The 55,866-nt window shown below is 61.0% G+C and carries 58 protein-coding genes (2 of these 58 only partly in view); 25 read left to right on the forward strand and 33 right to left on the reverse strand.

Annotation, left to right across the window (positions count from 1 at the left end; all coding sequences use genetic code 11):
- The 8 genes from tsaE to DZG07_RS02710 form a co-directional block, all read right to left on the reverse strand.
- Positions 1–1,300 carry the 5' portion of a tRNA (adenosine(37)-N6)-threonylcarbamoyltransferase complex ATPase subunit type 1 TsaE gene (tsaE, locus tag DZG07_RS02675; protein WP_119814062.1) on the reverse strand. It extends 200 nt beyond the left edge of the window, so only the first 1,300 of its 1,500 coding nucleotides appear in the window; its start codon is at positions 1,298–1,300; its stop codon lies off the left edge, out of view.
- A gap of 14 nt (positions 1,301–1,314) precedes the next feature.
- Positions 1,315–3,882, reverse strand: coding sequence for a PAS domain-containing sensor histidine kinase (locus tag DZG07_RS02680; RefSeq protein ID WP_119814064.1), 2,568 nt, complete (start codon positions 3,880–3,882; stop codon positions 1,315–1,317).
- A gap of 201 nt (positions 3,883–4,083) precedes the next feature.
- Entirely contained in the window at positions 4,084–5,484 is a 1,401-nt protein-coding gene (gene ahcY / locus DZG07_RS02685) for an adenosylhomocysteinase (RefSeq protein WP_091915659.1), read from the reverse strand.
- 152 nt (positions 5,485–5,636) lie between these two features.
- Positions 5,637–5,939, reverse strand: coding sequence for an HPr family phosphocarrier protein (locus tag DZG07_RS02690; protein ID WP_091915661.1), 303 nt, complete (start codon positions 5,937–5,939; stop codon positions 5,637–5,639).
- Positions 5,936–6,337, reverse strand: coding sequence for a PTS sugar transporter subunit IIA (locus tag DZG07_RS02695; RefSeq protein WP_091915663.1), 402 nt, complete (start codon positions 6,335–6,337; stop codon positions 5,936–5,938). Before DZG07_RS02695 ends, DZG07_RS02690 begins: the two co-directional genes overlap by 4 nt.
- Positions 6,338–6,509: 172 nt before the next feature.
- Entirely contained in the window at positions 6,510–6,956 is a 447-nt protein-coding gene (locus DZG07_RS02700; protein ID WP_091915665.1) for a serine kinase, read from the reverse strand.
- Between the two features lie 2 nt (positions 6,957–6,958).
- On the reverse strand, positions 6,959–8,743 hold the full coding sequence (locus DZG07_RS02705) for a sensor histidine kinase (protein ID WP_091915667.1): 1,785 nt from the start codon (positions 8,741–8,743) through the stop codon (positions 6,959–6,961).
- 129 nt (positions 8,744–8,872) lie between these two features.
- Complete coding sequence (locus tag DZG07_RS02710; RefSeq protein WP_091915669.1) at positions 8,873–9,574, reverse strand: response regulator transcription factor; 702 nt, start codon at positions 9,572–9,574, stop codon at positions 8,873–8,875.
- A 368-nt stretch (positions 9,575–9,942) separates the two neighbouring features.
- Here DZG07_RS02710 and DZG07_RS02715 point away from each other — a divergent pair, with 368 nt between their 5' ends.
- The 3 genes from DZG07_RS02715 to lysM all read left to right on the forward strand — a co-directional run bounded on the left by DZG07_RS02715 (position 9,943) and on the right by lysM (position 12,700).
- Positions 9,943–11,553: a phosphoenolpyruvate carboxykinase gene (locus DZG07_RS02715; protein ID WP_119821329.1), complete on the forward strand. Its 1,611-nt coding sequence runs from the start codon at positions 9,943–9,945 to the stop codon at positions 11,551–11,553.
- Between the two features lie 79 nt (positions 11,554–11,632).
- A complete protein-coding gene (gene arfB / locus DZG07_RS02720; RefSeq protein ID WP_091915674.1) occupies positions 11,633–12,070 on the forward strand; it encodes an alternative ribosome rescue aminoacyl-tRNA hydrolase ArfB in 438 nt (145 codons plus the stop codon).
- Between the two features lie 108 nt (positions 12,071–12,178).
- Complete coding sequence (lysM, locus tag DZG07_RS02725) at positions 12,179–12,700, forward strand: peptidoglycan-binding protein LysM (protein WP_119814066.1); 522 nt, start codon at positions 12,179–12,181, stop codon at positions 12,698–12,700.
- A 164-nt stretch (positions 12,701–12,864) separates the two neighbouring features.
- Here the strand turns inward: lysM and coaA are convergent, their stop codons facing one another.
- The 8 genes from coaA to hisB all read right to left on the reverse strand — a co-directional run bounded on the left by coaA (position 12,865) and on the right by hisB (position 18,402).
- Positions 12,865–13,824, reverse strand: a complete 960-nt coding sequence (coaA, locus tag DZG07_RS02730) for a type I pantothenate kinase (protein WP_119814068.1) — start codon at positions 13,822–13,824, stop codon at positions 12,865–12,867.
- 9 nt (positions 13,825–13,833) lie between these two features.
- Positions 13,834–14,157 carry a phosphoribosyl-ATP diphosphatase gene (locus tag DZG07_RS02735; protein WP_119814070.1) on the reverse strand — a complete coding sequence of 108 codons (324 nt, stop codon included), beginning with the start codon at positions 14,155–14,157 and terminating at the stop codon, positions 13,834–13,836.
- Positions 14,158–14,177: 20 nt separating this feature from the next.
- On the reverse strand, positions 14,178–14,963 hold the full coding sequence (gene hisF, locus DZG07_RS02740) for an imidazole glycerol phosphate synthase subunit HisF (protein WP_119814072.1): 786 nt from the start codon (positions 14,961–14,963) through the stop codon (positions 14,178–14,180).
- 111 nt (positions 14,964–15,074) lie between these two features.
- On the reverse strand, positions 15,075–15,923 hold the full coding sequence (locus tag DZG07_RS02745; protein WP_119814074.1) for an arginase family protein: 849 nt from the start codon (positions 15,921–15,923) through the stop codon (positions 15,075–15,077).
- Positions 15,920–16,663 (reverse strand): 1-(5-phosphoribosyl)-5-[(5-phosphoribosylamino)methylideneamino]imidazole-4-carboxamide isomerase, encoded by a 744-nt coding sequence (hisA, locus tag DZG07_RS02750; RefSeq protein ID WP_119821331.1) that lies wholly within the window; start codon positions 16,661–16,663, stop codon positions 15,920–15,922. The genes DZG07_RS02745 and hisA overlap by 4 nt, the downstream gene beginning before the upstream one ends.
- Positions 16,660–17,310 carry an imidazole glycerol phosphate synthase subunit HisH gene (gene hisH / locus DZG07_RS02755; protein ID WP_091915687.1) on the reverse strand — a complete coding sequence of 217 codons (651 nt, stop codon included), beginning with the start codon at positions 17,308–17,310 and terminating at the stop codon, positions 16,660–16,662. Before hisH ends, hisA begins: the two co-directional genes overlap by 4 nt.
- 1 nt (position 17,311) lies before the next feature.
- Positions 17,312–17,797, reverse strand: coding sequence for a DUF2628 domain-containing protein (locus DZG07_RS02760; protein WP_119814076.1), 486 nt, complete (start codon positions 17,795–17,797; stop codon positions 17,312–17,314).
- A 5-nt stretch (positions 17,798–17,802) separates the two neighbouring features.
- Complete coding sequence (hisB, locus tag DZG07_RS02765; protein ID WP_091915952.1) at positions 17,803–18,402, reverse strand: imidazoleglycerol-phosphate dehydratase HisB; 600 nt, start codon at positions 18,400–18,402, stop codon at positions 17,803–17,805.
- Positions 18,403–18,595: 193 nt separating this feature from the next.
- On the opposite strand from hisB, the gene hslV reads away from it, so the two are divergent.
- The 6 genes from hslV (at position 18,596) to DZG07_RS02795 (ending at position 23,716) form a co-directional block, all read left to right on the forward strand.
- Positions 18,596–19,144: an ATP-dependent protease subunit HslV gene (hslV, locus tag DZG07_RS02770; protein WP_091915691.1), complete on the forward strand. Its 549-nt coding sequence runs from the start codon at positions 18,596–18,598 to the stop codon at positions 19,142–19,144.
- Complete coding sequence (locus DZG07_RS02775; RefSeq protein WP_119814078.1) at positions 19,134–19,655, forward strand: GNAT family N-acetyltransferase; 522 nt, start codon at positions 19,134–19,136, stop codon at positions 19,653–19,655. Before hslV ends, DZG07_RS02775 begins: the two co-directional genes overlap by 11 nt.
- Positions 19,652–20,251, forward strand: coding sequence for a DUF2585 domain-containing protein (locus DZG07_RS02780; RefSeq protein WP_119814080.1), 600 nt, complete (start codon positions 19,652–19,654; stop codon positions 20,249–20,251). Before DZG07_RS02775 ends, DZG07_RS02780 begins: the two co-directional genes overlap by 4 nt.
- A 4-nt stretch (positions 20,252–20,255) precedes the next feature.
- The gene (locus DZG07_RS02785; RefSeq protein ID WP_197716832.1) at positions 20,256–21,323 is read left to right on the forward strand and encodes a hypothetical protein; all 1,068 of its coding nucleotides are present in this window, start codon (positions 20,256–20,258) and stop codon (positions 21,321–21,323) included.
- Between the two features lie 25 nt (positions 21,324–21,348).
- Complete coding sequence (gene hslU, locus DZG07_RS02790; RefSeq protein WP_091915697.1) at positions 21,349–22,659, forward strand: ATP-dependent protease ATPase subunit HslU; 1,311 nt, start codon at positions 21,349–21,351, stop codon at positions 22,657–22,659.
- Positions 22,660–22,759: 100 nt separating this feature from the next.
- A complete protein-coding gene (locus tag DZG07_RS02795; protein WP_119814082.1) occupies positions 22,760–23,716 on the forward strand; it encodes a DUF1402 family protein in 957 nt (318 codons plus the stop codon).
- Positions 23,717–23,729: 13 nt separating this feature from the next.
- On the opposite strand, the gene DZG07_RS02800 is transcribed toward DZG07_RS02795, so the two are convergent.
- The 4 genes from DZG07_RS02800 to DZG07_RS02815 are packed head-to-tail and all read right to left on the reverse strand — an operon-like array spanning position 23,730 to position 26,461.
- Positions 23,730–24,098, reverse strand: coding sequence for a helix-turn-helix transcriptional regulator (locus DZG07_RS02800; protein ID WP_091915701.1), 369 nt, complete (start codon positions 24,096–24,098; stop codon positions 23,730–23,732).
- Positions 24,095–24,637, reverse strand: coding sequence for a Smr/MutS family protein (locus DZG07_RS02805; protein ID WP_119814084.1), 543 nt, complete (start codon positions 24,635–24,637; stop codon positions 24,095–24,097). The genes DZG07_RS02800 and DZG07_RS02805 overlap by 4 nt, the downstream gene beginning before the upstream one ends.
- A complete protein-coding gene (locus DZG07_RS02810; protein ID WP_119814086.1) occupies positions 24,634–25,731 on the reverse strand; it encodes a murein transglycosylase A in 1,098 nt (365 codons plus the stop codon). The genes DZG07_RS02805 and DZG07_RS02810 overlap by 4 nt, the downstream gene beginning before the upstream one ends.
- Positions 25,732–25,753: 22 nt before the next feature.
- Positions 25,754–26,461 carry a Tim44/TimA family putative adaptor protein gene (locus DZG07_RS02815; protein ID WP_091915707.1) on the reverse strand — a complete coding sequence of 236 codons (708 nt, stop codon included), beginning with the start codon at positions 26,459–26,461 and terminating at the stop codon, positions 25,754–25,756.
- A gap of 188 nt (positions 26,462–26,649) precedes the next feature.
- Here DZG07_RS02815 and DZG07_RS02820 point away from each other — a divergent pair, with 188 nt between their 5' ends.
- Both DZG07_RS02820 and secB read left to right on the forward strand, forming a co-directional pair.
- A complete protein-coding gene (locus DZG07_RS02820; protein WP_091915709.1) occupies positions 26,650–27,138 on the forward strand; it encodes an FxsA family protein in 489 nt (162 codons plus the stop codon).
- 114 nt (positions 27,139–27,252) lie between these two features.
- On the forward strand, positions 27,253–27,759 hold the full coding sequence (gene secB / locus DZG07_RS02825) for a protein-export chaperone SecB (protein WP_119814088.1): 507 nt from the start codon (positions 27,253–27,255) through the stop codon (positions 27,757–27,759).
- Positions 27,760–27,832: 73 nt separating this feature from the next.
- Here secB and dnaQ read toward each other — a convergent pair whose 3' ends face one another.
- The 5 genes from dnaQ to DZG07_RS02850 are packed head-to-tail and all read right to left on the reverse strand — an operon-like array spanning position 27,833 to position 31,480.
- On the reverse strand, positions 27,833–28,537 hold the full coding sequence (gene dnaQ / locus DZG07_RS02830; protein WP_119814090.1) for a DNA polymerase III subunit epsilon: 705 nt from the start codon (positions 28,535–28,537) through the stop codon (positions 27,833–27,835).
- 53 nt (positions 28,538–28,590) lie between these two features.
- A complete protein-coding gene (gene coaE, locus DZG07_RS02835) occupies positions 28,591–29,196 on the reverse strand; it encodes a dephospho-CoA kinase (RefSeq protein WP_119814092.1) in 606 nt (201 codons plus the stop codon).
- Positions 29,193–30,032, reverse strand: coding sequence for a shikimate dehydrogenase (locus DZG07_RS02840; protein WP_119814094.1), 840 nt, complete (start codon positions 30,030–30,032; stop codon positions 29,193–29,195). The genes coaE and DZG07_RS02840 overlap by 4 nt, the downstream gene beginning before the upstream one ends.
- Positions 30,025–30,624 (reverse strand): Maf-like protein, encoded by a 600-nt coding sequence (locus DZG07_RS02845; RefSeq protein ID WP_119814096.1) that lies wholly within the window; start codon positions 30,622–30,624, stop codon positions 30,025–30,027. Before DZG07_RS02845 ends, DZG07_RS02840 begins: the two co-directional genes overlap by 8 nt.
- 34 nt (positions 30,625–30,658) lie before the next feature.
- Positions 30,659–31,480, reverse strand: a complete 822-nt coding sequence (locus DZG07_RS02850) for a pyruvate, water dikinase regulatory protein (protein ID WP_091915720.1) — start codon at positions 31,478–31,480, stop codon at positions 30,659–30,661.
- Positions 31,481–31,877: 397 nt separating this feature from the next.
- On the opposite strand from DZG07_RS02850, the gene hemE reads away from it, so the two are divergent.
- The 3 genes from hemE (at position 31,878) to rho (ending at position 34,878) form a co-directional block, all read left to right on the forward strand.
- Positions 31,878–32,912 carry a uroporphyrinogen decarboxylase gene (gene hemE / locus DZG07_RS02855; protein ID WP_119814098.1) on the forward strand — a complete coding sequence of 345 codons (1,035 nt, stop codon included), beginning with the start codon at positions 31,878–31,880 and terminating at the stop codon, positions 32,910–32,912.
- Positions 32,909–33,451 (forward strand): protoporphyrinogen oxidase HemJ, encoded by a 543-nt coding sequence (gene hemJ / locus DZG07_RS02860; protein WP_119814100.1) that lies wholly within the window; start codon positions 32,909–32,911, stop codon positions 33,449–33,451. The genes hemE and hemJ overlap by 4 nt, the downstream gene beginning before the upstream one ends.
- 161 nt (positions 33,452–33,612) lie before the next feature.
- On the forward strand, positions 33,613–34,878 hold the full coding sequence (gene rho, locus DZG07_RS02865) for a transcription termination factor Rho (RefSeq protein ID WP_091915725.1): 1,266 nt from the start codon (positions 33,613–33,615) through the stop codon (positions 34,876–34,878).
- A 6-nt stretch (positions 34,879–34,884) separates the two neighbouring features.
- Here the strand turns inward: rho and DZG07_RS02870 are convergent, their stop codons facing one another.
- Positions 34,885–36,909: a thioredoxin domain-containing protein gene (locus tag DZG07_RS02870; protein ID WP_119814102.1), complete on the reverse strand. Its 2,025-nt coding sequence runs from the start codon at positions 36,907–36,909 to the stop codon at positions 34,885–34,887.
- 61 nt (positions 36,910–36,970) lie between these two features.
- On the opposite strand from DZG07_RS02870, the gene mnmE reads away from it, so the two are divergent.
- The 5 genes from mnmE to DZG07_RS02895 all read left to right on the forward strand — a co-directional run bounded on the left by mnmE (position 36,971) and on the right by DZG07_RS02895 (position 42,698).
- A complete protein-coding gene (mnmE, locus tag DZG07_RS02875) occupies positions 36,971–38,293 on the forward strand; it encodes a tRNA uridine-5-carboxymethylaminomethyl(34) synthesis GTPase MnmE (RefSeq protein ID WP_119814104.1) in 1,323 nt (440 codons plus the stop codon).
- Positions 38,294–38,448: 155 nt separating this feature from the next.
- Complete coding sequence (mnmG, locus tag DZG07_RS02880; RefSeq protein WP_119814106.1) at positions 38,449–40,326, forward strand: tRNA uridine-5-carboxymethylaminomethyl(34) synthesis enzyme MnmG; 1,878 nt, start codon at positions 38,449–38,451, stop codon at positions 40,324–40,326.
- Positions 40,323–40,955: a 16S rRNA (guanine(527)-N(7))-methyltransferase RsmG gene (gene rsmG, locus DZG07_RS02885; protein WP_119814108.1), complete on the forward strand. Its 633-nt coding sequence runs from the start codon at positions 40,323–40,325 to the stop codon at positions 40,953–40,955. The genes mnmG and rsmG overlap by 4 nt, the downstream gene beginning before the upstream one ends.
- A gap of 36 nt (positions 40,956–40,991) precedes the next feature.
- Entirely contained in the window at positions 40,992–41,789 is a 798-nt protein-coding gene (locus DZG07_RS02890; protein WP_162931536.1) for a ParA family protein, read from the forward strand.
- Between the two features lie 33 nt (positions 41,790–41,822).
- A complete protein-coding gene (locus DZG07_RS02895) occupies positions 41,823–42,698 on the forward strand; it encodes a ParB/RepB/Spo0J family partition protein (RefSeq protein WP_091915735.1) in 876 nt (291 codons plus the stop codon).
- Positions 42,699–42,730: 32 nt separating this feature from the next.
- Here DZG07_RS02895 and holA read toward each other — a convergent pair whose 3' ends face one another.
- The 7 genes from holA to DZG07_RS02930 form a co-directional block, all read right to left on the reverse strand.
- Complete coding sequence (gene holA, locus DZG07_RS02900) at positions 42,731–43,789, reverse strand: DNA polymerase III subunit delta (RefSeq protein WP_119814110.1); 1,059 nt, start codon at positions 43,787–43,789, stop codon at positions 42,731–42,733.
- Between the two features lie 83 nt (positions 43,790–43,872).
- A complete protein-coding gene (locus DZG07_RS02905) occupies positions 43,873–44,652 on the reverse strand; it encodes an ATP-binding cassette domain-containing protein (protein ID WP_119814112.1) in 780 nt (259 codons plus the stop codon).
- On the reverse strand, positions 44,649–45,452 hold the full coding sequence (locus tag DZG07_RS02910; protein ID WP_119814114.1) for an ABC transporter ATP-binding protein: 804 nt from the start codon (positions 45,450–45,452) through the stop codon (positions 44,649–44,651). Before DZG07_RS02910 ends, DZG07_RS02905 begins: the two co-directional genes overlap by 4 nt.
- Complete coding sequence (locus tag DZG07_RS02915) at positions 45,449–46,279, reverse strand: ABC transporter permease (RefSeq protein ID WP_119814116.1); 831 nt, start codon at positions 46,277–46,279, stop codon at positions 45,449–45,451. Before DZG07_RS02915 ends, DZG07_RS02910 begins: the two co-directional genes overlap by 4 nt.
- Positions 46,276–47,262 (reverse strand): ABC transporter permease, encoded by a 987-nt coding sequence (locus DZG07_RS02920; protein WP_119814118.1) that lies wholly within the window; start codon positions 47,260–47,262, stop codon positions 46,276–46,278. The genes DZG07_RS02915 and DZG07_RS02920 overlap by 4 nt, the downstream gene beginning before the upstream one ends.
- Positions 47,263–47,302: 40 nt before the next feature.
- Complete coding sequence (locus DZG07_RS02925; RefSeq protein WP_119814120.1) at positions 47,303–48,913, reverse strand: ABC transporter substrate-binding protein; 1,611 nt, start codon at positions 48,911–48,913, stop codon at positions 47,303–47,305.
- Positions 48,914–49,133: 220 nt separating this feature from the next.
- The gene (locus tag DZG07_RS02930; RefSeq protein ID WP_245429567.1) at positions 49,134–49,910 is read right to left on the reverse strand and encodes a response regulator transcription factor; all 777 of its coding nucleotides are present in this window, start codon (positions 49,908–49,910) and stop codon (positions 49,134–49,136) included.
- Between the two features lie 842 nt (positions 49,911–50,752).
- Between DZG07_RS02930 and DZG07_RS02935 the strand changes: the two genes are divergently transcribed.
- The 6 genes from DZG07_RS02935 to DZG07_RS02960 form a co-directional block, all read left to right on the forward strand.
- The gene (locus DZG07_RS02935; protein ID WP_119814125.1) at positions 50,753–52,078 is read left to right on the forward strand and encodes a polysaccharide biosynthesis/export family protein; all 1,326 of its coding nucleotides are present in this window, start codon (positions 50,753–50,755) and stop codon (positions 52,076–52,078) included.
- A gap of 88 nt (positions 52,079–52,166) precedes the next feature.
- Positions 52,167–53,072, forward strand: a complete 906-nt coding sequence (rfbA, locus tag DZG07_RS02940; protein WP_091915751.1) for a glucose-1-phosphate thymidylyltransferase RfbA — start codon at positions 52,167–52,169, stop codon at positions 53,070–53,072.
- Complete coding sequence (gene rfbC / locus DZG07_RS02945) at positions 53,069–53,626, forward strand: dTDP-4-dehydrorhamnose 3,5-epimerase (RefSeq protein WP_091915753.1); 558 nt, start codon at positions 53,069–53,071, stop codon at positions 53,624–53,626. The genes rfbA and rfbC overlap by 4 nt, the downstream gene beginning before the upstream one ends.
- A gap of 19 nt (positions 53,627–53,645) precedes the next feature.
- The gene (gene rfbB, locus DZG07_RS02950; RefSeq protein WP_119814128.1) at positions 53,646–54,713 is read left to right on the forward strand and encodes a dTDP-glucose 4,6-dehydratase; all 1,068 of its coding nucleotides are present in this window, start codon (positions 53,646–53,648) and stop codon (positions 54,711–54,713) included.
- Positions 54,710–55,627: a dTDP-4-dehydrorhamnose reductase gene (gene rfbD, locus DZG07_RS02955; protein ID WP_119814131.1), complete on the forward strand. Its 918-nt coding sequence runs from the start codon at positions 54,710–54,712 to the stop codon at positions 55,625–55,627. Before rfbB ends, rfbD begins: the two co-directional genes overlap by 4 nt.
- Before the next feature lie 9 nt (positions 55,628–55,636).
- Positions 55,637–55,866 carry the start of an O-antigen translocase gene (locus DZG07_RS02960; RefSeq protein WP_119814134.1) on the forward strand. The gene runs 1,279 nt beyond the window's last position, so the window shows 230 of its 1,509 coding nt (coding positions 1–230); the start codon lies at positions 55,637–55,639; the stop codon falls past the right edge of the window.

Below are 55,866 nucleotides of genomic sequence, written 5' to 3' on the forward strand. Positions count from 1 at the left end.
AGGCTTCCGCGAAAGCATTGGCGTCGAAACCGCCTGCGCTCGAGCGCGTGGCGACATAGGCTTCGACCGTGCTTGCATCGATCTCGACCGGCACCGTCACGCGGGCATCCATGGCGAGCGAGGCAACATCATAGGCGGCGGGACCGATCAGCGCATCCTGGAAATCGATGATGCCGAGCCGGTCATGGCCGGTTCGGTCGCCGCGCCAGATGATGTTGGGCGAATGGAAATCGCGCAGCATCAGGGTTTTTTCCGCCTTGTCGACGCGGTCGAAAAGATCGTTCCAGACCTGCCGGAAGCCGGCACGGAGCGCATCGTCTGGCTGCTTGCCGGCAACCGCAGCAAAATACCAGTCGAGCAGGAGTTCGACCTCGATCATCATCGCATCGCGATCGAAGGGCGGCACGGTGTGCACGACGCCGGGTTCGATGTCGATGCGATCCGGCCAGCTCTTGCCGTGCATCATGGCGAGCAGTTCTGCGGCGGCGGCATAGCGCCCGGCCACCGGCTTGCCCGCTTCCAGAAAACCTTCCGCGCCGAGATGTTCGATCAGCAGGAAACCGGCTTCGAGGTCCTGGGCGTGGATTTTCGGGACCGTGACATCGCCTTCCCGCAAGGCGCGGTCTATGGCGACGAAGGCCGAAACAGACTGCGCCGTGTGGGCGATCTCGGCATAGGGCTTTCCATCGCGCACCGGAGGCCCGAGCACCAGCCGAGGCGAGTTCATCAGCACACGTGCGGGCTGATCGCCAAGCGTGACGATCTCGTAGGACCGCGCGGAGGCATCGCCGACGAAATGGCTGCGGTGAGCCTCGCCCCAACCGGCGGCGTGTAAAAAATCACGCGTGGCGAAGGAACGTGCGATGCGCTCGCCGAGCGCGCCGGACGCTGAAATCCTGACTGTGCGTCCTTCGCCTTCCTCGACCAGTTCGACCCGGGCTGCGGAAGGCGGCAATCTGTCTCCGGCCTTTTCGGGCCATTCGACCAGTGCCGCGCCCTGTTCCAACGCATCTTCAAAGCCGAGCTCGTCGAGCTCGTCGGCGGAGGACAGCCGGTAAAGGTCGAAATGATGGACCGGCACGCGCGTTTCGTAGGACTGGACGAGCGTGAAGGTCGGGCTCGGGACTTCGAGCTCGGCGTCGCCCGCAAGAGCGCGGATCAGGCTGCGCGCCAGCGTCGTCTTGCCGGCGCCGAGATCGCCGTGCAGCGCAAGCACATCGCCCTTGCGCAACGTCAGCGCCAGGTCTTCGCCCAGCCGGACGGTCGCCTGCTCGTCGGCCAAAAAACGCTCGAACTCCATGGCCATGGAGACCGCTACTCCGCCGCTTCGCGGACGCCGGTGGGCGTGGTCGGGAACAGGCAGATCACGGTGGTGCCGCGATCCTTCCCGGTATCGATCCGGACCGAGCCGCCGTGAAGCTCGACGAAGCTTTTGACGATCGAAAGCCCGAGCCCCGCACCGCGCCGGCGGCCGCCGTTCACCCGCGGCTCGAAGCGCCGGAACACCGTGTCCAGAATCTCCGGCGCCATGCCGGGACCGTCGTCGTGCACGGCGAACTCGACGCCGTTCGCAGTCTGCCGGCAGGACAGCGAAATGGTGCTTGCCTCGGGCGCGTAGTTGGCGGCGTTGCTGAGCAGGTTGTAGAGGATCTGGCGAATGCGGGTCTCATCGCCGTGGAAGCTTTTTGGCGCCTGCGCGGCGTCGATCTTCAGCTTGATCGCATGTTCGTCGAGACGCTCGGCAACCAGCTCGGCGGCTGCGGCGATCGTCTGGTCGACGCGCACTTCGGCGATCTCCAGCTCCATGATGCCGGCATCGACGGTAGCAAGGTCGAGGATGTCGTTGACGATGGTCAGAAGCACCGACGAGGACGAGCCGATATGGCCGAGATATTCGCGCTGGCGTGGCGCCAGCGGGCCGGTTGCCGGCAGCGACAGCAGTTCGGCAAAGCCGATGATGTTGGTGAGCGGTGAGCGCAGCTCGTAGGAAACGTGCTGGACGAAATCGTTTTTGAGCTGGTCGGCCTTTTCCAGCGCCTCGTTCTTGTCCTTCAGCGCGCGCTCGACATTGACGCTGTCGGTGACGTCGACGAAGGTGATCATCACCTGCCCGTTCGGCAGATGGATGACGGCATAGCGCAGGACGGTGCCGTTCTTCAGTTCCGTCTGGCCGCTGCCGTCGCGGCGCTCGTCGTCGAAACCGGTGACGGCTGCCACAAAGGTCGGCCAGGGACTGTTTTCCGCCAGCGCATCGCATTGCGCGCGGATCGCCGAGATGTGGGTCTTCGCTTCGACGGTTTCGGCAGGCAGGCCCCAAAGGTTGACGAAAGCCGGGTTGGACAGGCGTATACGGCCGTCAGGCCCGAACACCGCAACACCTTCGGCAAGATTGTCGAGGGTTTCGCCCTGCACCCGCACGGCGGTGTGGTAGCGGCTTTCGAGGTCCATGCGCTCGGTCAGGTTCTCGAACACCCAGGTAACGCCGCCCTTGGGTTGCGGATTGGCGATGACGCGGATGGTGCGGGAGTCCGGCAGATGCCACCAATGTTCCTGCGAATCGACGGAGCGATAGGCGCCGAGCAGGTTTTCCTTCCAGCGCCGCCATTCCGGCTGCTCGGCAATCTTGCCGTCACTGCGCAGCCTGTCGAGCAGCAGGGCATTGTCGGGCGCGCTCTCGAGAAACGCGACATCCAGATCCCAGAGCTTCTGGAACGCCTGGTTGAAGAAGCGCAGTTTTTCCTGCGGGTCGAAGATCGCCACCGCCGTGGTGAGTTGGTCGAGCGTGTCGGCATGGCTGCGAACCGTGCGCTCATATTCCTCGCGAATGGTCTCGACACCGCTCATGTCGAGCGCAATGCCGGCCGAACCCTCGCCGCCGGCAAAATCCGTCACCGAAAACATCCGGCGGTCGCCCTTCACCACGGTCGAAAGCGTCTGTTCGAACACCGGGTGGGCAAGATGCTGCTGCACGATCGATTCGCGCGCCGGCGTGCCAAGGAATTCCTTGCCTTCGCGCATAGCCGCTTCGGCATTCAACGCCTCGACCGCCTCTGCATAGGCGCGGTTGACCCATTTCAGGCGACCGTCGGCAGCCCGAATCCAGAACGGCATCTTCAGGGCGTCGATGAGCCCGAGCATGTTGTCGTAGTCGGCGGCGAGACGCTGGTTTTCCAGCTTCAGCCGTGCCTGGTTTCGCTGCGATTCGGAAAGCGCCACGAACCGGACCAGGAAATGCGACGGGCTCTTGCGGCCCTGAACTTCCAGCGGCGCGGAGGTCTGCGATTCGACGACGAGGTCGAAGGAGGCGCCCTTTTCGCGCAAGGCGGCAACCGCGTGGTCGAGGGCGGCGGCCGAGCGCGGCATCAGCCAGCGACCGAAGGCCAGGAACGCGGCGCGCTCTTCCGGTGCGCCGGCTTCCGCCGGCAAAGAGCCGATCAGCTCGGGCTTCTGTTTCTCGCTCGCCCATACCACGACGCGCTGGTCGCGCAGGTTGAGCAAGGCGTCGGAGCGCTGCAACGACGCATTCAGATCGGCGACTCGGGCACGCAGGTCGACATTTTCCGCGGAAATCCGGGCACGCTCGCGGATCAGGACAATGGCCGATACGAGGGCCGCGCCCATGACGCCGGCAAAGACGGCGAGCTGCATGACTTCGACCGCGCTGACCGAAAGACCTGCCTTTCGCGCCACCACATCGGCCTGAGCCAGGGCAGCGTCAACCGAGGACAGTCCGAACACGGATGTAGCAGCCAGAAGGCGACGGGCCACCGGCCACCGCGGCATGCCAGCCGGCCAGAGTCCTGCCACTGAAGCAGCCTTGCTCGAATCCTCGTGGCCGCCGGTAACGGCCTGTCCCGCGTCTAGCGGGTTATCCCCCGGCATGTCTTGTTCCTCTCCGCCGCCTGAATGCAAGACCGCCTTGATACTGCCCCTCGGATCCCCGCCCCCGGGCCCCAAGACGTCGCGAATCACAACAACATACAAGCTGGGCGAATCGCCGTGAAGAAGCTGATGCGGCAAAAAGAAAGCCGGGCGAAAAGTCAATCGCCCGGCTTCAACATCTAGTAGTTTGGTTAATTCAAATCAGTATCTGTAGTGTTCCGGCTTGAAAGGTCCTTGCTGGGTTACACCGATATAGGCGGCCTGTTCGCCGCTAAGCTCGGTGAGTTTCGCGCCAAGCTTGTCGAGATGCAGGCGCGCCACCTTTTCATCGAGATGCTTGGGCAGCACATAGACCTGATTCTGGTAGGTGCCGGGCTTCGTCCAGAGCTCGATCTGGGCGAGAACCTGGTTGGTGAAGGACGCCGACATGACGAAGCTCGGATGGCCGGTGGCGTTGCCGAGGTTGAGCAGGCGGCCTTCCGACAGAAGGATCATGCGCTTGCCATCCGGGAAGGAGATCATGTCGACCTGCGGCTTGACGTTGGTCCACTTCAGATTGCGCAGTGCGGCGACCTGAATCTCGTTGTCGAAGTGACCGATATTGCCGACGATGACCATGTCCTTCATCGCCCGCATATGGTCGAGGGTGATGACATCCTTGTTGCCGGTGGTGGTGATGACGATGTCGGCGGTGGGGGCCGCATCTTCAAGCGTGACGACCTCAAAGCCGTCCATCGCAGCCTGCAGGGCGCAGATCGGGTCGACTTCCGTGACCTTGACGCGGGCGCCGGCGCCGCTGAGCGACGCAGCCGAACCCTTGCCAACATCGCCGTAACCGCAGACGACGGCGACCTTGCCGGCCATCATCACGTCGGTGCCACGGCGGATGCCGTCGACCAGCGATTCCTTGCAGCCATACTTGTTGTCGAACTTCGACTTGGTGACGGAGTCATTGACGTTGATTGCCGGGAAGGGCAGCAGACCCTTCTTCTGCAGCTGATAGAGCCGGTTGACGCCGGTGGTGGTCTCTTCGGTAACGCCGCGGATCGCTTCGCGCTGCTTGGTGAAGAAGCCGGGCGACTGTGCCATGCGCTTCTTGATCTGGGCGAACAGGATTTCTTCTTCTTCGCTGCCGGGGTTCGACAGGACGTCCTCGCCTGCCTCGGCACGTGCGCCGATCAGGATGTACATGGTGGCGTCGCCGCCATCATCGAGGATCATGTTGGAGGTGCCGCCATCGGCCCACTGGAAGATCTTGTCGGTGTACTGCCAGTATTCCTCCAGCGTCTCGCCCTTGATGGCGAAAACCGGGATGCCGGCCTCGGCGATAGCGGCGGCAGCATGATCCTGCGTCGAGAAGATGTTGCAGGAGGCCCAGCGGATGTCGGCGCCGAGCGCCTTCAGCGTCTCGATCAGAACCGCCGTCTGGATCGTCATATGAAGCGAGCCGGTGATACGGGCTCCCTTGAGCGGCTGTTCCTTGCCGAACTCCTCGCGGCAGGCCATCAGGCCCGGCATTTCGGTTTCGGCGATTTCGATTTCCTTGCGGCCCCAGCCGGCAAGCGAAAGGTCGGCAACGATGTAGTCTTTGCTACCAGACATTGCAGTGCTCCAGTGAATACGGTTTGCAGGCGCACCCGGAGCCATATTCACAACGGGCGCAATTATGCCGCGTGACTATCAGATCACGGTCAAATCGACAATGGGATATAAAGAAATCTTTATTCGTGCATATCCTGCAACGAACGCCGCGTTCAGATTTCCTCGCCGAAACGCGCCGAGATCAGCGCTTCGAGCGCATCCATCACCTGCTGCGCCTCCGGGCCGCTGGCGGTGACACGGATCGAGCAGCCGGGGCTGGCCGCCAACATCATCAGACCCATGATCGAGGTGCCGCCGACGGAAGTGCCATCCTTTTCGACGCGGACGTCAGCCTGAAAGCCTCCGGCGACCTGAACGAACTTCGCCGAGGCACGGGCATGCAGGCCACGCTGGTTGACGATCTGGAATTCCCTGCTGATCAGGCCATCCTTGGCAGAGAAGGGCAGACTGCTCATTTGCTGCTCAACAGCTGGCTGGCGACATTGATGTATTTGCGTCCGGCCATCTGAGCCTCATCGAGGGCGAGCGCCATGTTGTCGCCCTTGCGCACGCTGGTGAGCTTGATCAGCATCGGCAGGTTCATGCCGGCGATGATCTCGACGCGACCGGATTCCATCACCGAAATGGCAAGGTTGGACGGTGTGCCGCCGAACATGTCGGTCAGCACCACGACGCCGGAACCGGTGTCGGTCCGGGCAACGGCATCGACGATGTCGCGGCGACGCTGCTCCATGTCGTCATCGGCTCCGATGGCAACTGTCTCGAAATGTTCCTGCGGCCCGACGACGTGCTCGACGGCGTTGCGGAACTCCTCGGCCAGTTGACCGTGCGTCACGAGCACGAGTCCGATCATTCTGCTTAGGCTCCCGTCATGGCCCGTTCACGAGCGCATTGTATTGTGGCCGGTTGTCCCGGCATGGCCGGACGGCGGAGCGCTATCTTGTCGACGCGGCGGGCGTTGACAAGTCCTAAAACGCTCGGAATTGGGCCATTTTGCCGCATCGCACCACGAACATGCACTCAAGTTACAAAAAAGGCGGCAAGGAAAGCCGGGCGGAGACCGCAAGAGCAGCGCCAGTGGCGTTGCGCGCGGCAAGCAGCAGGCAGGGCAGCCGGCAGCCGGCCATTTCCTCGAACCTGTCTTCCACAAGACGCTCGGTCTCAGCAGGCGAAACGAGCCGCACCAGAAGATCGATGACAGCGCATTCCTCGAAGCCGATCGGCTTCGGTCCCAGCCCGAAAACCTCCACGAGTCCGCAGATCGTCGGCGGCGCCTTGCACACCAAGCGTCCGCCACGCGCCGATATCAGCACCTGGTCGTCACTGAGCAGCCGGGCCAGCCGGTCTCTTGCCTGAAACTGCGCAATGAGGGTGAGCGCCAACGTGCTCTTGCCCGATCCCGACGCGCCCAGGATCAGAACGCCGCGATCGCCAAGCACAAGTGCCGTGCCGTGAAGGTTCGTGGCAACCACGATCAGCCTTCGACCGGAAGCGTCATCACGAAGCGCGCGCCCATGGTGTCGCCCGGCTTGGAACCCGGAATGTTTTCAGCACTCAAGGTGCCGCCATGCGCCTCGACGATCTGCCGGCTGATCGACAGGCCGAGGCCGGAGTTCTGCCCGAAGGCCTCGCTCGAAGGACGATCCGTATAGAACCGCTCGAAGATGCGGTCGATATTGTCAGCGCGTATGCCGGGACCATTGTCGTCGATCGTGACGATGTTGAACTTGCCGGCTCGCTCCAGCGAGATGGTGATCTGGCCGGTCTCTTCCGGAACGAAAGAGCGGGCATTCTCGATCAGATTGGTGATGACCTGGCCGATGCGAAGGTCGTGGCCGAGCGTGAAATAGCCTTTGACGCCCTGCGGCAGCTTCGCCGGCCTGAATTCTATGCCGACCTTGCGCTTGTGACGACCGGCATCCTGGGAGACGGCGACGAGATCGGAAATGAACTTCTTCAGGTCGATCCTGGCGGCGTCTTCACGCACAAGCTCGGCATCGAGACGCGAAGCGTCCGAGATATCGGTGATGAGCCGATCGAGACGCCGCACGTCATGCTGGATGACTTCCATGAGGCGTCCGCGCGATGCCTCGTTCTTGGCCAGCGGCAGGGTTTCGACGGCGCTGCGCAGCGATGTCAGCGGGTTCTTCAGTTCATGCGAGACGTCGGCGGCAAAACTCTCGATCGCCTCGATGCGGGCGTAGAGCGCATTGGTCATGTCGCGCACGGCGACGGAAAGATTGCCGATCTCGTCCTGGCGATCGGAGAAATCGGGGATTTCCTCGCGATTCTTGACGCCGCGGCGCACGCGCACGGCGGCAGCAGAAAGCCGACGCAGCGGATTGGCGATGGTCGAGGCAAGCAGCATCGAAAGGATCGCCGTCACCAGGGCAGCGATGCCGAAGACGCGCAGGATGGCCTTGCGCTCGGCAGCCACGATCTTGTCGATGTCGCCGCCTTCGGTCGACAGCATCAGCACGCCCATTACGGCGCGGAAGCGCTGGATGGGAACCGCGACCGAGACGATCTGCTCGCCCTGCTCGCTAACCCTGACGATCGTCGACGGGCTGCCGGTCAGCGCGCTCATCACTTCAGGGAAAGATGCGCCATTGCCGCCGGGCTGCTCGCGGTAGACCGGCAGGTCGCCGTTGCGGAACAGGTCGAAGACGAACTTCTGCACGCGCTCCAGGAAATCGGGCTCCTCTTCCTGCACCGGCGGAAGATCGTAGCGCAGGATCTGCCCGCGCGAATAGAGATGCCGGGAGTCGAGCAGCAGATTGGCATCGCGGTCGTAGATGCGCGCGCGCGTCCGCGTCGGCGAAATCAGCCGCCTGAGAACCGGCGCCACGCGCTCCGGGTTGATCGGAAAGTCGAGGCTGTCGAGTTGGTCCGATCCCGGCCCCAGGCTTTCGCCGGCCTGAAGCTCGAGCAGCTTTTCCGGGTCGATCCTGATCGTGTCCGTCTCGATCGTGGCCGAGGAGGCGATCGCGCCGGCGATGATCTCGCCCTGCGTCATCAGGCTTTCCACGCGGGCGTCGATCAGCCCGTCGCGAAAGGTGTTGAGATACATGATGCCGATGACGAGGACCGCCAGGCCGGCAAGGTTGAGGAAAAGGATGCGGCGCGTGAGGCTGGAGAAGACATGATGGCCGAGAAAGCGGCGCAACGGCACGGTCACGCGCCGCAGAAGCGAAGACGCCATCTTGCCCGGCCCGCGTGAGGCCGTTGCCGGTTTCTTGAGCTCGACCTCAATGGCCATGCAGTCACAAATCCCAGATCATGGAGCCTCACCGGTTCTCACGAACCGGGACGGGGCGCTCCACACTGCGAGCCTGATCCGAACCCGGTTCCCGCCTTCCCGGATCATGGCCCGACGGTTCGCGGGCTGTTATGCCTCGCGGAACCGGTAGCCGACGCCGTACAAGGTTTCGATCATCTCGAAATCGTCATCGACAGCCTTGAACTTCTTGCGAAGGCGCTTGATGTGGCTATCGATGGTGCGGTCGTCAACATAAACCTGCTCATCATAGGCCGAATCCATCAAGGCATCACGGCTTTTCACCACGCCGGGGCGCTGCGCCAGCGAATGCAGGATGAGGAATTCGGTGACGGTGAGCGTGACGGGCTCGCCCTTCCAGGTGCAGGTGTGGCGCTCCTGGTCCATGACGAGCTGGCCGCGCTCGAGCGAACGGGCCTGCTGGCTCGGCGTCTTGGCGGCCGCATCCCGGGCGCTGGCGCGACGCAGCACCGCCTTGACGCGTTCGACCAGCAGACGCTGCGAAAACGGTTTGCGGATGAAATCGTCGGCGCCCATCTTGAGGCCGAACAATTCGTCGATCTCATCATCCTTCGAAGTGAGGAAGATGACCGGAAGATCGGTTTTCTGGCGCAAGCGGCGCAGAAGCTCCATGCCATCCATGCGCGGCATCTTAATGTCGAGGATGGCGAGGTTCGGCGGGCGAGCCGCCAGCCCCTCGAGCGCGGATGCGCCATCGGTGTAGGTCTCGACGCGATATCCCTCGGATTCCAGCGCGATCGAAACCGAAGTCAGAATGTTGCGGTCGTCATCGACAAGCGCGATTGTTGCCATATCAAGCGGCTCCCTCATGTGCGGAGTGTCCCTTCTTGCGTCGGAAGGGGCTATTGGCGGACAAATTGGGTACAAAATGTGGCACCGCCGCCGCTCCTTGTCGCATGGACCCTGCCCGCATACTCCCTCTTGGCGACCCGGCTTCGCCTGAATGCCAGATTAAAAATTGCATGCTTATTGTGCAACCCTAGCATCTTTCATTGGATATAAACGATTTAAAATATTTTCAAAATTTTTAAATCGATTAAAGATTTGAAATTACTTACCTTTTCTGTTTCTGACCACAATTGCCCTCCATGAGAGGAGGAATATGACGGCGGGTCATGTGCCCGAACATTGGCGCCCTTGTTATGGATGGAGAGCTGCGCATGAGCGAGACCGGCAAACGAAACCCGAATTTCGGGATCGACAAATCCGGCCTGAACACCTCAGGCACCGTGCATTATAATTTCGGTGCCGCAGCGCTTTATGAGGAAGCGATTCGGCGCGGCGAAGCCAAGCTGACCGCGCATGGAGCCCTCGTGGCGGAGACCGGCCAGCACACCGGACGCTCAGCCAAGGATAAGTTCGTGGTGCGCGACGCGGCCACCGAACCGCATGTCTGGTGGGACAACAACAAGCCGATGTCGCCCGAGCATTTCGAGCTGCTGCTGTCGGATTTCATTGCCCATGCGGCTGACAAGGACCTGTTCGTGCAGGATCTGATCGGCGGCGCTGACGCGACGCAGAAGCTGCCGACGCGGGTCGTCACCGAATATGCCTGGCATTCGCTGTTCATCCGCAACCTGCTGATCCGCCCGGCATCGAGCGAACTCGACGCTTTCACGCCGAAGATGACGATCATCGACCTGCCGTCCTTCCGCGCCGATCCGGCACGGTACGGCTGCCGCACGGAAACCGTGATCGCGGTCGACCTGACGCGGATGATCGTGCTGATCGGCGGCACCTCCTATGCCGGCGAGATGAAGAAGTCGGTCTTCACGGCGCTGAATTATCACCTCCCGGTCAAGGGTGTCATGCCGATGCATTGCTCGGCCAATGAAGGGCCTGACGGTGACGCAGCCGTCTTCTTCGGCCTGTCCGGCACCGGCAAGACGACGCTTTCGGCCGATCCCGCGCGCACGCTGGTCGGCGACGACGAGCATGGCTGGGGACCGGAAGGCATCTTCAATTTCGAAGGCGGCTGCTACGCCAAGACGATCCGGCTTTCGGCGGAAGCCGAGCCTGAGATTTTTGCGACGACCCAACGCTTCGGCACCGTGCTGGAGAACGTCATCCTCGACGAGGCACGCGTTCCCGATTTCGACGACGGGCGGCTGACTGAAAACACGCGCTGCGCCTATCCGCTCGATTTCATTCCCAATGCCAGCGCCAGCGGCCGCGCCGGCCATCCCAAGAACATCATCATGCTGACCGCCGATGCCTTCGGCGTGATGCCGCCCATAGCCAAGCTGACTCCGGCGCAGGCCATGTATCACTTCCTGTCGGGCTACACGGCAAAGGTCGCCGGCACCGAAAAGGGCGTGACCGAACCGGAAGCGACCTTCTCGACCTGCTTTGGCGCACCCTTCATGCCGCGCCACCCATCGGAGTACGGCAATCTGCTGCGTGAGCTGATCGCCGCGCACGGCGTCGACTGCTGGCTGGTCAACACCGGCTGGACCGGCGGCGCCTATGGCACCGGCAAGCGCATGCCGATCAAGGCAACACGCGCGCTGCTTGCGGCTGCCCTCGACGGCTCACTGAACGGCGCGGAATTCCGCACCGACGCAAATTTCGGCTTCGAGGTTCCCGTGACGGTTTCGGGCGTCGACAGCGCGATCCTCGATCCGCGCTCGACCTGGGCCGACAAGCAGGCTTACGACCAGCAGGCGAAGAAGCTCGTCAACATGTTCATCGACAATTTCGGCAAGTTCGAAACCCATGTCGATGCCAGCGTTCTGGGCGCCGCGCCGCGCATACTGGATGCAGCCGAATAGGCTCTTCCTCACCACACTTCGAAAAGGCCCGGTTCTGCCGGGCCTTTTCTTTTTGCGCGACGCGGGTCATCAGTAGCGCATGAGCGCCGACGAAAAGATCATCATCGCCGAGGAAGCCGTCATCCACCCCGATGACCTCGAGGAGAATTTCATCCGCTCCTCCGGCCCGGGTGGCCAGAACGTCAACAAGGTGGCGACCGCCGTGCAACTGCGTTTCGACGCCAGGAACGCACCGGGGCTGAGCGAGCGTGTGCGTGAACGCACGATAAAGCTGGCCGGCCAGCGCGCGACCAAGGATGGCGTCATCGTCATCGAAGCCGGACGCTTTCGTACCCAGGAGCAGAACCGGGCCGACGCCCGCGCACGGCTGACGGAACTCGTCGCCAAGGCAGCCGAGCCGCCACCAAAGCCGCGCAGGAAAACAAAGCCGACGAAGGGTGCGGTTGAACGACGGCTGAAAACCAAGGCCGGCCGCTCCACTGTCAAGAAGCTGCGCGGCAAGGTCGAAAACGATTGAGCAAGCCGGCCGCCCGAGAGTGACGAATTTCAATCACTGCTTTCAATTTCTCGCGACAGATGCAAAATTCGCGTTGCGGATCAATGCGGCAGCAAGGAGATACTGACCATGGGTATGTTCGATTTTGTGAAGAATGTCGGCAAGAAGCTGGGATTCGGCGACGACGATGAGAAAGTGGCAACTGCCGAAACGCTGAAGAAGGAGCTCGATTCCCACAAGCTCGGCACCGACAAGGTTCAGGTCGAAATCCAGGGCGACAAGGCGGTCCTCAAGGGCGTCGTGGCAGACCAATCGGTCTTCGAGAAGGCCATCATTGCGGTCGGCAACACGCTCGGCGTTTCCAAGGTCGAGGCCGGTGAGTTGAAGGTCGTCGCGCCCGAGAGCGGGCTGAAGCTCGACGGCAATGTCGACATGAACGCGGTGGTTGCGGCGGCAACGCCGGCCAAGGAGCCCGTTTTCTACACAGTCAAGAAAGGCGACAATCTCTGGAAGATCGCCGAATCCCAGTATGGCAAGGGCAAGGGCGCGAAGAACACGCTCATCTTCGAGGCCAACAAGCCGATGCTGACCCACCCCGACAAGATCTATCCCGGCCAGGTGCTGCGCATCCCCGATATCGCGCAGGCCTGAACGGCATCAAAGTTTGCATCAGAACGGCGGCCCAGAGCCGCCGTTCTCATTTCTGGCTTCACGTCGCCAAAGGGCTGTCAGCATTGGCGAAAAACAGCCCCTCACCCTTACCCTCTCCCCGCAGGCGGGGAGAGGGGGTCGTCAGCGTTGCGGCCGCAAAGACTCTAAAGCTTCCTCAGCGCCACTTCCTCGACCAGATGATCCTCGCCCTTGCGCAGGATCAGGTCGGCGCGCGGGCGGGTCGGGAGGATGTTTTCCCTGAGGTTCTTCAGGTTGATGTTGCCCCACAAGCCCTCGGCGATCGCCTTGGCGGAATCCTCGGACAGTTGCGAATAACGATGGAAGAAAGACTCGGGATTGCGGAACGCCGTCTCCCTCAGCCGCATGAAACGCTTGATATACCAGCTGTGAATCAGCTCTTCCTCGGCATCGATATAGATCGAAAAATCAAAGAAATCCGAGACGAAGGGGACGAAGTTGCCGTCCTTCGGCAGCTCTCGCGGCTGCAGCACATTCAGCCCTTCGAAGATTAATATATCAGGCCGATCGATGGTGACGAACTCGCCGGGCATGACGTCATAGGTCAGGTGCGAATAGAGCGGCGCGCGAACATCGCGCTGGCCCGACTTGATCGCTGACAGAAAACGCAGCAGCGCGCCGACATCATAGCTGTCGGGAAAGCCCTTCCGCTCCATCAGGTTCTCGCGGCGCAGCACCTCGTTGGGCAACAGGAAACCGTCGGTCGTCACCAGATCGACCTTCGGACTCGACGGCCAGCGCCCGAGAAGCTCCTTCAGGATACGGGCCGTCGTGGATTTGCCGACCGCAACCGAACCGGCCATGCCGATGATGAAGGGCGTCTTGGCGACCTGGTCGCCGCTGAAAAAGGCCTGTCGCTGGCGAAACAGCAACTGGCTCGCCTCGACATGGGCGTAGAGCAGACGCGACATCGACAGGTAGATGCGGCGGACCTCGTCGAGATCGATCGGGTCGTAGAGCGAGCCTAGCCGCTTGACCTCGTCCGCCGTCAGGGTCATCGGCGTATCGGCGCGGAATTCGGCCCATCGCTCGGCCGAAAAGAACCGGTAGGGCGAATATTTTACGGTCGGAGCGAGTTGATCCATCGCTTACCCTCAGCTTTGGTTGCGCGAGGCTTTCTCGGCAATCCCGGACTGGCCGGTCCTTTTTTCGAGCTCCGCAAGCACGTCCGACAGCGGCACGCCGGCAACCGCCAGCACGACCAGCCAATGATAGAGAAGATCGGCGCTTTCGGAAACGAGGTCCTGTTTATCGCCCTTCACGGCAGCGATGACCGTTTCGACGGCTTCCTCGCCAAGCTTCTTGGCGGCGCGTTCCATGCCCTGGGTAAAGAGCTTGGCGGTCCATGACGACGGATCGCCCGAACGGGCGCGCTCAGTGACGATGCGTTCGAGATCATCCAGGGAAAAACCGGTCATTCGCATCTCGGCGAGAGAGGTCACGCGGCAGCATCCAGCCGCATCGGCAGGCCTGCTTTTGCCATGTAGTCCTTGGCCTGCGCAATGGTGTAGGTGCCAAAATGGAAAATGGAAGCTGCCAGAACGGCAGTGGCATGGCCATCGCGGATGCCTGCGACCATGTGCTCAAGCGTGCCGACGCCGCCCGAGGCGATCACCGGCGCGCGCACCGCATCGGCCACCGCGCGCGTAAGCGAGATATCGTAGCCGGCCTTGGTGCCGTCGCGATCCATGGAGGTCAGCAGAATTTCGCCGGCGCCGAGATCGACGACCTTTCGCGCGAACTCGATAGCGTCGATGCCGGTCTTCTCGCGGCCACCATGGGTGAAGATTTCCCAGCGGTCGCCCTCGCCCGGTAGCGAGACCTTCTTTGCATCGATGGCAACGACGATGCACTGGTTGCCAAACTTGTCGGCAGCCTCGGCGACGAAATCGGGATTCTTCACCGCCGCCGTGTTGATAGACACCTTGTCGGCGCCGGCCAGCAGCAGCTTTCGTATATCAGCCACCTGGCGCACGCCGCCGCCGACGGTCAGCGGCATGAAGCACTGCTCCGCCGTGCGGGCGATGACATCGAAGATGGTTTCGCGGTTGTCGGACGATGCGGTGATGTCGAGGAAGCAAAGCTCGTCGGCACCGGCCGCATCATAGGCCTTGGCCGCCTCGACCGGATCGCCGGCGTCGATCAGGTCGACGAAGTTGACGCCCTTGACGACGCGGCCGTCCTTGACATCGAGACAGGGAATGACACGGGCTTTGAGGGTCAAAGGACGGCCTCCATTTTTGTTTGCGCGTCCTCGCCGCTTCGCGGCTGCGGGCGTCGCGGGGCGTCCTTGACGTCGAGACAGGGAATAACGCGGGCTTTGAGGGTCATTGCATCAGGTCTCCCGGTCCTTGCGTTCCAGCGTATCCAGGAAGTCGACGAGCAGCTTGCCAACCAGTGGAGGCGCTTCGGCACTGGCGTCGAATACCGGATCGTAGGCAGAGATAGTCAGCCCGACGACCGGGATCAACCGCGCAACACCGCAGGCCATCAGCCGCAACTGGTCGGGGTTTGGGCCACCCGGCGTAGCGTAGCGGTTGGCCTGCAGGATATCCGGGTCGAGGACATCAAGGTCGAGATGCAGATGCGTGCGGCTGGCACCGGCAGCCTTCAGCCTGCCGACAGCGCCAGACGCCTGCGTGCACTCTGCGCGGATGACGGGCAGGCTTTCCAGAAGGCGTTTTTCGTCCGGATCGAGATCGCGGGCATCGACCAGCAAGCAGCGCGAAGGGTCGATTGCCTGGAAACCGGGAATGGCATTCGCCATCGGGCGCCAGCACAGACCGAGCACGGTTGCCAGCGCCATGCCGTCGAGGAAGCCGAAGGTCGATGTCTCGGGCGTGTTGATATCGCCATGCTGGTCGGCCCAGATGATCGAATCGGCGCCGTCTCCGGCAACCGCGCCTGTCGTGGTCAGGCAGTTGCCGGAAAGCACGATCGGGAACCGCCCGGCGGCCTTGCTGGCCGCCACCCTGGCCGCGACGGCATGGCAGACGGCAAAACCGGTCGCGATCTCGCGCCCCTGCTCGTCGCCAACCTTGCCGATATCCTCAACCGTAATGTCGTGCCCGCTCAACGTCAGCGCTTCGACCAGTCCGCCGGCGATGATAGCCTCAGGGCCCAGTCCGACGCCAGATTGATAATGGCCGCTGTCATAGGGTGCGAGGATGAGCGAAAGCTTCATCGCCGGCTACCTTTCCCCGCTTTCAGAATTGTGAGCGCTTCCGCCGGGTCGATGCGGCCGTCATAGAGCGCGCGGCCGGAGATCGCGCCTTCGAGCTTTGTCGCATCGGGCATGGTCATGCGCACGATGTCGGCGATCGAGGCGAGGCCGCCCGAGGCGATGACCGGAATGGAGACTGCTTCGGCAAGGTCGATGGTCGCATCCCAATTGATGCCGGTGAGAATGCCGTCGCGGTCGATGTCGGTGTAGATGATCGCCGACACGCCAGCACCTTCGAATTTCTTTGCCAGCTCGATGACGCCCAGCGTCGAAGCCTCTGCCCAGCCCTCGACCGCGACCTTGCCGCCCTTGGCGTCGATGCCGACCGCAATCTTGCCCGGAAACTTCTTGCAGGCTTCGATGACCAGGCCGGGATCGCGCACGGCGACCGTGCCGAGGATGACGCGGGCAAGCCCCTTGGAAAGCCAACTCTCGATATGATCGAGCGTGCGGATGCCGCCGCCGAGCTGGACCGGATTTTTCGTCGCCTTGAGGATCGCCTCGACGGCCGCGCCATTGACGCTCTCGCCGGCGAAAGCGCCGTTGAGATCGACGACATGCAGCCACTCAAAACCCTGATCCTCGAAGGATTTTGCCTGGGCGGCGGGATCGGCGTTGTAGACGGTGGCCTGATCCATGTCGCCGAGCTTCAGGCGAACGCACTGGCCGTCTTTCAGGTCGATGGCGGGAAAGAGGATCATGGCTTCCATTTCAGAAAATTGGTGATCAGGGCAAGGCCGAGCGCCTGGCTCTTCTCGGGATGGAACTGCGTGCCGGCCATGTTGTCGCGCGCGACCGCGGCGGTGACCGGACCGCCGTAGTCGGCAACGGCCAGCACCTGGTCCGGCTTGGTCGCATCGAGATGGTAGGAATGGACGAAATAGGCATGCAGACCGCCCTCTCCCGTCCGGATTCCGTCAAACAGCGGATGCGAATGTTTCACGTGAATCGTGTTCCAGCCGATCTGCGGGATCTTCAATGCCGGGTCGGACGGGGTGATTTCCTTCACGTCGCCGGCGATCCAGCCGAAGCCGTGGGTGATCGTCTTTTCGAGACCACGCTCGGACATCAGCTGCATGCCGACGCAGATGCCGAGAAACGGCCTCGCCTGTTTTATCGCGACCTCATCGATGGCTTCAGTCATGCCCGGCACTGCGTCGAGCCCGGCGCGGCAATCGGCATAGGCGCCGACGCCCGGCAGCACGATGCGGTCGGCGGTGCGGACGCGCTCGGCATCGGCCGTCAGGTCGATCTCGGCGGCAATCCCCGCCTCGCGCGCGGCGCGTTCGAATGCCTTGGTGGCCGAGCGGAGATTGCCCGACCCGTAATCGATGATGGCAACACGCATGTCAGGCTTTTCCGGGATATTGAACGAGGCCTAGCGCCGGTGCAGGTCGCGAAAGCGCATGGGGCGAGGCAACCGCGACGGGACGGGCAATCTCCTCGGCCTCGGCAGTCTCGCCGCTCGCAGCCTGTGTGAGATAGCGTATCTCGGCGTCAGATATATCATCGGCCTCGACAGCGCCCCATTCGCGCCAACCCCGGCGGCGAAGAGCTGCAATGCGCAGCGCCGGCCCTTCCAGGCCGACAAAGATCGAGACGAGCACCGACAGCAGCGACCCGGTCACGCCGAAGCCTGCGACTTCGCCAAGCGCTGCCAACGCCAGCGCGGCAGCGAATGCAAACGCGGCTTCGATCCAGAGACGGTGCCAGAGCAGCCAGATCGGGGGCACGAGAAAGGCAAAAACCGCAAACCTGTCGCGGACGAAGACGGCCTTGTCGGATACCTCGCCGCGCCCCTTGAGCGGCGGCTCCATGACGACATAAGTGCTCATCGGCGTCAGCCTTTCAGCGAACCTTTGGTGGAAGGAACCGCGTCTGGCTGGCGCGGGTCGCGCTCGAGAGCCGTCCGCAACGCACGCGCCACAGCCTTGAAGCAGGTCTCGGCGATGTGGTGGTTGTTGGCGCCGTAATGATTGGTGACATGCAGCGTGATGCCGGCATTCTGCGACAGAGCCTGGAAGAATTCGCGCACCAGTTCGGTGTCGAAAGTGCCGATCTTCGGCGCCGAGAACTTTACGTCCCAGACAAGGAACGGCCGGCCCGAAACATCGATTGCAGCCCGCGTCAGCGTCTCGTCCATGGCAAGGTCGATCGACGCATAGCGCATGATGCCTCGACGCTCGCCGAGCGCCTTCGCCAGAGCCTGGCCGATGACGATGCCGGTGTCCTCGACCGTGTGGTGGTCGTCGATATGCAGGTCGCCCTTGGCCTTAACCGTCATGTCGATCAGCGAATGGCGCGAAAGCTGGTCAAGCATATGGTCGAAGAAGCCGACGCCCGTCGACATATCGGAGCGGCCGGTGCCGTCGATATCGAGGGAAACGGCGATCTCCGTTTCGCGGGTCTTGCGGCTGACTTCGGCGGCACGCTTGCTCATGGAGCGGTTCCTTGCATTCAGAAAACGTGAGCCTTCTAACAGCATGCTGCCACGATTTCCAGTTGGCACGACGCGTGTGTTGCGGCGCGTCTCGTGGGGATTTGCAATCATGCGGCCTATGCATACATATGGCGAAACAAACCTCGTACCGCGCCGATTGCCTTAAAGGGATGGCGCGCAATCGGAGCTGAATATGTCGAATGAATTGACGATGCACGCCACAACGATCGTGACCGTGCGCAAGGGCGGCAAGGTGGTGATCGCCGGCGACGGCCAGGTGAGCCTTGGCCAGACCATCATGAAGGGCAATGCCAAGAAGGTGCGCCGGCTCGGCAAGGGCAATGTCATTGCCGGCTTCGCCGGCGCCACGGCTGACGCCTTCACCCTGCTCGAACGCCTCGAAGCCAAGCTCGAACAATATCCCGACCAGCTGACTCGCGCCTGCGTCGAGCTTGCCAAGGACTGGCGCACCGACCGCTATCTGCGCCGGCTGGAAGCGATGATGCTGGTTGCCGACAAGAATGTCTCGCTGGCGCTGACCGGCACCGGCGACGTGCTGGAGCCGGAATATGGCGTGATGGCGATCGGCTCGGGCGGCAATTACGCGCTGGCCGCGGCCCGCGCGCTGATGGACACCGACAAGGACGCCGAGGAGATCGCCCGCAAGGCGATGGAGATCGCCGCCGACATCTGCGTCTACACCAACCACAGCTTCGTCATCGAAACGCTCGATGCCGCCTGAGGCGCAGCCCCGCTACAGCTTCCGTCCGGTGGTCGAGGCAGATTTGCCGATGATCGCCGGCTGGCTGCGGCAACCGCATGTCGCCGAGTGGTGGGACGATGCTGAAGACGAGATCGCCTCGATCCGCGAGCATATCGACAGCATATCGGTCGAGCCGCTGATCGTTGAGCTGAACGGCAAGCCGATCGGCTATCTGCAAAGCTACGATCCGCATCTCGAGGACGACCATCCCTATCAGGACCAGCCATTCGGCACGCTTGGGCTCGACCTTTCCATCGGCAGGCCGGAGCTTGTCGGCATGGGTCATGGTTCGGCACTTTTGCGGCAGTTCGTGGAAGAGCTGTTCGAGGAAGGCACGCCGCGCGTGATCATCGACCCGGACCCGGCCAACAAAAGGGCCATTCGCGCCTATGAGAAGGCCGGTTTTCGCGCCTTCGACACACGGATCTCGATCTATGGTCCGGCCCTGATGATGGCGATCGACGCCGATGACTGGAACGAGGACGCATGACCGCTTCGGCAGGGCAGAAAAAAGACGCTTTTCACCTGTCCTGGCAGGCTGGCGTCGCGATCGCAGCAGCGCTGATCATCGCGCAGGCGGTGATCCTCTATGGGATGGGCCGGGTGCCGATCTGCGAATGTGGCTATGTAAAGCTCTGGCACGGTGTCGTGCAGAGTTCCGAGAATTCGCAGCATATCAGCGACTGGTACACCTTCTCGCACATCATCCACGGCTTCCTGTTTTATGCGCTTGCCTGGCTGGTGCTGCCCGGACGGTCGATCTGGATAAGGCTGGCGCTGGCCATTGTCGTGGAAGGCGCCTGGGAGCTCCTGGAAAACAGCGACTTCATCATCAACCGCTACCGGGAAGGCACGATCTCGCTCGACTATTACGGCGACAGCATCATCAATTCAGTATCGGATACGCTGGCGATGGTGCTGGGCTTTGTCATGGCGCGGCGCCTGCCCGTATGGAGCATCGTCGTCCTAGCGCTGATCTTCGAAATCGGGGTCGGTTATCTCATCCGGGACAATTTGACACTCAATGTAATCATGCTGGTCCATCCTTTCGAGGTGATCAAGCAGTGGCAGGCGGGGGCCATCTAGACCTATGAACACGCTTTCCAAATCGCCGGACATTTCCATCTCGAACGCAGCGCTGCTCGCGGCGATAGAACGCGGCCTTGTGACGGCCGACCAGGCGCAAGGGCTGCGCGATCTGGAAAGGACGAGAGCCGCCGCCCTCGACGTCGAGCCGCAGGATGACGAAAAGTTCCGTTTCATCAGCGGGTTCAGCGATATCTTCGTGACGATCGGCCTCGGCCTGTTCCTCGGCGCTCTGGGCTACTTCTCCATCGAATTCATCGGCGGCGTCGGCATGTGTGTCGTCATCGCGGTGGCGAACTGGCTGCTTGCAGAATATTTCACCCGCAAGCGGCGCATGGCGCTGCCGAGCATCGTGCTGCTTCTGGCTTTCGCGGCAGCGGTGTTTGGGGCCGTCGCCTTGGCCCTGGATCCGAGGCTGGGCTTCGGTTCAGCGTTTGCCGACGATACCGGCTGGCCAATCGTCGTGGCCGGGCTCGTCACTGCCGGCGCCACTGCGCTGCACTACTGGCGTTTTCGCGTGCCGATCACAGTGGCAGCCGGGGTCGCGGCTCTGGTTGCCGCCGCTGTCGGGCTTGTCTTCATCGCTGCTCCCGATCTCATTGCACAGATCGCCAAGCCGTTGCTGCTCGTCTGCGGGCTTGCGGTGTTCGCGCTCGCCATGCGCTTCGACCTGAGCGATCCGCAACGCCAGACCCGGCGCACCGACATCGCCTTCTGGCTGCACATGCTGGCTGCTCCGCTGATCGTCCATCCGCTCGTCAGCGGCCTGGTCGGCCAAGGCGGCCCCGAGGCCATTTCGGCCTGGAGCATCCTTGCGATCTTCATCGGCCTCGCATTCGTCGCCGTGCTGGTCGACAGGCGCGCCATTCTCGTCTCGGGCCTGTCCTATGCCGGCTTTGCCTTCGGTTCGCTGGTCGTCAAGGCGGGACTGTCGGACAGCGTCGTGCCGCTGACCATGCTGGTGCTCGGTGCGCTGGTGCTCCTGCTAAGCGCCGGTTGGCATACGCTGCGCCGCACTCTTCTGTCCCGGCTGCCGGACGCCCTTGCGGGCCGGCTTCCGGCTCATACATAAGCAAAAACAAAACCGAGTATCCAATATGTCAAATTTTTCCCCCCGCGAGATCGTTTCCGAACTCGATCGTTTCATCATCGGCCAGAAGGACGCCAAGCGCGCCGTGGCCATCGCATTGCGCAATCGCTGGCGCCGCCAGCAGCTCGAAGGCAACATGCGCGAAGAGGTGATGCCCAAGAACATCCTGATGATCGGGCCGACCGGCGTCGGCAAGACCGAGATTTCGCGCCGTCTCGCAAGGCTGGCCGGCGCGCCCTTCATCAAGGTCGAGGCAACCAAGTTTACCGAAGTCGGCTATGTCGGCCGCGATGTCGAGCAGATCATCCGTGACCTCGTCGAGACCGCGATCGGCATCGTGCGTGAAAAGATGCGCGAAGACGTCAAGGCGCGCGCGCATCTCAATGCCGAGGAGCGCGTGCTTGAGGCGCTGGTTGGCAAGACGGCGAGCCCGGCCACCCGTGACAGCTTCCGCAAGAAGCTGCGCGACGGCGAGCTCGACGACAAGGAGATCGAGGTCGAGGTTGCCGACACCGGAACCGGCGGCATGCCGGGCTTCGAGATTCCGGGCATGCCCGGCGCCAATATCGGCGTGATGAACATCAACGACATGCTGTCCAAGGCCATGGGCCAGACGCGGACCAAGACGCGCAAGACCACGGTCAAGGAGTCCTACGAGCTGCTGATCGCCGACGAATCCGACAAGCTGCTCGACCAGGACGAGGTCGTGCGCAAGGCGCTGGAATCGGCCGAGAATGACGGCATCGTCTTCCTCGACGAGATCGACAAGATCGCCGCCAGGAGCGACATTTCCGGTGGCCCGTCCCGCGAAGGCGTGCAGCGCGACCTGCTGCCGCTGGTCGAGGGCACGACGGTTTCGACCAAATATGGACCGGTGAAGACCGACCATATCCTGTTCATCGCGTCGGGCGCGTTCCATGTTTCCAAGCCCTCCGACCTGCTGCCGGAGCTTCAGGGCCGCCTGCCGATCCGTGTCGAGCTGCGGGCTCTGGAAAAGGACGATTTCCGGCGCATCCTGACCGAGACGGAGGCCAGCCTGATCAAGCAGTATATCGCGCTGATGGGCACCGAAGGCGTGACGCTCGAATTCACCGACGATGCGATTGATGCGCTGGCCGGAATTGCGGTCGACCTCAACGCCAGCGTCGAGAATATCGGCGCGCGGCGCCTGCAGACCGTGATGGAGCGCGTGCTGGACGAAATCTCCTACACCGCTCCCGATCAGTCGGGCACCTCGGTGAAGATCGACGCCGCCTATGTCGAGAAGCATGTCGGCGATCTGTCGCGGAACACGGATTTGTCGCGATTCATCCTTTAAGGATCGGTCCAAAGGTCCCACACAATGGAAAAGCGCTCGACTCGGTCGAGCGCTTTTTCTAATTTGCCGGACTGATGGCTATCGAAGGTTGCGGAAACGCATGAAAATCTCGTCTCTCCTGGCGTTTCCGGTTCTGGCCTACCTGGCCTTGCCAGCCCAAGCGCAAACGCTTGTGCCGCCGGGAAACCGCAACGCCGAACAGCCGACGGTACCGGGCGCCTCGTCCAAGCGCACCAAGGCCGGCAAGACCAGCTTCGACGCCAAGTACCGCAAGGTCTATGCGCTGTTCAAGAATGACAGCGCGCTGCGGGCTAAGATCCGCGAGACGGCATCCGCCTACAGGATCGACCCGATGCACATCGTCGGAGCGCTGGTCGGCGAGCACACCTACAATGTCGACGCCTATGACCGCCTGCAGACCTATTATGTGAAGGCGGCGGCCTATCTCAACAACGGCATCAGCTTCACCTACAAAGGCGAAGACGTCACCGATTTCATCCAGCGGCCCGAATTTGCCGGCTGCGCCAGCAAGACCGACAGCTACGATCTGTGGGAATGCCGCGAGAACGTCTGGAACCGCCAGTTCCGCGGCAAGACGGTGGGTGGCAAGAGCTATCCCAACGACCGTTTCAGCGCCACCTTCTTCCAGCCCTTCTATGCCGGCCAGACATTCGGCCTTGGCCAGCTCAATCCGCTGACGGCACTTCAGGTGAGCGATCTCGTCCACCGGGTTTCGGGACTGCCGAAGCTCGATGCCGCGCGGCCGGGCCAGGTCTATGAAACGATCATGGACCCGGACCTGACCTTGCCTTATGTCGCCGCCGTCGTGAAAACGTCGATCGACGCCTATCGCAATATTGCCGGCTTCGACATTTCGAAGAATCCGGGAATAACCGCGACCTTGTACAATATCGGCAACCCGGAAGCGCGCGCCTATGCGCTGAAAGCGGAAAACCAGAAGCGGCAGAGCGAAGGCCAGGAAGCCAAGTTTCCAGAAGAAAATTATTACGGCTGGCTGGTCAACGACAAGCTGCCGGAATTGCAGGCGCTTTTCTAGCCGACGCCGAAGATCAGCGCCGTCGCCCGCGAGCGGCTTTCAGTTGCGCGGTGAGGTTCAGGATATCGTCCTCACCGATCCGGTTTATCGAACGGGCCAGCAGATTGGCGAGTTCGGTCGCTGCTGGAGACAGCCCCGATGTATCGATCACCACGCGCGGATGCGACGTTTCGGCCAGACGCTGCAGATCCTCGGCGTCATCCCAGATGATGTTGAAATAGCCGATGATCTTCTGGATAAGAGCCCAGGTCGGGGTTCCGCGCCTGCCATGCTCGAGTGCGGAGAGATAGGCGGCACTCACGCCGAGGGCTGCGGCCATTTCCTTCTGGCTGACGCCTCTTTCGTCGCGCAGCGCGCGCAGCCTTTCACCAAGCGGCGTCATGATTTCGGCACCGCATGACGGCGAAGCCTTATGTAGAGCGCGCCCGAGCCGCCGTGGTTGCGGGCGGCATGGTCGTGACTGCTTACAAACATGCGAAAAGGCGGTGTCATCAGCCAGGCCGGCACGGCGCGGCGCAGCACGCCCTCGCCGCCGGAAGACGAACCCTTGCCGGTGATAACCAGGACGTAGCGCACACCGCCGGCATAGGCGCGGGTCAGGAAGGAAAGCAGCAGCGAATAGGCCTGATCCTGCGTCAGGCCGTGCAGATCGACCCTGCCCTCGATCGGCAGGCGGCCCTTGGCAATCTTGTCGTGGGTCGGCGCATCGAAGGAATGCGTGACGGTCTGGCGCGGCTTGGCTGGTGTTGGAGCTGCCGGCTTGGCGACCGGTTTGTCCATGGCCATCGCCTGTTCCATGGTCATCGGCTCCGGCGACGGTTCTTGCACGCCCACCTTGCCTTTGAGCGGCTTGGCCGAGCGCGCGACCAGGTTCCAGAGGACACGGTCCTCGTCGCTGAGTTTTTTGCCGCGCCCGCTCATGATGATGCCTCGCCGGCAAGGCTTCGGGGAATGAGGGCGAAAAAATCGGCATTGTTTCGCACCACACCCGCGATCTCGCCGGCCTCAAAACCGGAGCCGGCGAAGAGGTCGCCCCGCGCAGTCCCCACGATGGCCGAACCGGTATCCTGCGCGATCATCAGGCGGCGAAAGGGTTTTTTCTCGAAGGCCGTCAGCATTGGCGCGTGGATGAAGAACGGCGTGCCGAATGTGTGGAGCAGCCGGTCGATGGCCATGGAACGACCCGGCGTCAGCGGCACTTTTGCCGCGGCGATCGGACCAAGCTCTGGTTCGTCGACAGGCGCATCGCGGAAGAAGATATAGGACCGGTTCTGCCAGAGGATTTCGCTGACCCGGTGCGGGTTGGCGGCCAGCCATGCCCGGATCGACTGCATGGTGACCTGTTCGAGCAGGATTTCACCGAGATCGGCCAGTTTTTTCCCCGGGCCCGAAAATCTCTGGCCGGATTTTGCCGCATAGGTGACGCGGCGCAGCGATCCGTCCGTCATCTTGAGCCGGGCGGCTCCCTGGACATGAATGAAGAACGCATCGACCGGGTCGGCAACCCAAGCGATTTCCAGCCCGCGCCCAGCCAGAGCGCCCTGTTCGATTGCCGCGCGATCGAAATATTCAACAGGGCCCGTTGGCGTCTCAAGCCCGAAGGCGAGATATGGATCCATGCCCGCAGGGCGGTTTTCGTCATCGATATCGACCAGATCGTCGGGCCGCGCCAAGAGCGGAACCCTGAATTTTTCGCTTCGGCTGGCAGATGCTTCCACTTCGGGCTCATAGAAGCCCGTGACGAAACCGGCTTCCGCGTCATCCGGCACGATCAGGGCCGGAACGAAATGACGCTCGAAAAAAGCCCTGGCATCGCCAGTGCTTTCGGCTCGGGCTGCGGCATAAGCTTCTTCGAAGGCCGAAAAATCGATGCCCAGCGAGCCCGTTCGATAGGGTTTGTTCAGGACGTGGAAGGCTGAGCGGCGAAAGGCGGCATAGGCGTCCGCCTGGGTATCATCTGCCCAGCCGGGCAGGTCGTCGAAGGAGACGATGCGGAAAACAGGCGACAAAGGCACCGGCCCGGCTCCCGCAAAAGGCTCAGTCTTCTTCTTCGGTGGCGACGAGCTTCCAGTTCGGGTCGCGCGAGCGGGTGTCGCGGGCGAAGGTCCAGACGTCCTTGACCTCGGCCACCGTCTCGGGATCGCCGTCGATCACCTCGCCGGCCTTGTCGCGCGTGGCTGAAATCAGCTCGCTGACGATGCGGAGCGTGATATGCGCCTCGCCATTCTTCATCTCGGCCGAGACGATATCGGCCTTATCGATACCAACGAAGGAGGACTGGATCTTTTCCGAGCGCCCTTCGCGATCGGAAATCGCCGCGACAAAACCGTCATAGACTTCGCGCGAAAGCAGGTTTTTCAACGTCTTGCGGTCGCCGTCGGCATAGGCCATCACGATCATCTCATAGGCCATCTTGGCGCCGTCGACGAAGGTTTTAGGCTCGAAGGTCTGATCGCCGTCCTTGATCGCGCGCAAGCCCTTGTTCAGCTCCGTGCCGGGCTTGGCGAAGGCGTCGATTGCCACATAGGCTTCGTCATTATCTGCGGAAACGCGCTTGCGCGGCAGGGAAACGACATTTTCCGGCTTGGCCGAGGCGTCCTTGTCGCTGCGGGTCCGCCCAGCGGTATAGGGATCGAAGGGCGGACGCTCGTTGCCGGTGCGGCGGCCGAGCACATTGCGCAGCTGGAAGAAGATCACGACAGCCGCAATCAGAAAAAATATCGTGCCGAAATCGAAGAATTCCATGTCTTTCGCCACTAGTCCTTTGTCTTCGGCCGGCAACACCGCCGTTTCGCCGCATTCCGCGCTTCAATCCATGCATATAGAACGCATGCCGTCATCATTCAAATCAAAGGCATGCATACCTATCTATCGTATAATGTGCCAGCATCGGGTGCTGGGCATTTTGATGCAACCTTAATATTGGCGGGCACGTGCGGGTTTCCCTCATTCCTTTGTTTCTTCTTCTGCTTCCCCTGATCGAAATCGCCGGTTTCGTGGTCGTCGGGCGCCAGATCGGCGTTTTGCCTACTCTGGGGCTTACCATCGCCACCGGAATCGCCGGCGGCATGCTGATGCGCTACCAGGGATTCAGCGTTCTGGCCGGCATTCGCGCCGAAATCGAGGCTGGGCGCGACCCCAGCCGCAACCTCGCCCATGGCGTGATGATCCTGCTTGCCGGCGTTCTGCTGCTCATTCCGGGCTTCGTGACGGATATCGTCGGCATATTGCTTTTCATTCCACCGATCCGCGACCTCGGCTGGCGCTTTATCAAGCGGCGGGTCAATTTTTCGGCGGATTTCGGCCGGATGGGCGGCTTCCCGCGGGACGGCAGGCGCGAAAAGACCATCGATCTCGACGAAGACGACTACACCAAAGGCCCCGACCCGCGGTCGCCCTGGCGGCAGATCGGCGACGAGTGATCCGCCAAACGGCCTGAAACCGGCAAAAACTTGTGTTGGCAAGAACACCATGCTAGCCAACGCACGATTTTAATCCGGGCCGCCGGGCGGCTGAAGCAAAGAGGATCATGGCTCATGGCCAAGAACGACAATGACGCCGCGGGCGCTGTGAGCAACGGAAACGGCAACAACGGCGTGCAGCCTTCGTTGAACGTGCTTGCCCAGTATGTGAAGGACCTTTCCTTCGAAAGCCCCGGCGCGCCGAATTCGCTGCGCGGCCGCGATAAGGCTCCCGGCATCGCCATCAATGTCAACGTCAACGCCAATCCGCTTTCGGACAAGGAATTCGACGTCAATCTGTCGCTGACGGCCAAGGCTGCCTTCGACAAGGACGTGCTGTTCAATGTCGAGCTCGTCTATGGCGGCGTCTTTAAGATCGAAGGCTTCCCGCAGGAGCACATGCTGCCGCTGCTGTTCATCGAATGCCCGCGCCTGCTGTTCCCGTTCGCTCGCCAGATCATCGCCGACGCGACGCGTAATGGCGGCTTCCCGCCGCTGATGCTCGACCCGATCGATTTCGCGCAGATGTTCCAGCAGAAGGTGGCCGAAGACCAGGCTGCGGCCAAAGTTCAGGTCAGCTGATTTCTTCAGCGAAACCAATTGAAAAACCCGGCCTAGCGCCGGGTTTTTTCGTTTTCAGCTCTGTTTTTGTTTCTCAGTTCTCTTGGAAATTTTGCCAGAGGGCTTTTTCGCCGAGATCGGCGATCAGGCGCATATGCGCGGCACGTTCGGCATCCGTCAGGCGGGGCGGTAGCGGTTCGGGACGCGGCTCGATCGAAATCTCAATCTGGATTTCGGTCGTGGCATCCGACCTTGTTTCCATGCCTGCGTCCAGGACAAGGGCCGTCTGCTTGCCGCCGATCAGCTCGATATAGACTTCGGCCAGAAGCTGCGAATCGAGCAAGGCCCCGTGAAAAGTGCGGTGGCTGTTGTTGATACCGTAGCGGCGGCAGAGCGCGTCGAGCGAATTCGGCCCCATAGGATGCTTGCGCCGCGCCAATGCGAGCGAGTCGATGACGCGTTCCGAGCCGATCGCCGGCTGGCCGAGCCGGGCGAACTCGGCATTGATGAAGCCCATGTCGAAATTGGCGTTGTGGGCGACCAGCTTGGCGCCGTCGATGAATTCCATGAACTCTTCGGCTATTTCCGGAAAGGTCTTTTTATCCGCCAGTTGCTCATTGCTGATGCCATGGACCGCCAGCGCCTCGGCGTGAACGGCCCGCCCTTGCGGATTGATAAAGACGTGAAAGGTCTTGCCGGTCGGAAAGCGGTTGACGAGTTCGACGCCGCCGATCTCGATGACGCGGTCCTCGCGGGAATCGAGGCCCGTGGTTTCCGTATCGAAAATGATCTCGCGCATTCGAATCACCACTCCTTGACCAAGCATGGCCCCGACCGAGAATCCCGGCAAGGTCAGGCAGCTGGCTGTCCCGGCATTTCCTTGGTCAGCGTGGCGATGATTTCTTCGACCGACTTTTTCGCGAGCTCAAGGCCCTGGCCGGTATCGATGATGAAATCAGCGAGCCGGCGTTTTTCCGCATCCGGCACCTGTTTTGCCAGAATACTGGCGAATTTTTCCTCGGTCATGCCGGGCCGCGCAAGCACGCGCTCGCGCTGGATATCCGCCGGCGCGGTCACCACGGCCACCTTGTCGACGCGATTGCGGCCGCCGGTCTCGAATAGCAACGGAATATCGAGCACGGCAAGCGGCGCTTCAGCCGCGCGGTGCTTTGCCAGAAAGGCGTCTGCATCAGCGCGGACCAGTGGATGGATGATCGCTTCGATCTTTTTCAGGGCTTCCGCGTCGCCCAGAACCTGATGCGCGAGCAGCGTGCGGTCGACAACACCGTCCTTCGCCGTTCCGGGAAACGCCGCCTCCACCAGGGGTGCGGCCTTCCCGGCATAAAGACGATGGACGGTTTCGTCGGAATCATGCACCGGCACGCCGGCATCGGCAAACATCTTGGCCGTCGTCGACTTGCCCATGCCGATCGACCCGGTCAACCCCAGTACGATCATTTGGCACCCAGATCCGAAACGATGAGGCTGCGCAGTTCCGGCGTAACCTCCGGCCTGACGCCGAACCAGCGCTCGAAGCCCGGAACCGCCTGATGCAGCAACATGCCGAGGCCGTCGACGGTCTTCAGTCCCCGCATTCGCGCCGCAGCAAGCAGCGGTGTCTCCAGCGGTACATAGACAATGTCTGTAACGATGGCATGGTCGGGCAGATGTGACGGGTCGGCCGGGATCTCGGCGTTTCCATGCATGCCAAGCGCCGTTGTGTTGACCAACAGGCCGGCGTCGGAGAGCAGTTCCGAAACGGCATCGGAGGGATGGGCCGAAACACCTTCGCCAAAGCGATCAGCCAGTTCAGCTGCGCGCGCGACAGTCCGGTTGACGATGCGGATATCGGTAAACCCGCGCTGTTTCAGCGCGAAAATGACGGCGCGGGACGCGCCGCCGGCACCCAGCACGACGGCGGCTCCGGCTTTCGTCCAGCCCGGCGCATATTCATCGAGATTGGCGGCAAAGCCGTGTGCATCGGTGTTGGTGGCGCAGAGCTGGCCATCCTCGAACCACAAGGTGTTGACCGCGCCGATTTCCTCGGCGGCGGCGTCACGACGATCAGCGAAGCGGTAGGCTGCTTCCTTGTGCGGTATCGTGATATTGCCGCCGGCCAGCCCGTTTTCGGCCAATCCGCCGAGAAAAGCTTCGAAATTCTCCGGCGCCATATCGATGGCATCGTAGAAGCCGGCGATGCCATGCTTTTTCAGCCAAAAACCATGGATTTTCGGCGAACGCGAATGGGCGATCGGGTGACCGCACACGAACGCCTTAACGGCACGATCAGCCATCGATCGCTCCGAGATCGCGCAGCTTCGCCAGAAGCGGCAGCAGCGGCAGGCCGACAATGGTAAAATAGTCGCCGTCGATCTTTTCGAAGAGCTGGATGCCCTCACCTTCGATCTGATAGGCGCCGACGCTTGCCAGCGCCTTGTCGCCGACTCTCGCCAGGTGGCGGCCGATAAAGGCGGGATCGAGCTTGCGCATGGTCAGCCGCGCGACGCTGACGTCACGCCATAGCGTTTCGCCGTCCCGCACCAGAACGACGGCGCTGTTGAGCTGATGCGTCTTGCCGGAGAGATCGAGCAGATGCCGGCGTGCGTCTTCCTTGTCGCGGGGTTTATGGAAAACGCGGTCGCCCAGCGAAAGCGTCTGGTCGCAGCCGATCACGAGAGCCCCGGGATGGCTTTCGCTGACATTGATTGCCTTGGCCTCGGCCAGGATCGACGCGACATCTTCCGGCGTAGCGCCTGTGCCCTCGAGCGGCGCTTCGAGTGCCCTCTCATCCACATCGGCCGGGATTGCGGTGAATTCGATGCCGGCATTGGCCAGAAGCGCCTTCCGGAACGGGCTTGCCGAAGCCAGTATGATTTTCGCTGCCATGCAAACCTCGGTCGAAGTGACGGTCGCGCTTCGACTAGCGCGTCTTGCCGCGCAGGGCAACGATTGCGGCTGCCGTTTCCTCGATGGAACGACGGCTGACATCGATCATCGGCCAGTTGTGCCGCGTGCAGATCTGCCGCGCATAGGCAAGTTCCTCGGCAATCGACGCCCTGTCGACATAGCCTTGTGAATCATAACCGGTGGTCGTTCCCAGCACCCGGTTCTGACGGACCTGCGAGACACGCTCGGCGGTGGCGACCAGGCCAACGATGAGGGGTTTCCTGGCGTCAGCCAAGCTCTCCGGCAGCGGCACGCCGAGAACGATCGGGATGTTGGCGGTCTTGATGCCGCGATTGGCCAGATAGATGCTGGTCGGCGTCTTTGAGGTTCGCGATATGCCGATGAGAACGACATCAGCCTCGTCGACATCGCCGGGCAACTGGCCGTCGTCATGCTCCATGGTGAAGTTCAGCGCATCGATGCGCCGGAAATATTCAGCATCCAGCACATGTTGCGCACCGACCCGGCGCCCGGCCGGCGTACCGAGATAGGACTGGAAGACCGCAAGCACCGGCTCCAGCACGGAAACGCAAGGCAAGCCCATTTCGGCGCAGCGCGCATCGATCTGGCCGGCAAGGTTCTGGTCGACAAGCGTATAGAGAACGATGCCGGGCTCTTCCTCGATATCCTCGAACACCTTCATCAGCTGCTTGTCGGTGCGGATGAGCGGATAGATGTGCTCGATCGCCCTTGCATCCTTGTATTGCGCGGATGCCGCCCGCCCGGCGGCCAGCAGCGTCTCGCCGGTAGCGTCCGAAATAAGGTGAAGATGGAAGAAGCTCTGGGGTTTGTTCACAAGGCGCGCCCGGTTCTGTGGTCAAATGTGGATAAGCAGGACATTTGCCCCTCTCGGCCAGAGCGGACTGTATCAGAAGCCAGCTTGTCCACAATTCGCCCTGCTGTCCGTTTCGTTTCCGCGGCAAGGAGGGTTATGGGGATAAGTCGAACAAGCCTTCGACAACTGTCATCGGCCTGAAATTTTCAACCTATCAAGGCTTTGTAATTCCTGGCTGAAATCTGCTCGTCCCCAGAGTTTTCCAATTCACATCGAAATCGGCGCGACAATATGCTTTCTGGTTACAAAGGCTCGTTCGGGGATAAGTCGCAATTCCCGATTCCAACAGAGTCTAAGAATCAGAAGACTCTTTTCATAGAATTTATATTTATAGAAAGAGCTGGGAGGATAACGCTCAATGCACGCGCAACGCGTCATGCTGGACGTCCTGAAAGGCGAGACAGCTTCTCCGCCTCCGCTCTGGATGATGCGGCAGGCTGGCCGATACCTTCCCGAATACAGGGAGCTCAGGAAGAAGGCCGGAAGCTTCCTCGACCTCTGCTACAATCCGGACTTCGCAGTGGAGGTGACGCTCCAGCCGATCCGCCGCTTTGGCTTCGATGCTTCGATCCTGTTCTCCGACATCCTCGTCGTGCCTCATGCGCTTGGCCGCGATCTTCGCTTCGAGGAAGGGCGAGGTCCGCTGATGACGCCGATCTCGGCACCGGAAATTGCTGCTCTTGACGGATCGAATTTCCATCACCATCTGAAGCCGGTCTACGAGACGGTAAAGCGCCTTCGCACTGAGCTCCCCGAACAAACCACATTGATCGGCTTTTGCGGCGCACCGTGGACGCTTGCGACCTACATGATCGCCGGCCATGGAACGCCCGATCAGGCACCGGCCCGGCTTTTTGCCTTTCGTGAGCCTGAGGCAATGGCGCAGTTGCTTTCGATGCTCTCGGACTATTCGGCCAAATATCTCATCAAACAGATCGAAGCCGGCGTGGACGTCGTCCAGATATTCGACAGTTGGTCCGGCGTGCTCGATGAGGCCTGTTTCGAGGCGTTCTGCGTCCGCCCGGTGGCGGAAATCGTGCGGCAGGTTCGCGCCGTCTATCCCGATGTTCCGATCATCGGGTTCCCGAAAGGTGCCGGCCACCGCTATTCCACCTATCGCGAGAAGACGGGCGTTACCGGTCTCGGACTGGATTGGACGGTGCCTTTGTCCCAGGCGCAGGCCCTACAGGCCGGCGGGGCCGTGCAGGGCAACCTTGATCCATTGCGGCTTGTAGCCGGCGGACGGGCCCTCTCTGAGGGCGTGGACGCTATCCTGAAGGCATTGGGCGCCGGGCCGCTGATCTTCAACCTCGGCCATGGTATTACGCCGGAAACGCCTATCGAACATGTCGAGGCGATGATCCGGCAAGTCAGGAGCTTTTCAGGGCAATGAGTGCTGAAAGCGCAAAAGTTTCGCCAAACGGCGGACAGGCGATGAAGCGGGCGGCGATCGCGATCGGCATTTTCGTCGTTCTGACGGGATTGCTGTTCTATTTCGACCCGGAAAATCTCTATCTCTGGGCCAAGGCCGTGCATGTCATCGCCGTCATCTCGTGGATGGCGGGCATGCTCTATCTGCCGCGGCTGTTCGTCTATCACGTCGATGCCGAGCCGGGTTCTGTTCAGTCGGAAACTTTCAAGGTGATGGAGCGGCGTCTGCTGCGCGCGATCATCAATCCGGCGATGATCATCACTTGGGTGTTCGGCCTGTGGCTTGCCTGGAAAGGCTTTGGCTTCTCGGGTGGCTGGCTGCATGCGAAGATTGCGGCGGTCGTTGCGCTATCCGGCGTGCATGGTTATCTCGCTGGCGCGGTTCGCCGTTTTGCCGAAGACCGAAACACCAAACCGGCACGTCATTGGCGGATGATCAACGAGATTCCGACAGTTTTGATGATCATCATCGTCATTCTCGTCATCGTGAAGCCATTCTGACCGCTTCGATCCCGTAAAATGGCACCTTGCTCTTTGCCGGGTAGCCGGATAAAAGACAGATCTTCCTTCCCGCCACGCGCCGTCCCCACTTTCACCTTGACCGCGCTCGGCGCTCATCGCATTCGCCGATATTTTTCCCTTATCTCATTCAGAGTCCGTCTATGCAGGAAATGAAACTCCAGGAGTTCAAGAACAAGAAACCGACCGATCTCATTGCGTTCGCCGAAACGCTCGAGGTCGAGAACGCCAGCGTCATGCGCAAGCAGGAGCTGATGTTCGCCATTCTCAAGAAACTCGCGGCGCAGGACATCGAGATCATCGGTGACGGCGTCGTTGAAGTGCTGCAGGACGGTTTTGGTTTCCTTCGCTCCGCAAACGCCAACTATCTGCCGGGCCCGGACGATATCTACATCTCGCCTTCGCAGATTCGGCGGTTTTCGCTGAAGACCGGCGATACGGTCGAGGGTCCGATCCGCAGCCCCAAGGAAGGCGAACGCTATTTCGCGCTTCTCAAGGTCAACACGATCAATTTCGACGATCCGGAAAAGATCCGTCACAAGATCCATTTCGACAATCTGACGCCGCTTTACCCGACGGCGCGCCTGAAGATGGAAGTCGAAAACCCGACCACCAAGGATATCTCGCCGCGCGTCATCGATCTCGTGGCGCCGCTCGGCAAGGGCCAGCGCGCCCTGATCGTGGCGCAGCCGCGTACCGGTAAGACGGTGCTGCTGCAGAACATCGCCCACTCCATCACGACCAACCATCCGGAATGCTACCTGATCGTGCTTCTGATCGACGAGCGGCCGGAAGAAGTGACCGACATGCAGCGTTCGGTGAAGGGCGAGGTTGTTTCCTCGACATTCGACGAGCCGGCGGTGCGTCACGTGCAGGTCGCGGAAATGGTCATCGAAAAGGCGAAGCGCCTGGTCGAGCATGGCCGTGACGTGGTCATCCTGCTCGATTCCATCACGCGCCTCGGCCGTGCCTACAACACCGTGGTGCCGTCATCCGGCAAGGTTCTGACCGGCGGTGTCGACGCCAATGCCCTGCAGCGCCCCAAGCGCTTCTTCGGTGCAGCGCGTAACATTGAGGAAGGCGGATCGCTGACGATCATCGCAACCGCGCTGATCGATACCGGCAGCCGCATGGACGAAGTCATCTTCGAAGAGTTCAAGGGTACGGGCAACTCGGAAATCGTGCTCGACCGCAAGGTCGCCGACAAGCGCATCTACCCGGCAATGGATATCCTCAAGTCCGGCACCCGCAAGGAAGACCTCCTCGTCGCCAAGCAGGATCTCCAGAAGATATTCGTGCTGCGCCGCATTCTGGCGCCGATGGGAACGACCGATGCGATCGAGTTCCTCATCGACAAACTCAAGCAGACCAAGACAAACGCCGATTTCTTCGACTCGATGAATACCTGATCGGGTTCATCGTTTCGGACGCAAGGCCTGCTCGAGTTCGTCAGGGTCGGTAATAATCGGAAGACAGACCGGGCCGGTGCATAGAAATGCGCCGGCCTTTGTCGTTGGCGGATAGGCACCGCCGGGCAGGCTTGGCAGGTTGGCTTCGGCGCCAACGGGAACGACGAGGTCGACTCGTCTGGGGTCCGGGCATCGATTCGCCACCGGAATAAATTTCGGATCAGCCAGATCATCGACGATGACGAGCTTGATCGGACTGATCACCAGCGCGCAGGCGTTGACGATCCCGGCCTGACCATATTGCTGGCGTGACGCGCGCCCAGTGGCATGTTCTGCAACGCGCCAGGCCTTTTTCTGAAGCTGAACGTCACCGCCGGCGTCCGCCACCCGGATCATCGCCTCGATGATCTGGCCGGTGGCCGAGGGGATCGCTTCGTCTATATCGCCGCGGATTCTGATCGGAACGTCGGTGCTGTCCGATGCCGTCAGATAATAGCCGTTGTTGCCGCTGTCGGCATACCATCGGTCAAGCTGATCGAGAAAGGACCTTGCGCGCTCGATGTAGGCGACCTCTCCAGTTGCTTCGAACAGCGAAACTGCTGCATTGGCCATGGCGGCGTAGTCGCTCGACAGCGCGGGATAGAGCTTGCGGTCGCCAAGTATGGAGTGTGGCAGCCGGCCGTCGGCGTCCGCGTGCCCTACTATGAAGCCAAAGGCTCTTGCAGCTGCCGTGATCCAGTCTGGGCGAGACAAAGCGCGGCCGGCCTCGGCAAGTCCTGCTATGGCAAGGCCGTTCCAGTCAGCCAGAACCTTGTCGTCGCGGCCGGGACGAATGCGTCTTTCCCGCGCGGTCAAAAGCCGGCGTTTGATCGTGTCGACTTCAGCGCGGTTTGCAAGGGAATCGTGACTCTGCGCCGGCGTTTGACAGATGATCGGCTTGCCTTCCCAGTTGGACGGTGAGGCAAGAGTGAAGTTATTGAAAAACAAAGATAAATCGTTTCCGAGCACGCTTTCGATCTCGGTTCCGTCCCAGGTGTAGAAAAGCCCCTCTTCACCTTCGCTGTCCGCGTCCAGGCTCGACGCAAAACCACCGCCCTCGACGGTCATTTCACGCAGGAGCCAGGCAACGGTTTCTTCGATTCGTACCCGGAACAACTCGTTCCGCGTTTCGGCAAAAGCCCAGTTGGCCATACGAAGCAATTGGGCATTGTCGTAAAGCATCTTCTCGAAATGCGGGACGAGCCAGTCGGCATCTGTCGAGTAACGCGCAAGCCCGCCGCCGACATGATCGTAAATGCCGCCACGCAGCATGTGTTCAAGGCTGGAGAGAACCGCGTCGCGATGCATCTCGCTTCCATTCTGCAGCCAGCTGAGCCACAGTGTGTGCATGAAAGGCGCGTTGGGGAATTTCGGCGCGCCACGCAGGCCGCCGGCTTGATGGTCGATCATGCCGGATATGCCGTCGGCGAGTGTTGTCAGGAGAGCGCTGTCGATAGATGAGGATGCGTGGTTGGCTGCAAGCCTTGCCTCGACATGATCCGTCAGCTTGTCCGCGCTGTCGGTGAGGCTTTGCTGTTTCTCGCGCCAGGCCTTGTCCACGGCCTCGAGAACCTGGATGAAACCAGGTCGACCATAGCGCGGCTCCTTCGGGAAGTAGGTGCCGCCCCAGAACGGCTTGCCGTCTGGCGTCAGGAAGATGGTGAGCGGCCAGCCGCCCTGCTCGCCCATGGCAGTCAAGGCGGCCATATAGATCTGGTCTATGTCGGGCCGCTCCTCGCGATCCACCTTGATATTGACGAACAGCCGGTTCATGACGGCAGCGACATCTTCGCTTTCGAAGCTCTCGTGCGCCATCACGTGACACCAGTGACAGGCGGCGTAGCCGACTGAAAGCAGGATAGGCCTCTCCAATCGTCTGGCTTCGTCCAGAGATTGTGGCGACCAGGCCCGCCAATGCACGGGATTCCCGCTGTGCTGGCGAAGATACGGGCTGGTTTCGTTCGATAGCAGGTTTTCAGCAGGAAGATTCACGGAACCACAATTCGATGCGAGAGGATTTTTTGAAGCCTACGGCGCATAAGGAAGGCAGGCAATGATATTCCAGGACTCGATCGTTGCGCTTTCCAGCGGCCACCTGCCATCCGGAATAGCTATTATCCGCATCACCGGCCCAAAGACTCGATTCGCTCTCGAAACGATCACCGGAAACGTGCCGAAACCGCGCTTTGCGCACTATGGGAAATTCAGGTCGCGGGACGGCTCGGTACTCGACAGCGGAATCTCCTTCTTCTTTCCCGGCCCGAAGAGCTTCACCGGGGAGGACTCCGCCGAATTTCACGTCCATGGCGGACGCGCAGTGGTCTCGGCGATGATGCAGGCCATAGGAGAGCTCGACGGATTTCGACAGGCGGAGCCGGGAGAATTCACCCGGCGCGCCTTTCTCAACGGTAAAGTTGATCTTGTCGAGGCAGAAGCCCTGGCCGATCTGGTTTCAGCGGAGACCGAAGCGCAGCGGCGATTTGCAGTGCTGAACAGCGAGGGACGCCAGAGCGAACTCTATCAGGCCTGGCGCTCGCGCTTGATCCACGACCGAGCCATGATCGAGGCGGAGATGGATTTTTCCGACGAAGGGGATGTACCGGGATCGGTTTCGTCAGCGGTCTGGGCCGATATCGATTTGATGATCGAAGAGATTGAACGACATCTGCAGGGCTTTCGAAAAGCCGAGATCATCAGGGACGGCTATGATGTGGTGATAGTCGGGGCACCGAACGCTGGAAAATCGAGCCTTCTTAATGCCTTGGCCCGACGGGACGTGGCGATCGTCACCGACGAACCCGGCACGACCCGCGATCTTGTGGAAGTCGCGCTCGAACTGGACGGTGTCAAAGTGCGGCTTACCGATACGGCTGGCATTCGCGAGACATCCGGAAAGGTCGAGTTGATCGGCATCGAAAAGGCGCGGCAAAAGATATCCGCTGCCGATGCTGTGCTCTATCTGGAGGACCTTGGTGATCCCCAGCGCCTTGCGCCTGACGAGATACCCGCCGGCTCGATTCGTCTCGGCACGAAGGCTGATCTGTCAAAGGATGATATTAGAGATAATATGTATGATCTTCTTGTCTCAACCGAGACCGGTGAAGGGATCGATGCGCTGCTTGCGCTCCTTTCCGATCGAGCGGCCGCCGAGATTGGCTCCACGGGCGATGTGCTGCCATCCAGGCAAAGGCATGTGGAATTGTTGCGCGCGACGGCGGATTTCCTGCGAAGCTGCCGAAGCCTGCCGGCGGCGGACCTGGAGCTTCGCTCCGAGCATCTTCGCCTTGCATCCGATCGCCTGGGCAGAATTTCCGGCGCCGTGGATCCCGAGGACCTTCTGGATGTGATATTCTCGCAGTTCTGTATAGGGAAGTGACTCACGTGAAACATATGTCGGCGCGTGACTCACGTGAAACACCCCTCATAGACGGAGAACCCTGTTTCACGTGAAACATTATTGCGCGAACGCGTCTCTTCCCTTGACATGATGACCGAATGCAAACATGGGTTTCCGCATTCTGGAGCAATGCAATGGACAGTAGCTACGACGTAATCGTTGTTGGCGGTGGACACGCCGGCTGTGAAGCCGCGAGCGCGTCGGCACGCGCCGGCGCGAAGACAGCGTTGGTCACGCTTCGCGTAGACACCATCGGTATCATGTCCTGCAATCCGGCGATTGGTGGTCTCGGGAAGGGCCATCTGGTTCGCGAAATAGATGCGCTCGACGGGTTGATGGGACGCGTGGCCGATGCGGCCGGCATCCAGTTCAGGCTTCTCAACCGCAAGAAGGGGCCGGCAGTTCGCGGCCCCAGGACACAGGCCGATCGCAAGCTTTATCGGCTGTCGATGCAGTCAGCGATTCAGGAGCAGCCCAATCTTTCGGTTATCGAAGGTGAGGTCTTCGACTTCGATATAGAAGATGGAAGCATCAAGGCGGTACAGTTGGCGGATGGCCGCAAGCTTCGCTGCAGCGCCGTCGTACTCACGACCGGTACGTTCCTGCGTGGGTTGATCCATATCGGAGAGCGGAAGTTCCCAGCTGGCCGTATGAATGAGCAGGCGTCAGTCGGGCTGTCAGCGACGATGACCCGAGCAGGCTTCCGCCTGGGCCGGCTGAAGACCGGAACGCCTCCCCGACTGGATGGAAAGACGATCGACTGGTCCGGCCTCGACATGCAGGCAGCGGACGATCAACCGGTGCCGTTCTCCTTGATGACGGACAGGATCGTCAATCGTCAGATTGATTGCGGGATTACGCGCACGACGGCGCAGTCTCATGATGTTATTCGAAAGAATCTTGGTCGATCAGCAATGTACTCGGGATCGATCGAAGGGATCGGTCCACGCTACTGCCCGTCCATCGAAGACAAGATCGTCAAGTTCGGCGATCGCGAGGGGCATCAGATATTTCTTGAGCCGGAAGGCTTGGATGATGACACCATTTATCCCAACGGTATTTCGACTTCTTTGCCCGAAGATGTCCAGCTGGAACTGCTGAAAACGATTCCGGGTCTGGAACGGGCGGTTATGCTTCAGCCTGGCTATGCAATCGAGTACGATCACGTCGACCCGCGCGAACTGGAGCAGACACTTGAGACCAAGCGTGTACGTGGTCTGTTTTTGGCGGGACAGATCAATGGAACGACGGGCTATGAAGAAGCTGCTGCCCAAGGTTTGGTTGCAGGATTGAATGCCGCACGCAAAGCCTCGGGCGGTGGCGAAGTCATATTCAGCCGCACCGAGGCCTATATCGGCGTGATGATCGACGATCTCACCAGCCGTGGCATCAGCGAACCCTACCGAATGTTTACGTCGCGGGCGGAGTTCCGGCTCTCCCTTCGTGCGGACAATGCCGATGAGCGATTGACACCGAAAGGTTTGCAGCTGGGTATTGTCGGCAACGATCGAGCACGCCGTTTTGGAGCTGTCTCCGATGCGCTTGCGCGAGCGCGCACCTTGGCGCAATCCATAGAGGTGACACCGAATGAGGCGCGCCGGCATGGTTTGATTGTAAATATGGACGGTGTCCGCAGGTCGGCCTATGATCTTCTTTCGTATCCCGACATGACGCTTGATCGCCTGGCAGAAGTTTGGCCGGAGCTCAGGGAAGTAGGCTCCGGCGCCGCCGAGGCGCTTGAGATAGAAGCGCGGTATGCGGTTTATCTGGATCGCCAGCGCAGTGACGCAATACAGATCCGCAGAGAAGAGGAGCGGCTGATCCCCTCCGATCTCGGATTCGATAGCGTTCCCGGCCTTTCAAACGAGCTTAAGCAGAAACTACGCGAAAGGCGGCCGCGCTCTGTCGCGGATGCACAGCGTATAGATGGAATGACTCCGGCAGCGCTGGCTATAATCGTTTCTCACATTCGCCACGCTGAAAACAGCCCCCTAAGCAAGGGTGTTGCGTGACCTCTGAAGCATTTGAAGTTCTTCAGCGTGTGGCAGGTCCTGTTTCACGTGAAACCTTTGAGCGTCTACTGTCCTTTGAAGCTCAGTTCCGAAGATGGGCGCAGCGGATAAATCTCGTGGCGCCTTCCACGTTGGACGATGCCTGGAACAGGCATGTACTGGATAGCGCTCAACTCGCGCGGCTTGATTCGGAAGCGAAAAACTGGGTTGATCTGGGTTCCGGAGGCGGTTTTCCCGGCCTTGTGATGGGCTTTCTGCTTATGGAGCGAAAAGGCGCCAACATCGATCTTGTGGAAAGCAATCGCAAGAAAACCTCGTTCCTGCAGGCGATTGTCGGTGAATTTGGATTGCCGGCGCGTATCCATGCCAAGCGAATCGAAGACACTTATGATAAGATTCGCGACGTCGAGGTGGTCACGGCCAGGGCACTTGCCCCGTTGGGTGTGCTTCTGGGTCTTGCCGAGCCTTGGCTTACAAGCGGCGCCAAGGCGCTTTTTCACAAAGGACGGGATTACCGCTCCGAGATCGAAGAAAGCGCTAAACTGTGGGTGTTCGACCTGATAGAACATCAAAGTGTAGTCGATCCGCAGAGCGTCGTTCTTGAAATACGGAATCTGCGCCGGGTTTAAAATGAAATGGGCGATAGGTTCATTACAGAAATGATCATGATGACCGGACCCCGCATAATCACGATAGCAAACCAGAAGGGTGGTGTCGGCAAGACGACCACCGCGATCAATCTGGCGACCGCGCTTGCCGCGATTGGGGAGCAGGTTCTTATTGTAGACCTCGACCCTCAGGGCAATGCCAGCACCGGGTTGGGTATCGATCGCCGCGAACGAAGCGTATCGTCCTATGATGTGCTGACAGGGGCGATGACGCTGGATGAGGCTGCGGTGCCGACCGCGGTGCCTGGACTATCGATCGTCCCCTCGACGCTCGATCTTCTCGGCGTGGAAATGGAAATCGCCGGTGCGCCCGATCGCGTCTTGCGCTTGCGCAATGCGGTTCGCGCTTCTGCCGAGCGCACAAACAAGTTTTCCTACGTATTGATTGACTGCCCGCCGTCGCTGAACCTGCTCACACTGAACTCCATGGCTGCGGCCGATTCCGTGCTGGTGCCGCTTCAATGCGAGTTCTTTGCATTGGAGGGTCTCAGCCAGTTGCTGGAAACGGTCGAACAGGTTCGCCAATCGATCAACCCCTCGCTGACGATCCAGGGCATCGTGCTGACGATGTATGACGGCCGCAACAATCTCGCCAATCAGGTGGTAGAGGATGTGCGCGCGCATATGGGCGAAAAGGTCTATGAAACCGTCATTCCCCGGAACGTTCGCGTTTCGGAAGCGCCCTCCCATGGCAAGCCGGCAATCCTCTACGACCTGAAGTGCTCGGGCAGTCAGGCCTATCTACAACTCGCTTCCGAAGTCATTCGCCAGGAACGCAAGTTGCGTGCGGCGTGAAACGATTCGATATCGAAATAATCTGGAAAAGTGATGAGTGAAGATCTTTCGAAGAAACGGCTTGGACGCGGACTGGCTGCCCTTATAGGCGAAATCGACAAGCCTGCGACGCCAGCGCAGCAACCGGTGTTTTCGGATCGGCATGTGCCGATCGAGTTCGTAACGCCGAACCCGAAGAATCCGCGGCGTCATTTCGGTGAAGCCGAACTGACTGATCTCGCGCAGTCCATTCGCGAACATGGCGTCGTCCAGCCGGTAGTCGTGCGTCCAGCCGTTGGCCAGCAGGGCCGCTATGAGATCATAGCCGGTGAGCGCCGCTGGCGCGCGGCGCAGCGTGCCGGGCTGACTGAAATTCCAGTGATCGTGCGCGACGTCAACGACCGCACCGCGCTTGAGCTGGCGATCATCGAGAACGTGCAGCGCACCGACCTCAACCCGGTCGAGGAAGCGCTTGGCTACCAGCAGCTGATCGACGATCACAGCTATACGCAGGCCGACCTTGGACAGGTGATCGGCAAGAGCCGCAGTCATGTCGCAAACACGTTGCGGCTGCTGAAGCTGCCCGATGTGATCCGCGACATGCTGGTCGACGGTGCCTTATCGGCCGGTCATGCACGTGCGCTGGTGAGTGCGGCCGATCCTGCCGGTCTTGCCAAGCGGATTGTCGAGGAAGGTCTGTCGGTTCGGCAGGCTGAGGCTCTGGCGCAGTTGCCGGCTGAAACCCTGCATGAAACAAAGGCTTCCACGCCGGTCGAAAAGGATGCCGATACGCTTGCGCTGGAAAAGCTTCTTTCCGACGTGACCGGCATGAAGGTTGGCATTCAGCACAAAAACAAGGGCGGCGAGGTGCGGATTGCGTATCGCACACTTGAGCAGCTCGACGATCTGTGCCGGCGTCTCAAACACTGATTTTATTCAGTTTTCTGATATAGATTAGCCGGCTAATTACGCGCTCGTGCGCGCTGGGAAAGGCGTGCGCTTTCCACGGCGATGCCCAACAGCGCCTGTCGTGCGATGGCTGTGGAGAGGTCGGGCCGACGGCGTGTCTGCAAAACTGCTTCCTGTAGCCGGGCCAGTGCACGCGTAAGGGCCTCGCTGCTCCAGCGTTCCACCGCGTTCTCCACGATCTTGCGCCGGGAAAAGAAGATTGGCGGGCGAGCATTGGCAACGATTGCAGCCGCGTTGCGCGCGCCATTGTTCATTGCGCCGCGCATGAGATGGATCGCCTGGAACTGCCGCATTGCTGCCGCCAGAAGCAGGAACGATTGGCTGCCGGTCAAGGCATGGCGCGTAAATACGGCGTCGAACTCTTCAATCTTGCCTTCAAGAATAGCGTCGACGGCATCGTCGAAGGACAGGCCGGAGACGTCGCCGATCATCGCCTTGACGTCTTCGAGTTCGATCTGCTTACGGTCCATGGCATAGAGAGCGAGCTTCTGGACCTCGCCGCGCGAGGCGAGCCTGTCGCCACCGAGATTTCGGCGGAGGGCCTGCCGTGCCTCGAGCGTCAACGACAGCCCGGCCTTCTGCATCTCCTCATCGATAACCGCGTCGATGCCCTTGGCTTCGTCAGCGTAGCAAGGCAGGGCCATCGCCCAATCGCAGCCTTCGACAGTCGTGCGCAGGGCCGCATTCTTCTTCAGTTCGCCGGCCTCGATCAGGATGATGGCATCGCGCGGTGGCTCGGCGCACAATGCCTTCACATCATCAGCCAGGCCTTTCTGGCCGGTAGCGTTGCGGACCCACAACAGCCGGCGCGACGAGAACATCGGCACGGTGCGCGCTTCATCGAGCAGGCGTCCCTCGTCCTTGTCGACTTCCGAACCGTCGAGGCGGACCACGGAAAATGGATCGTCGAGCGGCAGTTCGGTTCGCGCGGCATAGGCACGCGCACGTTCCGCGACGAGCCCGCGATCGGGACCGTAGAGCAGGACGATGGCGGTCTGCGGATTGGGTCGCGCCAGCCAGGAATCGACTTCGTGTGCTTTCTTCTGTGCCATGCTGTTCGGTTATCACGTTGGCGGGCGCTGATGAACAGGAAACCGAGTCGCGACCGTAAGGTCGTGCTTTCGCACTTCCGCTTTCAGGCACGGTGCAAGAGTTTGGGTGTGGCGGCAACCAGCGCCTTGCCGATTTCGGATTGCGGATTGGCGACGATTTCAGCGGCATTTCCGGTTTCAACGATCCTGCCCGCATCCATGATCGCAACGCGATGAGCGATCGAGCGGACGACGCCGAGATCGTGGGAGATGAAGAGATAGGCGATGTTCTCGGTGCGTTGCAGATCAAGGAGAAGTTCGAGAATCTGTCCGCGGACCGAGACGTCCAGTGCGGAAACGGCTTCGTCCAGCACGATCAGCGAGGGCCGCGTCGCGAGCGCCCGGGCGATGGCTACGCGCTGACGCTGTCCGCCGGAGATTTCATGGATGGCGCGGTCGCGCAGGTTCGGGCTCAGTCCAACGCGTTCGAGCAGGGTGGCAATGGCCTTGGGCCGGTCGGCGCGAGCGGCAAGATCATGAATGCGCAGCGGATCGTCCAGCACGCGCGCGACCGTGGCGCGCGGATTGAAAGCGGCAAGCGGGTCCTGAAAGACCATCTGCAGCCTCGCCCGCCTGGCACGAAGCTGGGCGCCATGCAGGGCGAGAAAGTCCTCGCCTTCGAAATGGATATTTCCGGCCTCGGGTTCGACCAGCCTCAGAATGGTGCGGGCCGCCGTCGACTTGCCGCTGCCGGAGGGGCCGACCAGCGCCAGCGTCTCGCCCTGCCCGATTTCGAAGCTTACATCGTCCAGAGCGACAACGGTCTTGCCATTACGGCTGAAACGCTTGTGCAAGTTGGACGCGACAAGAAGCGGCTCCGTCATGAAGGCCGTCTCGCGTCTGCGCGCCGTAACAGAGGTACGACATCGAGGCCCATATGGGCGTCCAGAAGCTGGCGCGTGTAAGCCTCCGCCGGTGCTGTGATGATCGCGTCGGTGTCGCCGATTTCGACCAGGCGTCCATAGCGAAAGACAGCGATGCGGTCGGCGATTTCGGACGCCAGCGCGATGTCGTGGCTGATGAAGAGCAGCGACATGCCATCCTTTGCGATCAGCTCCTGGATCAGTTTGACGATCTCTGCTTGAACGATGGTATCCAGCGCGCTGGTCGCCTCGTCGGCGATCAGCAAGGCTGGCCTGGCGGCTATCGCTTCGGCTATTGCGACGCGCTGCCTCTGCCCGCCGGACAGCTGATGCGGAAAGGCGGAAAGGGCGGAAGCAGGATCAGGCAGGTGCACGCGATGGAGAAGTTCTTCCGCGCGCTTATATGACTGCCGCCAGTTCAGGCCGAGATGGGTATAGGCGACCTCGGCGATCTGTTCGCCGATCGTCAGGACGGGATTGAGGCTTGATCCAGGATCCTGGAAGACAAAACCAATATCGCGCCCGTTTTGCGCGTGTCGTCCAAGACCCGGCCAGTCGATGCGCCCTGCGATTTTAGCCGATGCCGGAAGCAGCCCTGCAATGGCGAGCGCCAGCGTGCTCTTGCCCGAGCCGCTTTCACCGATGGCGGCCAGCCGCTCGCCAGGACGGATCTCCAGCGAGATATCGCGCAGCGCCTCGACCTCGGTTCCGTTGCTGCGGTAGCTCACCCCGAGCCCGTGCAAAGAGAGGCGCGGGATCATGAACGGCCTCGCCGGGTGGCCGTCGTCTCGACTGCACCCTCACCGGCGAGATAGACGCCGAGAACGGTCAGCACCAGCGCGATGCCGGGTATGATCGACAGGAAAGGCGCCGAGCGCAGCACTGTGCGCCCCTCGGCGATCATGCCGCCCCATGTCACGCGATTGGGATCGCCAAGTCCGAGGAAGGAAAGTGCCGCCTCCGTCAGGATCGCTGCGGCGACGATGACCGACGACAGTGCCAGAACCGGAGGAAGCGCGTTGGGCAGGACTTCGCGGAAGGCGATCTCCAGTGGAGGCATGCCGATGACCCGCGCGCTTGCGACATAGTCGCGTTCGCGAATGGAAAGCACTTCGGCCCGGGCGATGCGCGCCGGCCCTGTCCAGGTGCCAAGCGCGATGGCGAGAACGACGACGAACAGTGAAGGACCGACGACGCTGACAAAGGCCAGCGCCAGCAGAAAGCCGGGCACGGTCTGAAATGCGTCGGTGACGCGCATCAGTACCTCGTCGGCCAGGCCACCAATGAAGCCGGCTAAGGTTCCAACGATCGTTCCTATGATGATTGCGGTGGCGGCCGACGCAAGCCCGACCGCAAGCGAGGTCCGCGCGCCGTGAAAGAGGCCGGCGAGCACGTCGCGGCCGAGACGGTCGGTGCCGAGCGGCAGCGACCAGTCCTGAAACGGGCGCAGCAGTGCAGGGCCGGCAATAGAAAGCGGGTCGCGTGGGAAGACCAGCGGTGCAACGAGCGCCATGATGACAAGCACGCCCAGTGTCACCGCGCCGGCGATAGCTTCGGGCGAGCGCGTGAAGCGGTGAAAGAGGCTCACGCGGCCTCCTCGCTTGCGCCGACACGCGGATCGAGCACGGCATAGAAAATGTCGACGACAAGATTAATGACGATGACCAGAACGGCGCAGACGAGAATGATGCCGAGCAGCAGCGGCGTATCCCGCGAGCTGACCGCTTCCTGCGCCAGCCTACCCAAGCCTGGGACAGAAAAGACGCTCTCGATGACAACGCTGCCGCCGAGCATCGCCGCCGATTGCAGTCCAAGCATGGTGACCAGCGGCAGGAGTGCGTTGCGCGCAACATGGCGAATGACGATGCGACGGCGGCTGAGGCCCTTGGCGCGTGCGGCAAGCACGAAATCCATGCGCCAGACCTCGGCCATGCCGGCGCGCATGACGCGGAGATAGAGCGCCAGATAGATGAAGCCGAGTGCGGCAACCGGCAAAGTAAGATGCTGCGCTATGTCGAGCGTTCGGGCAAATCCGGTCTTGCCGGAGGCAATGGTTTCGATGCCGCTGCTTGGGAACCAGCGCAGCTGCACCGAAAAGATCACCGTCAGCACCAGGCCGAGCCAGAAGCCGGGCACGGCATAGAGGGCGAGCGAGCCGATCGACAGGAATCGGTCGCGAAAGCTGCCCGGCCGGGCACCTGCAACGATGCCAAGCGCTGATCCCAACCCGAAGGAGAGTGCCGTGGCGCTGCCCATCAGAAGCAGGGTGTTGGGCAGACGCTCGAAGATCACATCGCGGATGGGGCGTGAGAAAGTGACGGAGTAGCCGAGATCGAGATGCGCGAGGGACCAGAGATAGGCGGCAAGCCGCGTGCCTGCGGACTGATCCAGGCCCCAGCTCTGGCGCAGGCTTTCGATGAGGCCGGCATCGCCGCCGGTCGTGCCGATATAGGCATCGACCGCGTCGCCGGGGGCTGCTTCAAGAAGCAGGAATGTGCCGACGATGACGATCAGCAGCACGGGAATGCTGCCGATCAACCGCCTTCGCAGCAGGATGAATGCACGTCTCACGCTCTGTCACGGACCTTGAATGACGAAACGTCCGATGATGTCACGTTTCGAGAACAGTGTCCGCCCAGTTCGACACCGCCCAGCGCGGATTGTTCGAGACATTCTTGACCGTGCTTCTGGCGACCGTGATGAAGCCCCATTCGGCGACATTGATCAGCGGGAGGTCTTCCGCGACCTTCTTCTGGAAATCGCGGTAAAGGGCGATGCGGGCTTCCGGGTCGAGCGTTTCGGACGCCTTGGCGATCAGCGCATCGAGGTCGGCGTTGGCGTAGCCGCCCTGGTTGGAAAAAGGCACGCCGTCCGGAATACCGCTCTGGACGAGGATGGTGGTGGAAATCGCCGGATCGCCACGGAAGACCGGCGGTGCGACGGCGAGGTCGAAAGCATGGTCGGTGTAGACCGCCTTCTGGTGGCCCGCCGCATCATTGTTGACCAGCTCGGCGTTGATGCCGATTTCGGCGAGCGCCTGGCGCAGATAGTCACCGAACTGTTTGGTCTCGTTGAAATAGGGAGCCGGCAGCAGCTTCAGCGGGAACCGTGTGCCATCGGCACCGCGCTTATAGCCGGCTTCGTCGAGCAGGGCATTGGCCTTCGCGACGTCGAAAGCGTAGGTCGGCACATCCTTGGTGTAGAACTGCGGATCGTTCTGCGGCACCGGCCCGGTGGCCGCCTTGGCGTAACCGAGGAAGATCGTCTTGACGACGAAATCCTTGTCGATGGCGTGCGCAATCGCCTGCCTTACCTTCACATCCGCGAGCTCCTTGCGGCGATGATTGATCTCGACGACGAGCTGATAGGTCAGGGCTTCATAGCCCTTGGAGATCACCTCGATGCCCGGCACTTTCGAAATGCGCTCCAGATCGGCAAGCGGTACGGCCGAGAAGGCGGCGAGATGGATTTCTTCGGCCTCCAGCGCGCCGGCAGCAGCAGCGCGGTCGGGCAGGACGCGATAGACGATCTCGTCGAGATGCGGCTCGCCCTCACCCCAGTATTTGTCATTGCGTTCGAGCCGGTAATATTCGCCCGGCTTGTGCTCGGCGAATTTGAACGGGCCGGTGCCGATCAAAGCGGTGTTGGCCGGATTGTCGGCGATCTCGCCGTTCTCATAAACGTGCTTCGGCACGACGCTGGTCAGAGCAGGAAGCGCGTTGCGGATGAGCTGGAAGGGTGTCGGCTTGGCGAAGCGGAAGATCGCGGTGTGCTCGTCGGGTGTGTCGACGGCTTCGAGGTCCTTGAATACGACGCGGCCAAGGTTCTGCAGTGGCTTCCATATCTGCAAGGCCGAGAAGGCGACGTCGGCGGAGGTGAATGGCTTGCCGTCATGCCAGGTCACGTTCTCGCGGAGCTTGAAGGTGACCGTCAGGCCGTCGGCGGAGCCTTCCCAACTGGTGGCCAGACGAGGATCGAGACCATCCTTGCCCTCGAAGGAGGCTTCGGCAAGCGGCTCGACAACTTTGCTGGCGACAAAGAAGACGCCGTTGGACGCGACGATTGCGGGATTGAGATTGCGCGGCTCTGAATCGGCGGCGACGATCAGGCGTCCGCCTTTCTTGGCCTCCTGCGCCCGGAGAACACCGGGCAGTGCGGTTGAAGCAAGCAGGAAGGCCGAGCCGGCAAGTACGCCGCGCCGGGAAATCGTGAATTCTGACATGGCGTTCTCCGTTCTTTGCAACAGCGGATAACCGGATCATCTGCCCAGGCTCGAAAACGTCTGGTCTTCAATGTCCATCGACAAGATTAGTCGAGTATCGCGATTATCGATACGGAGACGCATTAAGCCAGACACGGAATTGCCACGGCCAGCCTCGATCCCGGAATTTCCATCCGAAAATCAACGGCGCCGTGATCCAGGTGCTGTACAGGCCTTGGTTTTAGCGCGGCCGAGATGCCGGCTTGTGATAGTCGTGGAACCGGGCAGCCGCTTCAGTTCTGTTGTGGGCGCCAAGTTTCCGGATGATGTTGTGAAGATGAATCTTCACTGTATGCTCCGACAGCCCGAGAGCTGCGGCGATGGCCTTGTTCTGCAGTCCGCGCGAGACCATTTCCAATATCTCGATCTCACGGCTTGTCAGATCCGACAGGTCATCTTCCGAAGTATTTTTTGCTGCGGGCGATGCCGAGCCGTTCACCGGGCGAGCGGTCGGGTTCCGCACGAACTTGTCGGCGTAGGAATGGAACAAGCCGGTCGGGAAATATTCACCGCCACGTAGCATCAACCTGATGACGGACAGCCACACATCAAGCTTCAGGTCCATCGGCAGGACGCCGCGAATGAGCTTGGACTCAAAAATCTCGGGAAAGCTGCATGAAGGATTGTGACTGTCGAGCTCCATCACCGCCGTCAGGGCCAATGGATGAAACCGGGAGATGTCCATGGCTGCATCCTCAGCCGCCTTCACGTGCTCAGGATCAATCAGGATAAGCGATACCGGATGCGCAAACTTCGTGCACGCCGCCTGTATATGCTCGACCCGCTCTATCACCAGCCAGGGCAATTCCCGTTCAATGGCATAGAGCAGGCAATCGGCCACTGAACCCGGCATCGTCACGAAGAGAAGGGTACGACGCAACCCTTGCTCCGCCTCGACGCGTGCGACGCTGGTAACTATGGAGCCGTCCTCTGTATCCATTTTCAACAGTTGGGTCATTTGAGACATCTGCAGTACCACCAGCGCATCCTGAGCCTCTAAGTAAGTTTCCGTTCAGGTGACTGATCAAATCGTATAGCGAAACGGTAATCTAAAAAATATAGACCGGACGGACTAGGGCAGACACCGTTGTTTTTGTGCTGAAATTTGGCTTCAACTCATAGTGCTAAAGCGGTATCTGGAAATACTCAAAACCGATGGAGGCCTACTCTTCTAATCAATTTGGTATCCGAAACCGGCGCTTGGCTGTGTTCGGGGGAAATTGAGCGGCATAGCCATCACTCCCTCGGTTGGTGGGGCTGTCATGTGCACAGGGCACCCAGATGCCATCCCAATGAACTAGCCAATACGGTCACTGCCATCTGTTTCGTCATGGTTATACTCTCAACGGTCGCTACGCCGCCGCAGACTACGGTATCGGTCGACAATTCCTCAGAGATCCAGGCTCCTGGCAAGCTTGTGCCGCAATCGAGCCGTTTCGGGCACCGCAAAAGAGCGTCCAGCAGCCCCTATCACCCTGACTAGCTCAAATGGGGTAGCGAGCGACGGCACAATCCCGAGTGCCTCCACCAATCGTGTTAGCCAGTACCCCTCATTCAGACCAAACTGGCTAGGCTGTGCTGCAGGAAAATACTTAGGATCGATAGCAGGCACTCCAGGCCTCCCCCTTTCTCGACGTGATGTATCAAGATGTATGAGGTCTGAGACCGAGGCTTCCTCTTCTCAACTTCACAAGAACTCCGCACATTGAACCCTGCTGAACAAGCCTCGTCGACCTGGCGAGGCTGGTCGTTGAGCGGAAACCTAGAGATCAAGTTTCAGCCAGCGGGTTGGAGTTGTTAATGGCTGTGCACTGCACGATTCAATTGAGGCGCTTCCGCAAGGTGCTTGCCGTCGGCGTTGCTTTTGCCGTCGGCTGGACGAGTCTGGCCAGCGCCGAAAACGGCGAACTGGCGCCTCAGACAAAACTGCGTCTCACGGTGGTGCAGTGGATGCCGACCAAGGGTGAGTACCAGCAATGGGGCGCGCTCGGTGGAGAGTTCATCGTCTCGCAGGCCGGTACGGTTCTTCTTCCGGTGATCGGCTCGATCCCGGTGGGCAATCTGAGCACGAGCGGCCTTGCCGAGGAAATCGCCACGCGGCTTCAATCGAAAATCGGCCTGGTAAACAAGCCGGACACGACGGTCGAAATTGTCGAATACCCGCCGGTTTATGTAGTCGGCGATGTCACCAAACCCGGCCAGTATCAGTTCAGGCTCGGAATGACGGTGCTGCAGGCGCTGGCGCTGAGCGGAGGCGAATTGCGCTCGGACGCGCATTCGCAGGATGAGATCAAGCTCGTCGGGGAACTGAAGGGCGTGGACGATGACATCCTGCGCTGCATGGCGCGCATTGCCCGGCTGGAAGCGGAGATGTCCGGGACAACGGAAATAAAGTTTCCGCAGCCACCGCTCGGCAACAGCGAGAGCAGGGCTGCTGCGGAGATTTTCGGTCAGGAAAAGATCATCTTTTCGGCGCGCGCCAATGCGCTTGATCGGCAGACGAAATCATTGTCGGAACTGCGCGATCTCCTGGACGCCGAAATCAACGTTCTCCAGGAAAAGATCAAGGGCGCCGATCTCAACATCAAGAGCGCGGAAGACGAGCTCGTCGGCGTCAAGGTTCTCGTCGACAAGGGCGTGGCGATCGTCTCACGGCGGTCGGATCTCGAGCGTGCGCTTGCCGGGTTCCGCGCGGACCGCCTCGACCAGGTGACCGCGATCATGCGGGCCCGTCAGGGCATCACGGAGGCGACGCGCAGCCTGGAAGGTCTTCGCGACCAGCAGCAGACCGACGTGGCCACCGAGCTGCAGAAGGAGCAGGCCAATCTGGACCAGCTCAGGTTGAAGCGGGACGTGGCCCAGAGGCTTCTGCTCGACACGCTGGCCTCGGCTTCGAATGCACGCCGCCCCGGCGAGCCGACCCTTATCGAGTTCTCGGTGACAAGACAGGACGGCAGTGGAGAGCCAAAGCAAATCCAAGTGTCGGAGGCGACCACCCTCCTGCCGGGCGATGTGCTCAAGGTGATCTACAACAAACAGGCGCCGGCATCTTCCGAACCGGCCGCCGCCAGCCTCAATGCACCTTCGGCAAACGATACAAAATCGGAACAGGCAAGAAGCCAGTGATCCGGGCGGATCATGGGTCAACGAAACAGCTTTCTTCGTCTTGAGGCAAGCAACGTCACAGAGGCGGGTACGTTAAGATGGGGGCGAGATGAAGGGCATAATCCTGGCGGGAGGCAGCGGTACGCGGCTTTATCCCCTCACCATTGCGGTGTCGAAGCAGATACTGCCGATCTACGACAAGCCGATGGTCTATTATCCATTGAGCGTCTTGATGCTGACCGGCATCCGAGAGATTCTGATCATCTCGACGCCACGTGATCTGCCCTGTTTCCAGGCGCTGCTGGGGGACGGTTCGGATTTCGGTCTCAAACTTTCCTATGCCGAGCAGGCGCATCCCAACGGGCTGGCGGAAGCCTTCATCATTGGCCGCGATTTCATCGGCGATGGCAATGTTGCGATGATCCTCGGCGACAACATCTTCTTCGGCCACGGTCTGCCGCGCATTTGCCAGCAAGCGGCGGCGAGAGAAAAGGGCGCTTCGGTCTTTGCCTATCACGTCGATGATCCGGAACGCTATGGCGTCGTCAGTTTCGAAAAATCCACAGGCAGAGCGCTGACGATCGAGGAGAAGCCGGTCAATCCGCGATCCAACTGGGCGGTTACCGGCCTCTATTTCTACGACAACGACGTGGTCAACATCGCCGCATCGATCAAGCCTTCGGAGCGTGGCGAACTCGAGATCACCACGGTCAACAACATCTATCTCCAGCGGGGTGAACTGAACGTCTGCCAGCTTGGCCGCGGCTATGCTTGGCTCGACACCGGCACCTATGACAGCCTGCACGATGCTTCGTCCTTCGTGCGTACCGTCGAGCGCCGCCAGGGTGTGCAGATAGCCTGCCCGGAGGAAATCGCGCTGGACATGGGTTGGCTCAGCCGGGAAGCGGTGTTGAAACGCGCCTGCCAGCTCGGAAAGACGTCTTATGCCTCTTACCTCCGGCGTCTGGTGGAGGATGACAACGGTAACGGTCTGGTCGAGGACAACGCGGCATGAGCCTTGAGGTCAGACCGCTGGGGCTCGACGGCGTGCTGGAAATCCTGCCACGCCGGATCGGCGACGACCGCGGTTTCTTCTCCGAGACGTGGAATGCCGAGCGGCTCGGCGAGCACGGCGTACAGCTGAATTTCGTCCAGGATAACCATTCCTATTCGGCAGCCAAGGGCGTGCTGCGCGGGCTGCATTACCAGATGCCGCCCTATGCACAGGACAAGCTGGTGCGCGTGGTGAAGGGTGCGATACTGGATGTCGCCGTGGATATCCGCAGAGGCTCGCCGAGTTTCGCGAAATGGGTCGCCATCGAGATTTCCGCACGGGAGTGGAACCAGATACTGGTGCCGAAAGGCTTTGCCCACGGCTTCCTGACGCTCGAGCCGGACACCGAGGTCATCTACAAGGTGACCAGCCACTACTCCGCCGAGCATGATCGTTCGATCCGTTTCGACGATGCCGAGATCGGCATCGAATGGCCCCTGGCCGCATCCGAACTTCAACTGTCCGACAAAGACCGCAAGGCGCCAATGCTGAGGCATGCGGAGGTTTTCGCGTAGTGAAACGAGGCGAGCGACCATGAATATTCTCGTGACCGGCGGCGCCGGATTCATCGGCTCGGCACTCTGCCGCCATCTCGTGGCGGATCCGCGAAATCGCGTCGTCAATATCGACAAGCTCACCTATGCCGGCAATCTCGCCTCGCTCCGGCAGATCGAGAACTTTCCAAATTATCGCTTCATCCAGGCCGATATCTGCAATGACGCGGTCGTGGCCGAAATCCTGCGTGCCGAGCATATCGACCGCATCATCCATCTCGCCGCCGAGACGCATGTCGATCGCTCGATCGATGGCCCGGCAGCTTTCGTGGAGACGAATGTCGTAGGCACCTTCCGGCTGCTTCAGGCAACGCTCGCCTATTGGCGTGAGCTTCCGGCAAATGCGGTCGCGGATTTTCGTTTCCACCACGTTTCGACAGATGAAGTGTTTGGCGACCTGCCATTCGATACCAGCCTGTTCACCGAGGAGACGCCCTACGCGCCGTCATCACCCTACTCGGCGTCGAAAGCCGCTTCCGATCATCTGGTCCGCGCCTGGTATCATACCTTTGGCCTGCCGATCGTCGTCACCAACTGCTCAAACAATTACGGGCCGTTTCATTTCCCCGAAAAACTCATTCCGCTGGTGATCCTGAATGCGCTCGAGGAAAAGCCCCTGCCCGTCTACGGCAATGGCGGCAACGTCCGGGATTGGCTTCACGTCGAGGATCATGCGAGGGCTCTTGCCCTGGTTGCAACGAAGGGCAAGGTCGGCGAAAACTACAATATCGGCGGCAGGGCCGAACGCACCAATCTCAGCGTCGTCGAGACGATCTGCGATCTGCTGGACAGGAAGCGACCGCGCCGCAACGGCGCCTCCTACCGAAGCCTCATAACGTTCGTCTCCGATCGACCCGGCCACGACCGCCGCTATGCAATGGACGCGGCAAAGATAGAGCGCGAACTGGGCTGGAGCCCGCAGGAAAACTTCGAGGCTGGCCTGTCGCGGACGATCGACTGGTATCTCGAAAATGCCTGGTGGTGGAAGCCGATCCGCGACGGCAGCTATGCCGGCGAGCGTCTCGGCCGTCTGGTGGCAGCGCAATGAGAATCCTGGTCACCGGCACTCAGGGCCAAGTGGTCTGCAGCCTCGTTGAAAGAGCGGCGCAGATGCCGGACGTGGAACTGATCACGGTTGGCCGCCCCGAACTCGACCTGGCAAAGCCCCTGTCGGTGAGACGCGCGATTGCCGCCGCAAAGCCTGATCTGATCGTGTCGGCCGCTGCCTATACCGCCGTCGACCGTGCCGAGGACGAGCCGGAACTCGCCTATGTGGTCAACGCAATCGGGGCAGCAAGCGTTGCCGAGGCGGCGACGAGGATAGGCGTGCCGATCATCCATCTGTCGACGGACTATGTCTTTTCAGGCGACCGCGACCGACCTTACCGGGAAGATGACGACGCCGTCCCGAAGACCATCTACGGATACACCAAACTCGAGAGCGAGCATGCGATCGCGAGCGTTACGCCGCATCACATCATCCTGCGGACCAGTTGGGTCTACAGCCCGTTTGCTGCGAATTTCGTCAAGACGATGCTCAGGCTCGCTGGCGAGAGGGACGCTGTCTCCGTGGTTTCGGATCAGTGGGGAAACCCGACATCCGCTCTCGATATCGCCGATGCGATCCTGCGAATTGCCTCGCGCCCGATCAGAGAGAATTACGGCGTTTACCATTTGACGGGGACGGGTGAGATCAACTGGTCGGGCTTTGCCAGCCACATTTTCCGCACGAGCCGCATCGCCGGCGGGCCATTCGCGTCGGTGCGCGAGATTTCGAGCGCCGATTATCCGACAAAGGCCAAGCGTCCGCTGAACTCACGCCTTTCGACCGACAAGTTCGAAAGGACTTTCGGCTGGCGCGCGCCGGCCTGGCAGGACAGCGTCGATATGGTCGTAAAACGCCTGATCCCCGCAGGGCGGCATGACGAATTCAAACCCATGCGTCACGGAACCGGGGGCTGAAGCAACTCGATGGCTTTAACTGCTGCATCCGGGTCCGGGCAATCCTACACCCAGATCCTGAAGTCGACGGCCCTGATCGGCGGCTCGTCCGTCGTCAACATCCTGTTTGCGATAATCCGCAACAAGGCCATGGCGGTGCTTCTCGGCCCAGGCGGTGTCGGGTTGATGGGGCTCTACAATTCCATAGCCGACCTAGCGCAGAATCTGGCCGGCCTCGGTATCCAGGCCAGCGGCGTTCG

Origin of the sequence: Mesorhizobium sp. DCY119 (assembly GCF_003590645.1) — a bacterium.
Lineage (GTDB): Bacteria > Pseudomonadota > Alphaproteobacteria > Rhizobiales > Rhizobiaceae > Mesorhizobium_M.

Bases quoted from the DNA above. Each gene is read 5' to 3' on its own strand.
- DZG07_RS02680 (WP_119814064.1), bottom strand. From the start codon at position 3,882: ATGCCGGGGGATAACCCGCTAGACGCGGGACAGGCCGTTACCGGCGGC.
- ahcY (WP_091915659.1), bottom strand. From the start codon at position 5,484: ATGTCTGGTAGCAAAGACTACATCGTTGCCGACCTTTCGCTTGCCGGC.
- DZG07_RS02690 (WP_091915661.1), bottom strand. From the start codon at position 5,939: ATGAGCAGTCTGCCCTTCTCTGCCAAGGATGGCCTGATCAGCAGGGAA.
- DZG07_RS02695 (WP_091915663.1), bottom strand. From the start codon at position 6,337: ATGATCGGACTCGTGCTCGTGACGCACGGTCAACTGGCCGAGGAGTTC.
- DZG07_RS02705 (WP_091915667.1), bottom strand. From the start codon at position 8,743: ATGGCCATTGAGGTCGAGCTCAAGAAACCGGCAACGGCCTCACGCGGG.
- DZG07_RS02710 (WP_091915669.1), bottom strand. From the start codon at position 9,574: ATGGCAACAATCGCGCTTGTCGATGACGACCGCAACATTCTGACTTCG.
- DZG07_RS02715 (WP_119821329.1), top strand. From the start codon at position 9,943: ATGAGCGAGACCGGCAAACGAAACCCGAATTTCGGGATCGACAAATCC.
- arfB (WP_091915674.1), top strand. From the start codon at position 11,633: ATGAGCGCCGACGAAAAGATCATCATCGCCGAGGAAGCCGTCATCCAC.
- lysM (WP_119814066.1), top strand. From the start codon at position 12,179: ATGGGTATGTTCGATTTTGTGAAGAATGTCGGCAAGAAGCTGGGATTC.
- coaA (WP_119814068.1), bottom strand. From the start codon at position 13,824: ATGGATCAACTCGCTCCGACCGTAAAATATTCGCCCTACCGGTTCTTT.
- DZG07_RS02735 (WP_119814070.1), bottom strand. From the start codon at position 14,157: ATGACCGGTTTTTCCCTGGATGATCTCGAACGCATCGTCACTGAGCGC.
- DZG07_RS02745 (WP_119814074.1), bottom strand. From the start codon at position 15,923: ATGAAGCTTTCGCTCATCCTCGCACCCTATGACAGCGGCCATTATCAA.
- hisA (WP_119821331.1), bottom strand. From the start codon at position 16,663: ATGATCCTCTTTCCCGCCATCGACCTGAAAGACGGCCAGTGCGTTCGC.
- hisH (WP_091915687.1), bottom strand. From the start codon at position 17,310: ATGCGTGTTGCCATCATCGATTACGGGTCGGGCAATCTCCGCTCGGCC.
- DZG07_RS02760 (WP_119814076.1), bottom strand. From the start codon at position 17,797: ATGAGCACTTATGTCGTCATGGAGCCGCCGCTCAAGGGGCGCGGCGAG.
- hisB (WP_091915952.1), bottom strand. From the start codon at position 18,402: ATGAGCAAGCGTGCCGCCGAAGTCAGCCGCAAGACCCGCGAAACGGAG.
- hslV (WP_091915691.1), top strand. From the start codon at position 18,596: ATGTCGAATGAATTGACGATGCACGCCACAACGATCGTGACCGTGCGC.
- DZG07_RS02775 (WP_119814078.1), top strand. From the start codon at position 19,134: ATGCCGCCTGAGGCGCAGCCCCGCTACAGCTTCCGTCCGGTGGTCGAG.
- DZG07_RS02780 (WP_119814080.1), top strand. From the start codon at position 19,652: ATGACCGCTTCGGCAGGGCAGAAAAAAGACGCTTTTCACCTGTCCTGG.
- DZG07_RS02785 (WP_197716832.1), top strand. From the start codon at position 20,256: ATGAACACGCTTTCCAAATCGCCGGACATTTCCATCTCGAACGCAGCG.
- hslU (WP_091915697.1), top strand. From the start codon at position 21,349: ATGTCAAATTTTTCCCCCCGCGAGATCGTTTCCGAACTCGATCGTTTC.
- DZG07_RS02795 (WP_119814082.1), top strand. From the start codon at position 22,760: ATGAAAATCTCGTCTCTCCTGGCGTTTCCGGTTCTGGCCTACCTGGCC.
- DZG07_RS02800 (WP_091915701.1), bottom strand. From the start codon at position 24,098: ATGACGCCGCTTGGTGAAAGGCTGCGCGCGCTGCGCGACGAAAGAGGC.
- DZG07_RS02805 (WP_119814084.1), bottom strand. From the start codon at position 24,637: ATGAGCGGGCGCGGCAAAAAACTCAGCGACGAGGACCGTGTCCTCTGG.
- DZG07_RS02815 (WP_091915707.1), bottom strand. From the start codon at position 26,461: ATGGAATTCTTCGATTTCGGCACGATATTTTTTCTGATTGCGGCTGTC.
- secB (WP_119814088.1), top strand. From the start codon at position 27,253: ATGGCCAAGAACGACAATGACGCCGCGGGCGCTGTGAGCAACGGAAAC.
- dnaQ (WP_119814090.1), bottom strand. From the start codon at position 28,537: ATGCGCGAGATCATTTTCGATACGGAAACCACGGGCCTCGATTCCCGC.
- coaE (WP_119814092.1), bottom strand. From the start codon at position 29,196: ATGATCGTACTGGGGTTGACCGGGTCGATCGGCATGGGCAAGTCGACG.
- DZG07_RS02840 (WP_119814094.1), bottom strand. From the start codon at position 30,032: ATGGCTGATCGTGCCGTTAAGGCGTTCGTGTGCGGTCACCCGATCGCC.
- DZG07_RS02845 (WP_119814096.1), bottom strand. From the start codon at position 30,624: ATGGCAGCGAAAATCATACTGGCTTCGGCAAGCCCGTTCCGGAAGGCG.
- hemE (WP_119814098.1), top strand. From the start codon at position 31,878: ATGCACGCGCAACGCGTCATGCTGGACGTCCTGAAAGGCGAGACAGCT.
- hemJ (WP_119814100.1), top strand. From the start codon at position 32,909: ATGAGTGCTGAAAGCGCAAAAGTTTCGCCAAACGGCGGACAGGCGATG.
- rho (WP_091915725.1), top strand. From the start codon at position 33,613: ATGCAGGAAATGAAACTCCAGGAGTTCAAGAACAAGAAACCGACCGAT.
- mnmE (WP_119814104.1), top strand. From the start codon at position 36,971: ATGATATTCCAGGACTCGATCGTTGCGCTTTCCAGCGGCCACCTGCCA.
- mnmG (WP_119814106.1), top strand. From the start codon at position 38,449: ATGGACAGTAGCTACGACGTAATCGTTGTTGGCGGTGGACACGCCGGC.
- DZG07_RS02890 (WP_162931536.1), top strand. From the start codon at position 40,992: ATGATGACCGGACCCCGCATAATCACGATAGCAAACCAGAAGGGTGGT.
- DZG07_RS02895 (WP_091915735.1), top strand. From the start codon at position 41,823: ATGAGTGAAGATCTTTCGAAGAAACGGCTTGGACGCGGACTGGCTGCC.
- holA (WP_119814110.1), bottom strand. From the start codon at position 43,789: ATGGCACAGAAGAAAGCACACGAAGTCGATTCCTGGCTGGCGCGACCC.
- DZG07_RS02905 (WP_119814112.1), bottom strand. From the start codon at position 44,652: ATGACGGAGCCGCTTCTTGTCGCGTCCAACTTGCACAAGCGTTTCAGC.
- DZG07_RS02910 (WP_119814114.1), bottom strand. From the start codon at position 45,452: ATGATCCCGCGCCTCTCTTTGCACGGGCTCGGGGTGAGCTACCGCAGC.
- DZG07_RS02925 (WP_119814120.1), bottom strand. From the start codon at position 48,913: ATGTCAGAATTCACGATTTCCCGGCGCGGCGTACTTGCCGGCTCGGCC.
- DZG07_RS02930 (WP_245429567.1), bottom strand. From the start codon at position 49,910: ATGACCCAACTGTTGAAAATGGATACAGAGGACGGCTCCATAGTTACC.
- DZG07_RS02935 (WP_119814125.1), top strand. From the start codon at position 50,753: ATGGCTGTGCACTGCACGATTCAATTGAGGCGCTTCCGCAAGGTGCTT.
- rfbA (WP_091915751.1), top strand. From the start codon at position 52,167: ATGAAGGGCATAATCCTGGCGGGAGGCAGCGGTACGCGGCTTTATCCC.
- rfbC (WP_091915753.1), top strand. From the start codon at position 53,069: ATGAGCCTTGAGGTCAGACCGCTGGGGCTCGACGGCGTGCTGGAAATC.
- rfbB (WP_119814128.1), top strand. From the start codon at position 53,646: ATGAATATTCTCGTGACCGGCGGCGCCGGATTCATCGGCTCGGCACTC.
- rfbD (WP_119814131.1), top strand. From the start codon at position 54,710: ATGAGAATCCTGGTCACCGGCACTCAGGGCCAAGTGGTCTGCAGCCTC.